Annotated in this window: 53 protein-coding genes, 3 tRNA genes and 1 other RNA gene (1 of these 57 running past the window's edge); 50 read left to right on the plus strand and 7 right to left on the minus strand. The window is 59.2% G+C overall.

The window, feature by feature from the left end:
* Positions 1 to 34 precede the first annotated feature (34 nt).
* The 14 genes from BMZ63_RS06845 to nadA all read left to right on the plus strand — a co-directional run bounded on the left by BMZ63_RS06845 (position 35) and on the right by nadA (position 10,218).
* Entirely contained in the window at positions 35 to 778 is a 744-nt protein-coding gene (locus BMZ63_RS06845) for a YebC/PmpR family DNA-binding transcriptional regulator (protein ID WP_091703482.1), read from the plus strand.
* A gap of 33 nt (positions 779 to 811) precedes the next feature.
* Entirely contained in the window at positions 812 to 1,339 is a 528-nt protein-coding gene (gene ruvC, locus BMZ63_RS06850) for a crossover junction endodeoxyribonuclease RuvC (RefSeq protein ID WP_091703485.1), read from the plus strand.
* 30 nt (positions 1,340 to 1,369) lie between these two features.
* The gene (gene ruvA, locus BMZ63_RS06855; RefSeq protein WP_091703488.1) at positions 1,370 to 1,996 is read left to right on the plus strand and encodes a Holliday junction branch migration protein RuvA; all 627 of its coding nucleotides are present in this window, start codon (positions 1,370 to 1,372) and stop codon (positions 1,994 to 1,996) included.
* 167 nt (positions 1,997 to 2,163) lie between these two features.
* Positions 2,164 to 3,195 (plus strand): Holliday junction branch migration DNA helicase RuvB, encoded by a 1,032-nt coding sequence (gene ruvB, locus BMZ63_RS06860; protein WP_091703491.1) that lies wholly within the window; start codon positions 2,164 to 2,166, stop codon positions 3,193 to 3,195.
* Positions 3,188 to 3,613, plus strand: a complete 426-nt coding sequence (gene ybgC, locus BMZ63_RS06865; protein ID WP_091703493.1) for a tol-pal system-associated acyl-CoA thioesterase — start codon at positions 3,188 to 3,190, stop codon at positions 3,611 to 3,613. Before ruvB ends, ybgC begins: the two co-directional genes overlap by 8 nt.
* Before the next feature lie 38 nt (positions 3,614 to 3,651).
* Positions 3,652 to 4,338 (plus strand): protein TolQ, encoded by a 687-nt coding sequence (tolQ, locus tag BMZ63_RS06870; RefSeq protein WP_091703496.1) that lies wholly within the window; start codon positions 3,652 to 3,654, stop codon positions 4,336 to 4,338.
* Between the two features lie 31 nt (positions 4,339 to 4,369).
* On the plus strand, positions 4,370 to 4,816 hold the full coding sequence (gene tolR / locus BMZ63_RS06875; RefSeq protein WP_091703500.1) for a protein TolR: 447 nt from the start codon (positions 4,370 to 4,372) through the stop codon (positions 4,814 to 4,816).
* 75 nt (positions 4,817 to 4,891) lie between these two features.
* Complete coding sequence (gene tolA / locus BMZ63_RS06880; protein ID WP_091703800.1) at positions 4,892 to 5,863, plus strand: cell envelope integrity protein TolA; 972 nt, start codon at positions 4,892 to 4,894, stop codon at positions 5,861 to 5,863.
* An 83-nt stretch (positions 5,864 to 5,946) separates the two neighbouring features.
* On the plus strand, positions 5,947 to 7,203 hold the full coding sequence (gene tolB, locus BMZ63_RS06885; protein ID WP_244888385.1) for a Tol-Pal system beta propeller repeat protein TolB: 1,257 nt from the start codon (positions 5,947 to 5,949) through the stop codon (positions 7,201 to 7,203).
* Between the two features lie 50 nt (positions 7,204 to 7,253).
* Positions 7,254 to 7,835, plus strand: a complete 582-nt coding sequence (gene pal, locus BMZ63_RS06890; protein ID WP_091703506.1) for a peptidoglycan-associated lipoprotein Pal — start codon at positions 7,254 to 7,256, stop codon at positions 7,833 to 7,835.
* Between the two features lie 23 nt (positions 7,836 to 7,858).
* On the plus strand, positions 7,859 to 8,638 hold the full coding sequence (gene ybgF / locus BMZ63_RS06895) for a tol-pal system protein YbgF (RefSeq protein WP_091703508.1): 780 nt from the start codon (positions 7,859 to 7,861) through the stop codon (positions 8,636 to 8,638).
* A 112-nt stretch (positions 8,639 to 8,750) separates the two neighbouring features.
* Positions 8,751 to 8,826: transfer RNA gene (locus BMZ63_RS06900), tRNA-Lys, on the plus strand.
* A gap of 60 nt (positions 8,827 to 8,886) precedes the next feature.
* Positions 8,887 to 8,962: transfer RNA gene (locus BMZ63_RS06905), tRNA-Lys, on the plus strand.
* 194 nt (positions 8,963 to 9,156) lie between these two features.
* Positions 9,157 to 10,218, plus strand: a complete 1,062-nt coding sequence (nadA, locus tag BMZ63_RS06910; RefSeq protein ID WP_091703511.1) for a quinolinate synthase NadA — start codon at positions 9,157 to 9,159, stop codon at positions 10,216 to 10,218.
* A gap of 20 nt (positions 10,219 to 10,238) precedes the next feature.
* On the opposite strand, the gene BMZ63_RS06915 is transcribed toward nadA, so the two are convergent.
* Entirely contained in the window at positions 10,239 to 11,717 is a 1,479-nt protein-coding gene (locus tag BMZ63_RS06915) for a M48 family metalloprotease (RefSeq protein WP_091703514.1), read from the minus strand.
* Positions 11,718 to 11,865: 148 nt separating this feature from the next.
* On the opposite strand from BMZ63_RS06915, the gene BMZ63_RS06920 reads away from it, so the two are divergent.
* Together BMZ63_RS06920 and BMZ63_RS06925 are read left to right on the plus strand one after the other, a co-directional pair.
* Positions 11,866 to 12,093, plus strand: coding sequence for a sulfurtransferase TusA family protein (locus tag BMZ63_RS06920; RefSeq protein WP_091703515.1), 228 nt, complete (start codon positions 11,866 to 11,868; stop codon positions 12,091 to 12,093).
* A 15-nt stretch (positions 12,094 to 12,108) separates the two neighbouring features.
* Positions 12,109 to 13,188: an AI-2E family transporter gene (locus BMZ63_RS06925; RefSeq protein WP_091703518.1), complete on the plus strand. Its 1,080-nt coding sequence runs from the start codon at positions 12,109 to 12,111 to the stop codon at positions 13,186 to 13,188.
* Between the two features lies 1 nt (position 13,189).
* On the opposite strand, the gene BMZ63_RS06930 is transcribed toward BMZ63_RS06925, so the two are convergent.
* Positions 13,190 to 13,657, minus strand: a complete 468-nt coding sequence (locus tag BMZ63_RS06930; RefSeq protein ID WP_091703520.1) for a peroxiredoxin — start codon at positions 13,655 to 13,657, stop codon at positions 13,190 to 13,192.
* A gap of 74 nt (positions 13,658 to 13,731) precedes the next feature.
* Between BMZ63_RS06930 and dapA the strand changes: the two genes are divergently transcribed.
* The 5 genes from dapA to BMZ63_RS06955 all read left to right on the plus strand — a co-directional run bounded on the left by dapA (position 13,732) and on the right by BMZ63_RS06955 (position 18,272).
* Positions 13,732 to 14,610, plus strand: a complete 879-nt coding sequence (gene dapA / locus BMZ63_RS06935; protein ID WP_091703523.1) for a 4-hydroxy-tetrahydrodipicolinate synthase — start codon at positions 13,732 to 13,734, stop codon at positions 14,608 to 14,610.
* A 103-nt stretch (positions 14,611 to 14,713) separates the two neighbouring features.
* Positions 14,714 to 15,739 (plus strand): outer membrane protein assembly factor BamC, encoded by a 1,026-nt coding sequence (bamC, locus tag BMZ63_RS06940; protein ID WP_227663539.1) that lies wholly within the window; start codon positions 14,714 to 14,716, stop codon positions 15,737 to 15,739.
* A gap of 39 nt (positions 15,740 to 15,778) precedes the next feature.
* Positions 15,779 to 16,492: a phosphoribosylaminoimidazolesuccinocarboxamide synthase gene (purC, locus tag BMZ63_RS06945; RefSeq protein ID WP_091703528.1), complete on the plus strand. Its 714-nt coding sequence runs from the start codon at positions 15,779 to 15,781 to the stop codon at positions 16,490 to 16,492.
* Between the two features lie 40 nt (positions 16,493 to 16,532).
* Positions 16,533 to 17,252 carry a TIGR04219 family outer membrane beta-barrel protein gene (locus tag BMZ63_RS06950; protein ID WP_091703531.1) on the plus strand — a complete coding sequence of 240 codons (720 nt, stop codon included), beginning with the start codon at positions 16,533 to 16,535 and terminating at the stop codon, positions 17,250 to 17,252.
* 12 nt (positions 17,253 to 17,264) lie between these two features.
* The gene (locus BMZ63_RS06955; RefSeq protein ID WP_091703534.1) at positions 17,265 to 18,272 is read left to right on the plus strand and encodes an NAD-dependent epimerase; all 1,008 of its coding nucleotides are present in this window, start codon (positions 17,265 to 17,267) and stop codon (positions 18,270 to 18,272) included.
* A 29-nt stretch (positions 18,273 to 18,301) separates the two neighbouring features.
* Here BMZ63_RS06955 and BMZ63_RS06960 read toward each other — a convergent pair whose 3' ends face one another.
* Complete coding sequence (locus BMZ63_RS06960; protein WP_091703536.1) at positions 18,302 to 19,117, minus strand: RluA family pseudouridine synthase; 816 nt, start codon at positions 19,115 to 19,117, stop codon at positions 18,302 to 18,304.
* An 88-nt stretch (positions 19,118 to 19,205) separates the two neighbouring features.
* Here BMZ63_RS06960 and BMZ63_RS06965 point away from each other — a divergent pair, with 88 nt between their 5' ends.
* Genes BMZ63_RS06965 through BMZ63_RS06980 form a run of 4 tightly spaced genes read left to right on the plus strand, consistent with a single transcriptional unit; the run spans position 19,206 to position 22,436 of the window.
* The gene (locus tag BMZ63_RS06965; RefSeq protein ID WP_091703539.1) at positions 19,206 to 20,150 is read left to right on the plus strand and encodes an ROK family protein; all 945 of its coding nucleotides are present in this window, start codon (positions 19,206 to 19,208) and stop codon (positions 20,148 to 20,150) included.
* A complete protein-coding gene (locus BMZ63_RS06970; RefSeq protein ID WP_091703542.1) occupies positions 20,141 to 20,323 on the plus strand; it encodes a DUF2897 family protein in 183 nt (60 codons plus the stop codon). The genes BMZ63_RS06965 and BMZ63_RS06970 overlap by 10 nt, the downstream gene beginning before the upstream one ends.
* 11 nt (positions 20,324 to 20,334) lie before the next feature.
* Entirely contained in the window at positions 20,335 to 21,096 is a 762-nt protein-coding gene (locus tag BMZ63_RS06975; RefSeq protein WP_091703802.1) for a fructosamine kinase family protein, read from the plus strand.
* 32 nt (positions 21,097 to 21,128) lie between these two features.
* Positions 21,129 to 22,436 carry a DUF2252 domain-containing protein gene (locus tag BMZ63_RS06980; protein WP_091703545.1) on the plus strand — a complete coding sequence of 436 codons (1,308 nt, stop codon included), beginning with the start codon at positions 21,129 to 21,131 and terminating at the stop codon, positions 22,434 to 22,436.
* 71 nt (positions 22,437 to 22,507) lie between these two features.
* Here BMZ63_RS06980 and BMZ63_RS06985 read toward each other — a convergent pair.
* Positions 22,508 to 22,584: transfer RNA gene (locus tag BMZ63_RS06985), tRNA-Val, on the minus strand.
* A 151-nt stretch (positions 22,585 to 22,735) separates the two neighbouring features.
* Here BMZ63_RS06985 and BMZ63_RS06990 point away from each other — a divergent pair.
* On the plus strand, positions 22,736 to 23,152 hold the full coding sequence (locus BMZ63_RS06990; protein ID WP_091703548.1) for a helix-turn-helix domain-containing protein: 417 nt from the start codon (positions 22,736 to 22,738) through the stop codon (positions 23,150 to 23,152).
* Positions 23,153 to 23,163: 11 nt separating this feature from the next.
* On the opposite strand, the gene galU is transcribed toward BMZ63_RS06990, so the two are convergent.
* A complete protein-coding gene (gene galU / locus BMZ63_RS06995; protein WP_091703551.1) occupies positions 23,164 to 24,000 on the minus strand; it encodes a UTP--glucose-1-phosphate uridylyltransferase GalU in 837 nt (278 codons plus the stop codon).
* Between the two features lie 205 nt (positions 24,001 to 24,205).
* Between galU and BMZ63_RS07000 the strand changes: the two genes are divergently transcribed.
* The 6 genes from BMZ63_RS07000 to prpD all read left to right on the plus strand — a co-directional run bounded on the left by BMZ63_RS07000 (position 24,206) and on the right by prpD (position 32,752).
* Positions 24,206 to 24,886, plus strand: coding sequence for a GntR family transcriptional regulator (locus BMZ63_RS07000; protein WP_091703554.1), 681 nt, complete (start codon positions 24,206 to 24,208; stop codon positions 24,884 to 24,886).
* A gap of 30 nt (positions 24,887 to 24,916) precedes the next feature.
* On the plus strand, positions 24,917 to 25,804 hold the full coding sequence (gene prpB / locus BMZ63_RS07005; RefSeq protein ID WP_091703556.1) for a methylisocitrate lyase: 888 nt from the start codon (positions 24,917 to 24,919) through the stop codon (positions 25,802 to 25,804).
* Positions 25,805 to 25,900: 96 nt separating this feature from the next.
* The gene (prpC, locus tag BMZ63_RS07010; protein WP_091703559.1) at positions 25,901 to 27,034 is read left to right on the plus strand and encodes a bifunctional 2-methylcitrate synthase/citrate synthase; all 1,134 of its coding nucleotides are present in this window, start codon (positions 25,901 to 25,903) and stop codon (positions 27,032 to 27,034) included.
* Positions 27,035 to 27,111: 77 nt separating this feature from the next.
* A complete protein-coding gene (gene acnD, locus BMZ63_RS07015; RefSeq protein ID WP_091703562.1) occupies positions 27,112 to 29,736 on the plus strand; it encodes a Fe/S-dependent 2-methylisocitrate dehydratase AcnD in 2,625 nt (874 codons plus the stop codon).
* A gap of 232 nt (positions 29,737 to 29,968) precedes the next feature.
* Positions 29,969 to 31,147, plus strand: a complete 1,179-nt coding sequence (gene prpF / locus BMZ63_RS07020) for a 2-methylaconitate cis-trans isomerase PrpF (protein WP_091703564.1) — start codon at positions 29,969 to 29,971, stop codon at positions 31,145 to 31,147.
* A 120-nt stretch (positions 31,148 to 31,267) separates the two neighbouring features.
* Positions 31,268 to 32,752, plus strand: a complete 1,485-nt coding sequence (gene prpD, locus BMZ63_RS07025; RefSeq protein WP_091703567.1) for a 2-methylcitrate dehydratase — start codon at positions 31,268 to 31,270, stop codon at positions 32,750 to 32,752.
* 15 nt (positions 32,753 to 32,767) lie between these two features.
* On the opposite strand, the gene prsK is transcribed toward prpD, so the two are convergent.
* Positions 32,768 to 34,927, minus strand: coding sequence for an XrtA/PEP-CTERM system histidine kinase PrsK (gene prsK, locus BMZ63_RS07030; RefSeq protein ID WP_091703569.1), 2,160 nt, complete (start codon positions 34,925 to 34,927; stop codon positions 32,768 to 32,770).
* Between the two features lie 101 nt (positions 34,928 to 35,028).
* Between prsK and BMZ63_RS07035 the strand changes: the two genes are divergently transcribed.
* From BMZ63_RS07035 to BMZ63_RS07090, 12 genes are all read left to right on the plus strand, one after another.
* A complete protein-coding gene (locus BMZ63_RS07035; protein WP_227663538.1) occupies positions 35,029 to 35,790 on the plus strand; it encodes a 2OG-Fe(II) oxygenase in 762 nt (253 codons plus the stop codon).
* Between the two features lie 80 nt (positions 35,791 to 35,870).
* Positions 35,871 to 35,967: signal recognition particle sRNA small type (gene ffs / locus BMZ63_RS07040), an RNA gene on the plus strand.
* A 112-nt stretch (positions 35,968 to 36,079) separates the two neighbouring features.
* Positions 36,080 to 37,939: a DNA polymerase III subunit gamma/tau gene (gene dnaX / locus BMZ63_RS07045; protein ID WP_091703572.1), complete on the plus strand. Its 1,860-nt coding sequence runs from the start codon at positions 36,080 to 36,082 to the stop codon at positions 37,937 to 37,939.
* A gap of 4 nt (positions 37,940 to 37,943) precedes the next feature.
* Positions 37,944 to 38,267, plus strand: a complete 324-nt coding sequence (locus BMZ63_RS07050) for a YbaB/EbfC family nucleoid-associated protein (protein ID WP_091703575.1) — start codon at positions 37,944 to 37,946, stop codon at positions 38,265 to 38,267.
* A gap of 32 nt (positions 38,268 to 38,299) precedes the next feature.
* Entirely contained in the window at positions 38,300 to 38,902 is a 603-nt protein-coding gene (gene recR, locus BMZ63_RS07055; RefSeq protein ID WP_091703578.1) for a recombination mediator RecR, read from the plus strand.
* A gap of 17 nt (positions 38,903 to 38,919) precedes the next feature.
* On the plus strand, positions 38,920 to 40,068 hold the full coding sequence (locus BMZ63_RS07060) for a ribonuclease D (RefSeq protein ID WP_091703581.1): 1,149 nt from the start codon (positions 38,920 to 38,922) through the stop codon (positions 40,066 to 40,068).
* Positions 40,065 to 40,358, plus strand: coding sequence for a YcgL domain-containing protein (locus BMZ63_RS07065; protein WP_091703583.1), 294 nt, complete (start codon positions 40,065 to 40,067; stop codon positions 40,356 to 40,358). The genes BMZ63_RS07060 and BMZ63_RS07065 overlap by 4 nt, the downstream gene beginning before the upstream one ends.
* Complete coding sequence (locus tag BMZ63_RS07070; protein ID WP_091703586.1) at positions 40,355 to 40,801, plus strand: YcgN family cysteine cluster protein; 447 nt, start codon at positions 40,355 to 40,357, stop codon at positions 40,799 to 40,801. Before BMZ63_RS07065 ends, BMZ63_RS07070 begins: the two co-directional genes overlap by 4 nt.
* Positions 40,801 to 41,145 carry a hypothetical protein gene (locus BMZ63_RS07075; protein ID WP_091703588.1) on the plus strand — a complete coding sequence of 115 codons (345 nt, stop codon included), beginning with the start codon at positions 40,801 to 40,803 and terminating at the stop codon, positions 41,143 to 41,145. Before BMZ63_RS07070 ends, BMZ63_RS07075 begins: the two co-directional genes overlap by 1 nt.
* Positions 41,146 to 41,188: 43 nt before the next feature.
* Complete coding sequence (locus tag BMZ63_RS07080) at positions 41,189 to 43,429, plus strand: VWA domain-containing protein (RefSeq protein WP_091703591.1); 2,241 nt, start codon at positions 41,189 to 41,191, stop codon at positions 43,427 to 43,429.
* An 18-nt stretch (positions 43,430 to 43,447) separates the two neighbouring features.
* The gene (locus BMZ63_RS07085; protein ID WP_091703593.1) at positions 43,448 to 44,290 is read left to right on the plus strand and encodes an AAA family ATPase; all 843 of its coding nucleotides are present in this window, start codon (positions 43,448 to 43,450) and stop codon (positions 44,288 to 44,290) included.
* A 21-nt stretch (positions 44,291 to 44,311) separates the two neighbouring features.
* Positions 44,312 to 45,490, plus strand: coding sequence for a vWA domain-containing protein (locus tag BMZ63_RS07090; protein ID WP_091703596.1), 1,179 nt, complete (start codon positions 44,312 to 44,314; stop codon positions 45,488 to 45,490).
* A 215-nt stretch (positions 45,491 to 45,705) separates the two neighbouring features.
* Here the strand turns inward: BMZ63_RS07090 and BMZ63_RS07100 are convergent, their stop codons facing one another.
* On the minus strand, positions 45,706 to 46,194 hold the full coding sequence (locus tag BMZ63_RS07100; RefSeq protein ID WP_091703602.1) for a MaoC/PaaZ C-terminal domain-containing protein: 489 nt from the start codon (positions 46,192 to 46,194) through the stop codon (positions 45,706 to 45,708).
* A 221-nt stretch (positions 46,195 to 46,415) separates the two neighbouring features.
* On the opposite strand from BMZ63_RS07100, the gene BMZ63_RS07105 reads away from it, so the two are divergent.
* The 6 genes from BMZ63_RS07105 to BMZ63_RS07130 form a co-directional block, all read left to right on the plus strand.
* On the plus strand, positions 46,416 to 48,101 hold the full coding sequence (locus BMZ63_RS07105; RefSeq protein ID WP_091703605.1) for an AMP-binding protein: 1,686 nt from the start codon (positions 46,416 to 46,418) through the stop codon (positions 48,099 to 48,101).
* Between the two features lie 167 nt (positions 48,102 to 48,268).
* Positions 48,269 to 52,189 carry an ATP-dependent RNA helicase HrpA gene (gene hrpA / locus BMZ63_RS07110; protein ID WP_177187043.1) on the plus strand — a complete coding sequence of 1,307 codons (3,921 nt, stop codon included), beginning with the start codon at positions 48,269 to 48,271 and terminating at the stop codon, positions 52,187 to 52,189.
* Positions 52,190 to 52,257: 68 nt separating this feature from the next.
* Entirely contained in the window at positions 52,258 to 53,379 is a 1,122-nt protein-coding gene (locus tag BMZ63_RS07115; RefSeq protein WP_091703810.1) for a beta-ketoacyl-ACP synthase III, read from the plus strand.
* A gap of 141 nt (positions 53,380 to 53,520) precedes the next feature.
* On the plus strand, positions 53,521 to 54,225 hold the full coding sequence (locus tag BMZ63_RS07120) for an MlaA family lipoprotein (protein WP_244888386.1): 705 nt from the start codon (positions 53,521 to 53,523) through the stop codon (positions 54,223 to 54,225).
* 30 nt (positions 54,226 to 54,255) lie between these two features.
* Positions 54,256 to 55,887 (plus strand): ExeA family protein, encoded by a 1,632-nt coding sequence (locus BMZ63_RS07125; protein WP_091703610.1) that lies wholly within the window; start codon positions 54,256 to 54,258, stop codon positions 55,885 to 55,887.
* Between the two features lie 4 nt (positions 55,888 to 55,891).
* Positions 55,892 to 56,441: the 5' portion of a general secretion pathway protein GspB gene (locus BMZ63_RS07130; protein WP_091703613.1), read on the plus strand. The gene runs 86 nt beyond the window's last position; only the first 550 of its 636 coding nucleotides appear in the window; the start codon lies at positions 55,892 to 55,894; the stop codon falls past the right edge of the window.

Genomic DNA, 56,441 nt, shown 5'->3' on the forward strand with positions numbered 1-56,441 from the left:
TTGCTGCCCCGGTTAACCGAAAGGAGTTTTGATAATGGCTGGACACAGTAAATGGGCCAATATCAAGCACCGCAAAGCGGCCCAGGATGCCAAGCGCGGCAAGATTTTCACCAAGATCATCCGTGAGCTGGTTGTGGCCGCGCGCCTCGGCGGGGGAGACCCGAACGATAACCCCCGGTTGCGGGCGGTGGTCGACAAGGCCCTGACCGCCAACATGAAAAAAGACACCATCGAGCGGGCCATTGAACGGGGCGCCGGCGGTGGTGATGACAACAACTACGAAGAGCTCACCTACGAGGGCTACGGCCCCGGTGGCGTAGCATTCTTCGTGGAAGTCATGACCGACAACAAAAACCGCACCGTGGCCGAGGTTCGCAACGCCTTCAATAAATCCGGCGGCAACCTGGGCACCGACGGCTCGGTGGCCTACCTGTTCACCAAACAGGGCATTATCAGTTACGGCCCGGAAGTGGACGGCGACAAGCTGATGGAGGCGGCGCTGGAAGCTGGCGCCGAGGATCTGCAGGAGCAGGAAGATGGCTCCTATGAGATTGTCACCACGCCCGAAGAATACCTGGATGTGAAAGAATCCCTGGTCAAATCCGGGCTCAAGCCCGATAACTCGGAAGTGACCATGGTGCCAGCCACCCGTGTGGAATTGGACCGGGAAGGCGCCGAGAAGATTCTGAAGTTGATTGATACCCTGGAAGATCTGGACGATGTCCAGAACGTGTACCACAACGCGGAAATTTCCGCTGAGATCATGGAATCCCTCTGAGGTGGTTCCTCCAACCGGGAGCAGGGCAGTCTGATGGCCATTATTCTGGGCGTGGACCCCGGTTCCCGCATCACTGGCTACGGTATTATCCGTGTGGAAGGCCGTACCACCGAGTACATCGACAGCGGCTGCATCCGCGTGGGCGACAAGCCCTGGGCCGAGCGCCTGCAAACCATCTTTCACAGTCTGGCTTTGCTGATTGGCGAGTACCGGCCCGAAGAGTTTGCCATCGAACAGGTGTTCATGGCCCGCAACCCGGATTCCGCGCTCAAACTGGGTCAGGCCCGGGGCGCCGCTATTGTCAGCGCCGCCAACAGCGGCTTGCCCGTCCACGAGTACTCGGCTCGCCAGGTCAAGCAGGCGGTGGTGGGTACTGGTGGCGCCGATAAGGCCCAGGTTCAGCACATGGTGCAAACGCTGCTGAAGTTGTCCCGCAAACCCCAGGCCGATGCCGCCGATGCCCTGGCCATCGCCCTGTGTCACGCCCACATGAACCAGAGTGTACTGCGGCTGGCCAGCTCCGGCGGGAAAGTCAGAAGCGGTCGGGTGCGCCGCCAATAACCGGCTCCCGGGAGCCAAAGGAGACCTTTCTTGATTGGTCGTATTCGAGGATTGCTGATTGAAAAAACGCCGGGCCATGCGCTGGTGGAATGCGCCGGGCTGGGTTATGAAATCGATATTCCCTACACCACCTTCTTTCACTTGCCCGATACCGGCCAGGAAGTGACCCTGCATACCCATTTCGCCGTTCGCGAGGATGCCCAGAGCCTGTTCGGCTTTGCCTCCAGGCTGGACCGGGATCTGTTCCGGCTGCTGATCAAAGTCAACGGGGTTGGCCCCAAGCTGGCCGTGGGCATTCTGTCGGGACTGGATGCCCAGCAGTTCATCCGCTGCGTGGAAACCCGCGATGTCAATGCCCTGGTCAAGCTGCCCGGGGTGGGCAAGAAAACCGCCGAGCGCCTGCTGATCGACATGGCCGACCGAATTGGTCAACTCGAAGGCCAGTTCGTGCCCGGCGAACCGGTGGCCGCAAAGCCTGGAGAACCCGCCCCGGAACCGTCCGCTCCGGACCCCGGCGAAGAGGCGGAAGCAGCGTTGATCGCCCTTGGCTACAAGCCCCAGGAAGCCGCCAAGGCCATCAGCAAGGTGGCCGAGCCGGGCATGAACAGCGAGGCGCTGATACGCCTGGCGCTGAAAAACATGATTCCTACCCGTTAAAGGTGTGCCGGGCGCTGATGTTGGTCCGGTTTGCTGTTAAGGTTTATGACAGCAATCTGTAGAGAGCGTAACGTGACTCACACACTTCCCCTTGTAGAATTGGCGCCAGCAAACGAGCCAGCCCGGACAAACCGGGCATGGTCAGGTGCCAGCAACCGGATGTCGCCATGATCGAATCGGATCGACTGATCACCCCCAATGCGGGGGATTACGAAGAAGTCCAGGATCGCGCCATACGCCCGAGCCTGCTGGCCGACTATGTGGGCCAGCCCACCGTGCGTGAGCAAATGGAGATCTTTATCTCCGCTGCCCGTGGCCGGGAAGAGGCACTGGACCATACGCTGATTTTTGGCCCGCCCGGCCTTGGCAAAACCACCCTGGCCAACATCATCGCCAATGAAATGGGCGTGTCGATCAAGACCACGTCAGGGCCGGTCCTGGAAAAGGCGGGAGATCTGGCCGCGCTGCTGACCAACCTGGAAGAGGGCGATGTTCTCTTCATCGATGAAATTCATCGCCTGAGCGCGGCGGTGGAGGAAGTGCTTTATCCGGCCATGGAAGACTATCAGCTGGATATCATGATCGGCGAGGGGCCGGCCGCCCGCTCCATCAAACTGGATTTGCCTCCATTCACCCTGGTGGGAGCCACCACCCGGGCCGGGCTGCTGACCTCGCCGCTGCGCGACCGTTTCGGCATTGTCCAGCGCCTCGAGTTTTATAACACCTCGGATCTGACGCACATTATTATGCGCTCGGCCCGTTTGTCCTCGGTGGACATCGACGAGCAGGGCGCCTTTGAAATTGCCCGTCGCTCCCGGGGCACGCCCCGGATCGCCAACCGGCTGTTGCGCCGGGTCCGGGATTTTGCCGAAGTACGCAGCAATGGCCATATCAGTTCGGATATTGCCGATCAGGCCCTGAACATGCTGAAGGTGGACAACCAGGGTTTTGATCACATGGACCGCCGGTTACTGTTGGCAATGATTGAAAAGTTCGACGGCGGTCCGGTGGGCGTGGAAAGTCTGGCGGCGGCCATCAGCGAAGAGCGGGGCACCATCGAAGACGTGCTGGAGCCCTTCCTGATCCAGCAAGGGTTCATGATCCGCACGCCCCGGGGCCGGATGGTGACCTCCCACGCCTATCAGCATTTTGGAGTCAGATTGCCGAAATCCGCCCAGGAGGAAGACCTTTTTGACTGAGCAGACGCCGGAAGCCCGTTTTGAGTTGCCCATTCGCGTTTACATTGAAGACACCGATGCCGGCGGCATTGTGTTTCACGCGAAATACCTGCATTACATGGAGCGAGCCCGCACCGAGTGGATTCGCAGCCGGGGCGTGAGCCTGCGGGCGGGGCTGGAGCACAACATCAGTTACGTGGTGCAGCGGATGGATATCAATTACCGTGCCCCGGCCAGGCTGGATGACCAGTTGCTGGCGACGGCCGAGCCAATCGCGTTCTCCAGGGTCTGGATGAACTTCCGGCAACAGGTGCTTCGCGCCTCCGATCGGACCCTGTTGTGTGAAGCCGAGGTGCGTGTGGCCTGCATCTCGCTTGACACTGGCAAGCCGAGGCGCTTGCCGGAAGACATGCAGAATCTTTTGAAGAACGCCATTTAACCTATTAATAACACGATCTATCTTTGCAGGAGTATACAGTGGAAGCGGAACTGTCGGTCTGGCATCTGATTGCGAACGCGGGGATTCTGGTACAGCTGGTAATGTTGTTGCTGGTACTGGCTTCGGTGATCTCCTGGGCGCTTATTTTTCAGCGTATCCAGGTTTTCCGTAAGGCCAGACAGGCGCAGCTGGACTTTGAAAGCCGTTTCTGGTCGGGCATGGATCTGGGGCAGCTTTACAAAGAGGTGAATGACAACCCAACCCCATACTCCGGACTGGAATCGGTCTTCCGGGCCGGCTTCAAGGAATTCTCCCGTCTGCGTCAGCAAAGCCGGGATGCCGACGCGGTCATGGAAGGCAGTCAGCGGGCCATGCGCGTGGCGTTCTCCCGCGAGCAGGAGCGGCTGGAAACCCACTTGCCGTTTCTGGCCACCGTTGGTTCCACCAGCCCCTACGTTGGTCTGTTCGGCACTGTCTGGGGCATCATGAACTCGTTCCGCGGCCTGGCGCAGGTGCAGCAAGCCACCCTGGCGACGGTAGCGCCGGGCATTTCCGAAGCCCTGATTGCCACGGCCATGGGCCTGTTTGCCGCCATTCCGGCGGTGGTGGCCTATAACCGTTTCGCCGCCCGCTCCGAATCGCTGCTGAAAAACTACGAAACCTTTGCCGAAGAGTTTTCCAGTATTCTGCATCGGCGCGTACACAGCAGTGAGCAGGCCTCATGATTGAACGTTTATCCGTTGGGAGAAGCGCACTATGAAAGGCATGGGAATGATGTCGCAGCAGCGGCGCAAGCCAATGGCGGAAATCAACGTGGTGCCCTATATCGACGTGATGCTGGTGTTGCTGGTGATCTTCATGGTGACCGCCCCAATGCTCACTCAGGGGGTGAAAGTCGATTTGCCGGAAACCACCTCCGATCCCATCCAGCAGGATAAGGACGTGGAACCGATTACCGTTTCCGTGGACAGCAACGGTGCCTATTATCTGGAGGTGGGCGATGACCGGGGCAACGCCATTTCCCTGGAACAGGTGCGTGAACAGGTGGCCAAGATCCTGTCCCAGCGTACAAGCGCCGAAGTGCTGGTGCGGGGCGACGAATATGTGGATTACGGGCAGGTGGTCCGGTTGATGGCGGAGCTGAAATCAGCGGGCGCCACCGGTATCGGGCTGATTACCGATGCACCTGACGACAATCGGTAACGCTGCGGTGGAGATGCTGTGACAGGTCACGAACGTGAAAGCATCAGCACCGGAACCGCGCCCTGGCTGTCGGGCGTGGCATTTTCGGTGATTCTGCATGGGCTGATTGCCGTGCTTGCCCTTGTCGGTTGGAGTTGGTCAGGCTCCACGCCGCCGGAGCCGCAGCCCAACGCCATTTCGGCCCGGCTGGTCAGTCCCGAGCCGAAACCCTCGCCAGTGGTCGAGGAGCAGGATCGGGAAGAGCAGAGACAAAAGGAGCGGGAGCGCCAGAAGCGGGAAGAGGAGCGCCAGGAGGCTGAACGCCAACGGCAGCAGGAAGAACAGGCCCGACGGGAAGCCGAACGTCAGGCAGAAGCGCAAAAACAGCGTGAAGCTGAGCGGCAGCGTCAGGAAGCCCAGGCGAAAGAGCGTGCCGAGCAGAAAGCCCGTGAGGAAGAGGCCGCCCGCAAGAAAGCCGAAGCCGAGGCAAAGGAGCGTGAGCGCCGCCGTCAGGAGGAAGAGCGCAAACGCCAGGAAGAGGCCCGCCGCAAGGCCGAAGAGGAAAAACGGCGTCAGGAGGAGCAGCGCAGAAAAGAAGAGGCTGAGCGCAAGCGCCAGGCTGAAGAGGAAGCCGAACGTAAACGCCGGGAGGCCGAGCGCAGGCTCCGGGAGCAGCAGTTGGAAGCCCTGGCGGAGAAGCAGGAACAGGAAGCAAGGGAAGCCGAGCGCCGTCGCCGGGAAGCCGAGGCTGCGCGGGCCCGTGAAGCGCAGATGCTGTCGGAAAGCCAGAAGTACCAGGGGCTGATTCGCGAGCGGTTGAGCCAGGCCTGGTATCCGCCGTCGTCAGCCACGGAGGACATGACAGCCCGCTTGCAGATTACCCTGTTGCCCACCGGTGAACTGGCCAGCGTTAAACTGGTCAACAGCAGTGGCAACACAGCGTTTGATAACTCGGCACTGGGCGCGGTGCGCTCGTTAAGCCGATATCCGGTGCCGGATAACCGTGACACGTTCGAACGGTATTTCCGGCAATTTACCATTGAGTTCAATCCCGAGCGATTGCGATGAAGCGGATAAAATCCATGACAGCAAAGCGAGCTTATCCACGCAGTTATGCCAATCCAGTGCTGACACTGGCTGTTGCATTTTTGATGCTTGCGGCCACCGGCAGTGCCCGCGCGGAGCTGCTTATTCGCATTACCGAAGGGGCGAATGCGGCCATTCCGGTCGCGGTTGTGCCCTTTGCCGAAAGCGGCACCATGCCGGCGGGGGACAAAATCGGCAGCATTGTGCGATCGGATCTGACCATGAGTGGCCAGTTTAATCTGCTGGCGCCCGAAAAAATGCTCAGTTTGCCGTCGCAGCGTTCAGACGTGTATTTCCGGGACTGGCGCATGCTCGGTCAGCGCTATCTGCTGGTAGGACAGGTGTCGCGGGAAGGAGACCAGTTGCGTGCCCGATACGAGTTGTTCGACGTCAATCGTGAACAGCGCATCCTGGGGGAGACAGCGTCGGCCCCGGCCAGCAGAGCCCGCTCACTGGGCCATCACATCAGCGACAAGGTTTATGAAGCCATTACCGGTGAACCGGGTGTGTTCTCAACACGACTGGCTTATGTCACCGTCGCCGGTCAGGGGGAGGATATTCGCTATCGGCTGCAGGTCAGTGACGTGGATGGCAAACGCTCGAAAGTCCGGCTGGAGAGTGGCGAGCCGATACTGTCGCCAGCGTGGTCGCCGGATGGCAAGAAACTGGCTTATGTGTCGTTTGAAACCGGCAAGCCGGTTATCTTTGTTCACGAGCTGGCCACCGGAGAGCGGCGGAAAGTGGCGGACTTCCGTGGTCTGAATTCGGCACCGGCATGGTCACCCGATGGAAAGTCGTTGTTGATGACTCTGTCGCGGGACGGCAACGCCGAAGTCTATAAAATGGAGCTGGCCAGCGGTGATCTGACCCGTCTGACCCATCACTGGGCGATCGATACCGAAGGTAGTTGGGACCATTCGGGAAGGGGGATTTTCTTCACCTCTGACCGGTCCGGTGGGCCGCAGATTTACCATATGGAGCGTCTGGGAGGCGAGGCCCGACGGATCACCTTTGGTGGTCGCTACAACGCCCGGCCCAGACCGGACGCCAACGGGGAGTACGTGTACTACGTGCATCAGCGGGAAGGGGAGTTTGTTATCGCCCGCACCCATCTGGATAACGGGCAGGAAAGTATTGTGACCCGTACCGGCGCGGACGAATCGCCCAGCCTTTCTCCCAACGGCCGGCTTCTGATCTATGCCACCGAGCAGGATGGCGACAGCGTTCTGAGCGTGGTGTCCACCGAGGGCGGCGCCGCCTACAGCCTGCCAGCCGCGGAGGGCGAAGTTCGTGACCCGGCCTGGGGGCCGATCACCCGATAGTGCAAACCGAAAACCATTGTTAACCGGATGTCAAAAGAGGAAACCTGACTATGAAAGCGTCTCTGTCACCAAAAGTAATTGCCCTGCTGATGGCCGCCGGGCTGTTTGCCGGTTGTAGTTCCACCGGCGAGAAAATGGATGAGGAAAGCTACGGCTCCGATGTTGAAGCGATTGACCAGGACGGTGGTGCTACCGTGTATGACGGTACCGATGAAGAAGGCGGTATTTCCTCCTCGGCAATGACCGAAGAAGAGCGCAGGGAGGCCCGCGAACAACAGCAGCAGGCCGAGCAGGAAGCGCTGCGGGATATCACCACCTTCTACTTTGATTTCGATACCTCGGAAATCAAACCCGAAGCCCGCGATGTGCTGGTTGCCCATGCCCGCTATCTGGCCGACAACCCCCGTGTGCAGGTACGCGCTGAAGGCCACGCCGACGAGCGCGGCAGCAAGGAGTACAACCTGGCCCTGGGTGAACGCCGGGCGAAGGCGGTGGAACGTTTCCTGATTGTTAATGGCGCCTCCCGTGGCCAGATCGAGACCATCAGCTATGGTGAGGAAAAGCCGGCGGTGCGCGGCTCCGGCGAGGAAGCCTGGGCACAGAATCGTCGTGTTGAGCTGAAGTTTGACTAACACCTGAATAACCGGATATCACCATGAGAAAGCAACTCATGGCGACCGTGCTGCTCCCGCTGGGCCTGGGCCTGGCGGGGGTTGCCGAAGCACAGTCGTCTGCCCCCGTTTTCCAGAATGCCGAATCCGAGGCCCGGCGCAAGTCCGGTGACAATCAGGCTACGGCCGAGCTGTTCTACATGATCCAGCAACTGCAAAGCACGGTGCGCCGGCTTGAAGGGCAGGTTGAGGAGCAGCAGCACCAGATTGAGCGTTTGCAGTCCCAGGGCCGTGATCGCTATGTGGATCTGGACCAGCGCCTTCTGGATTTGTCCGGGAAAGTGGAGGAGAGCGTCCAGCGCTCATCGACCGGTGACTCCGCGACGCAGCAGGAAAATGACGAGGGCGAGCTTCAGCCGGCCCGTGTGTACCGTGCTCCTGGCGAGGCAGAGAAAGAAACCTACAACGAAATTATCCGCCTGATCCGTGAGGACAAGGATTTTGATACGGCGATTGGTCGCCTGTACGAGTTTATTGATGAGTATCCGGAGGGGGATTTGACAGTTAACGCCTACTACTGGCTGGGCGAAGTGTACCTGGCAGTGCCGCAGCTTGAGCAGGCGAAGCAGGCGTTTACGATTGTCGCTACCCGTTATGCGGACCACCGGAAAGCGCCGGATGCCATTTACAAGCTGGGTGTCACACTGGATCGTATGGGCGAGACAGAGGAAGCCCGGCGGCGTATGCAGGTTGTGGTGGACGATTACCCCGAATCGGATCCGGCTGACATGGCGCGGAAATACCTTGAGGACAATAAAAGCTGATCACCGGCCAGACAAATCGCCTAATCACTGATCAGTCAGAAAAAAACTGTCTTGAAAGTGAAAAAAAGGGGTTGAACCGGGAAAAAATATCAGTACTATATGCGCCTCGTTTGGGTCGTTAGCTCAGTTGGTAGAGCAGTTGGCTTTTAACCAATTGGTCGAAGGTTCGAATCCTTCACGACCCACCAAATTCAGAACGGCAGCCCCAGGCTGTTGTTCGCCGGATGAAAAGCCGGCACACAAGTTACGGGTCGTTAGCTCAGTTGGTAGAGCAGTTGGCTTTTAACCAATTGGTCGAAGGTTCGAATCCTTCACGACCCACCAATAAGTAGAAGCCGCAAGCAGCGGTTTTTGCAGAAAAAAAGAGCCTAAGGGCTCTTTTTTTTTGGCCGAAAGAACCCATATAGTCAGGCATCAGCGTAAATAGCTTCACCCGTTACCGGAGTTTGCTGCAACCCACTGAAGTTACATGGGGAAATGGTATACTCCGCCGGTAAATGCACTTCAGAGATCCCGTGATGACACGATCGCAAGACCGTATCCTTGTTCAGGAACACCTGGCCCATCAGGCGGAGCCTCAGCCTTTGAGTGCCGAGGAGAAAGCCGAACTCGAAAGCCGTATCAAGGATGTCTTGAAACGAGAAGACGCTGTGTTGGTGGCCCATTACTACACAGATCCCGATATTCAGCGTCTGGCGGAAGAAACCGGGGGCTGCGTGGCAGACTCGCTGGAAATGGCTCGCTTTGGCAACCAGCATCCGGCTTCCACGGTGGTGGTGGCCGGTGTGCGTTTCATGGGCGAAACGGCGAAGATTCTCAACCCGGAAAAGCGGGTGTTGATGCCCACGCTGGAGGCAACCTGCTCTCTGGACGTCGGTTGTCCGGCGGATGAGTTCTCCGAATTCTGCGATCAGCATCCGGACCGCACGGTAGTGGTCTATGCCAATACCTCCGCCGCAGTGAAGGCTCGTGCGGACTGGGTGGTGACCTCCAGTTGCGCCCAGGCCATCGTCGAGCACCTGGACAGCAAGGGTGAAAAGCTGATCTGGGCACCAGACAAGCACCTGGGCAGTTACGTGCAGAAGAAAACCGGCGCCGACATGTTGCTGTGGGACGGTTCCTGCATTGTGCACGAAGAGTTCAAGTTCCGGGGCCTGGAGGATCTCCAGGCGCTTTATCCGGAGGCAGCAGTGCTGGTGCACCCGGAATCACCGGACGCCGTTGTTGAGCGCGCGGATGTGGTGGGTTCCACCTCGCAGTTGATTCACGCGGTACAGACCTTGCCCAATCAGGAATTTATTGTTGCCACCGACAATGGCATTTTTTACAAGATGCAGCAGCTGGCGCCCAACAAGACCTTGATCGAGGCACCGACAGCCGGCAATGGTGCCACCTGTCGCAGTTGCGCCCATTGCCCCTGGATGGCCATGAACGGCCTGCAAAACCTGCTGCAGGTGCTTGAACGTGGTGATCAGGAGGTTCAGGTGGATGCCGGCCAGAGAGAGGCCGCACTGCGCCCGCTTCGCCGGATGCTGGATTTCACCGCCCACATGAACCTGCAGGCCGCCGGCAACGCCTGAACGGGGCCGCTTCAATTGGGCTAACGCTGCTGCTGTTGCTGCTGGCGTAAACGGGTGATGTCATCCAGTCGTTCATTGACGACCTGTCGTTCTGCGGAGCCGGCCGGCAGGATTTGCTGGGCCTGGCGTAGTTGCCGCTGGGCCGATTCCAGATCCCCCATCAACTCATAATATTCCGCTCTTGCCCGGTGTACGCCGACAATATTGCGTGCAATTCCCTGGGCTTCGGCCAGCCGAAGCCAGAGTTGTTCCTGGTTCGGGTGCCTGCGGGTGAGGTCGCGCCAGAGGTCGGCGGCTTTGGCTCCATTCCCGTCCCGGGTTTCGAGCAGCGCCAGGGCATAGGTGAGCGGGTAATTGCCGGGATTGCGGTCCAGTGCCTGTGACAGTATTTCCCGCGCCGCGCCATATTGTTGTTCGTCCATGAGGATGTCGGCCAGGGTGGCCTGGAAGGTGATGCGTCCAGGGTTGTCAGCCAGCAGTTGCTCGAGTATTTCCCGTGCCTGATCGTATTGCCGGTTTTCCTGATAAGCCACCGCCAGGCCGTAACGGATGGCCTCACTGTGGACCGCGTCGTCCTGTTCGAGATACGACTCGAACGTTTCCACCGCCAGTTCCGGTGAACGGGCGTAATGCACCTGCAAGCGGCTGCGTACCAGGTGATATTCCTGGCCGTCACGGACACGCTCATCCGGGTACTGCTCTGCCCGGGCGCGGGTGTCTGCCACGCGGCTGCGGGTCAGCGGGTGAGTGGACAGGTATTCCGGTAGCCGGTTTCCCTGCAGGCGGTTCTCGCGCATCATAATCTCGAACATTTCCGGCATGCCCCTGGGGTCCATGCCCGAATTGGCCAGTATTTCCATGCCGATGCTGTCGGCTTCCTGCTCATGGGCGCGGCTGTAGGCCAGCATGTTCTGGATCGACAGTGCCTGAGTGCCGGCAATGGCGGCAATGCCCACATCCGATTGAGTGACGGCGCTGAGGATAATGCCGGCAATCATGCCGGCTACGGTCAGTGGTGTGCTGGCCTCCTGCTGTTGCATGCGCCGGGCAAAATGGCGCTGGCTGAGATGAGCCAGTTCGTGCGCCAGCACCGAGGCAAACTGCTGTTCCGTGGCGGCGTCGAGGAACAGCCCGCCATTGACGCCAACGATGCCCCCGGGCACGGCGAAGGCGTTGAGCGCCGGGCTGTCGATAATCACCATCTGCAAGTCCCGGTTGTCCAGGGGAGCCGAGGGCACCAGGCGATAGATAATGTTGCTCAGGTAATCGTAAACCAGTGGATCCTGGATACGCGGAGCGGACCGGCGTAAGGATGTCATGACCTGCCGGCCAATATCCGCTTCCTGCTGGCCGGCGATCAGTCCACCACCCACGCCGCCAATGGTCGGCAGGGAGGATTCCTGTGCATGGCCTGGTTTCGGGCTGCAAAGGGCCAGGAGCAGCAACGCCAGGGTAACGGCCCGTGGTGAAGCGGTGAAAAGCTTGAATCTTTGCGTCATGGAATCCGATAATGCCCTGATTGTCGGGATGTCTTTACGACTAACGTTAACAGGTTTTGTGGTGCATTAGAGTAACACCCTCGGCATAATGCCTGCCTGAATACTGTCTGAATCTTAATGGTTATTCCCTCTGAGGCTGAACGAAGGTATGGCTGATCGAACACTGGACGCCAGCGGTTTGCGCTGCCCCATGCCGTTGCTGAAAACCAAGCTGGCTTTGAATGATATGGCCGCCGGCGAGGTTCTGGCGGTCACCGCGACCGATCCGGGTTCGGCAAAAGACATCCCGGCGTGGCTGGGTATGACCAGTCACATTCTGGTCAGCCAGACTGAAACCCAGGAAGCCTGGTATTTCGAGATCAAGTGCGGCGGCTAACGCCCGGAGTTGTTGATGGTCAGAATTCTGCAGGGCCTCGCCCATAAATATTTCTCCGACGAGGAAGCGATTATCCTGCTTCTGCTGTTGGTGGTCGGTACCGGATTTATCATCTTTTTCGGGGCCATGCTGGCGCCTGCCATTGCCTCTGTCATTATCGCCTTCATCCTGCAGGGTCTGGTTGCCAAACTGAGAAGCCTTGGCGTGCCCGAGATTGTTGCGATTCTTGGTGTGTTCCTGGTGTTTATGGGGATTCTGGTCGGGTTTATTTTTGGCCTGTTGCCGTTGATCTGGACTCAGGTCAGTGCGCTGGCCAGCGAGGCACCGCGGATTATCCGTGAGCTGCAAAGCTACCTTGAACTGTTGCCAGACCAGTACCCACACCTGGTATCAGCCGAGGCGGTTAACACGGTGTATCAGCAAGTATCGGCGGAAGTGGGGCAGATCACCCAGTGGCTGGTGTCTTTCTCGCTGTCGAGTATTCCGGACCTGGTGGCATTGCTGATCTATGTGGTACTGGTGCCCATTCTGGTGTTTTTCTTCCTCAAGGACCGGCGCGTGCTCATTTCATCCATTGGCCGGCTGCTGCCTCCCCAGCGGCCGATGATGGCGCGCATCTGGCACGAAGTGAACCTGCAGTGTGCCAATTACGTGCGGGGCAAGGCCGTTGAAATCCTGATCGTTGGCAGCGTCACCTACGTGGCTTTCAAGCTGTTGGGCATGCCTTACGCGGCGTTGCTGGCGATGCTGGTGGGGCTCAGTGTGGTGATTCCGTACATCGGTGCGGCGGTAGTGACTATCCCGGTGGCCGTGATCGGCCTGTTTGCCTTCGGTTGGGGCACCCATTTTATCTGGGTCATGGTGGCGTACGGCATCATCCAGGCGCTGGATGGTAATGTGCTGGTGCCAATCCTGTTTTCCGAGGTGAATAACCTGCACCCGGTGGCCATTATTGTCGCTGTTCTGTTCTTTGGCGGAATCTGGGGGATGTGGGGGGTGTTTTTTGCCATCCCGCTGGCAACCATGCTCAAGGCGGTGTTTGCCGCGTGGCCGGTGAAAACCCTGGAAAGATCACCGGCCAGCGAAGAGGAATAGCCTAAAGGGCTTTGGTGGCTTCCAGCACCTCATCAACATGGCCCGGCACTTTCACGCCGCGCCACTCCTGACGCAGCACACCGTCCTTGTCGATCAGGAACGTGCTGCGTTCAATGCCCATGTGTTCCTTGCCGTAGAGCTTTTTCAGCTTGATGACGTCGAACAGGTTGCACAGCTGCTCGCTCTTGTCGGAAATGAGGTGAAAGGGAAACTCGTGCTTGGCACGGAAGTTTTCATGGGCGCGCAGGCCATCGCGAGAGACGCCAAAAATTACCGTATCCTGCGCTTCAAAATCGGCCATCCGGTCACGGAAGTCCTGGCCTTCGGTGGTGCAGCCGGGCGTGTTGTCTTTCGGGTAGAAATAAATCACCACGTTTTTGCCGCGCAAATCGGACGGGCGAACGGTCTGCTCACCGGTCGCCTCGGCCTCGAATTCGGGAATCGGCTGGTTTAACTCAACAGAAGGCATGACATCTCCTTTAATTCTCTTGTGTCAGTTGAAACCCAACATTACCATATCGGTTTTATTCGGACGGAGCTTTTATGATTACGGGTAGCCTTGTCGCACTGGTCACGCCCATGCACCCCAATGGTGACATCCACTGGGAGCATCTGGACCGGCTGGTGGAATTTCATATTGAAAACGGCACCAATGGTATTGTCGCTGTTGGCACCACTGGTGAATCCGCAACCCTGGACCCGGATGAGCACATCCGTACCATCGGGCACATCATGAAACGCGTGAACGGCCGCATTCCGGTCATTGCCGGCACCGGTGGCAACAGTACCCGCGAAGCCATCGAGCTGACCAGCGAAGCCGAAAAGCTGGGGGCGGATGCCTGCCTGCTGGTGGTGCCTTATTACAACAAGCCCACCCAGGAAGGTCTGTACCAGCACTTCAAGGCCATCGCCGAAGCGGTGCCGGGCATGAACCAGATGCTGTACAACGTGCCCGGCCGCACCGCCTGTGACATGCTGAACGAAACCGTCCTGCGCCTGGCTGACATTCCCAACATTGTAGCCATCAAGGACGCCACCGGTAACATACCCCGCGGTGCCGAGCTGATCGAAGCCCTGGATGGCCGGCTGGCGGTGTACTCCGGTGATGACGCCACTGCGGCGGGTCTGATGCTGGCCGGCGGCAAAGGCAATGTGTCCGTGACCGCCAATGTGGCGCCCAAGGCCATGGCCGAGTTGTGTGCCGCCGCCATTGCCGGTGACGAAGCCGAAACCGAACGCCTGAATGAGTTGCTGATGCCCCTGAACCGCAAGTTGTTCCTGGAGGCTAACCCGATTCCGGTGAAATGGGCACTGCAGCGCATGGGCATGATTGGCGAAGGCATTCGGCTGCCCCTGACCCCGCTCAGTGAAAAATTCCACAGCGAAGTGGAAGAAGCCCTCAAGGCCTCAGGTGTACTCTGAGCCCCCGCAATCACCCGTAAACGGGAGTAACCCGATGCCGGTTCTTGCAAGAGCCCGAATTCAAGTCCTGAAAGCATCCCGGCCTCTGGCCGGGATATTGTTTGTGACCACCCTGGCCGGCTGCAGCCTGGTGGAAGACCGTTCAGAGCGCTATGTGAACGCCCCGGAAGGCAAACCGATCCAGTTACCGGAAGGTGCAGACAGTGACCGCCTGGCCGAAGCCATGCCGATTCGCAGTATAAACACCGACGATAGCCGCCGGCTGTATCCCTCATCGGTACCCAGGCCACCGGACATGACCTCCGATATTCTTGACGAGAACTACGTCATTGAAGAGCTGGATGGCCGGGTATGGTTGCTGGTCAACGAAGTGCCCGGTCGCCTTTGGCCGGCGGTCCAGGGCTGGATGAACGAATCCGGTTTGGGCGTGGCCCATGACAGCCCGCAACTGGGCCTTCAGCAAAGTGAGCTGGCCAACTTCAGCAAACGCAGCCGGCAATTGGTTGGGTTGTCTGACGATGCGACGGCAGACGAGCCCAGAATCATCGTGCAAACCCGTCTGGCCCCGGGCATTCGCCGCAAGACCACGGAAATCCGGGTTCGCCAGCTCGAGCTTGAGCAATCTCCGGATGGCCTGATGTCCTGGCAGGACCAGCAGGCCAGTGCCGAGGCCCGTAAACAGCAAAAAGCATTGCTGGCGGATCTGGGGGCTTACCTGCAAGGCCGCGAGGAGACCCAGTCTGTTTCCCGGGCGGCGTCTGGGATGGTGGCTGAGCCTCTTGTGCGTCTGCTATCAAACGACAATGACGTGGCCCAGGCCATCACCATTGAGCTGGATTACGGCCGCAGCTGGGCGGAAGTGAATCGCTCACTGGAGGAAATTGGTGCCAGCGTGCAGGACCTGAACCGCAGCGAAGGCTGGTTGGAGGTGGACTTCCGCAACCAGGATGAACGGACCCCGGGCTGGTTTGCCTGGTTCAGCAACAAAGCCGAGCCCATGCACACCCACACGGTTCGTATCGAGCAGGGCGATGATGTCCAGCGGGTGACTGTCGAACAGGTCGAAAACTACGAGGGTGAAATGACCCCTTCGGATCTGTTGACGCAATTATTCGATCATTTGTATTAAGTCGGCGCGGCGCGAGCCGTTTCCGGTCAGGAGAATTTCATGGAAAAGCGCGAAGAGCTTTATGCCGGCAAGGCCAAGTCGGTCTATTACACCGATGATCCCGAACGCTTTGTTCTGGTCTTCCGGGACGACACCTCGGCCTTTGATGGCGAGAAAAAAGAGCAGCTGAACCGTAAAGGCATGGTGAACAACAAGTTCAATGCGTTCATCATGGAAAAGCTGGAGCAGGCCGGTGTTCCCACCCATTTTGACAAACTGCTGTCTGACACCGAATCACTGGTGAAAAAGCTGGATATGATTCCGGTGGAGTGCGTGGTGCGCAACGTATCGGCCGGCAGTCTGTGCCGCCGGATCGGGGTTGAGGAAGGCCAGGACCTGAATCCGCCTACGTTTGAATTGTTCCTCAAGAACGACGAGCTGCACGATCCGATGATCAACGAATCCCTGGCGGTGACCTTCGGCTGGGCGAAGCAAGAAGAACTGGCGCGCATGAAAGAGTTGACCTACAAGGTCAATGAAGTGCTGCGCAAGCTGTTTGCCGATGCCGGCATGCTGCTGGTGGATTACAAGCTGGAATTCGGTCGTTGTGGCGGCGAGATTGTTCTGGGCGACGAGTTCAGCCCGGACGGCTGCCGTATCTGGGACAAGGAGACCCGCAAGAAAATGGACAAGGACCGCTTCCGCCAGGGCCTGGGCGATGTGATCGAGACCTACGAAGAAGTGGGTCGCCGCCTGGGTATCAAGTTTGACTGAAACCGGATGTAGGGAAGGGTATTGGTATGCGTAAACTGATATGGTTGCCGTAGCCGGTTCGCTGGCTCTGGCCGCACCTTTGGCCAACGCGGATGTCGTTGGTCTGGGTGCCAGTGTGAATTACTGGGATTCGGAATTGTCCGGCGATGCAGGCACCAATGGTGACGTTGTCGATCTGGAAAACACCCTGAACCTGGACAGTGATACCAACGCCAATGCCTCGGTTTATTTCGAGCATCCGGTGCCGGTGCTGCCGAACGTCAAGCTGAACTACACGTTGATTGAGCAGAGCGGGCGTGGAGAGTTGGGCCTTAGCGATTTCGATAATGTGCCGGCCGGTGTTCCCGTACAGTCTGAGCTGGATTTGGAGCAACTGGACCTCACGCTTTACTACGAGATTCTGGATAACTGGGTGAACCTTGGCCTGACCGCAAGGGATGTCGATGGTGAGCTGATTGTTCGTGAAAGTGCCGCGAACGGTGCGGTTTCACAAACCGACATTGATGGTGTCATCCCCATGGGCTATCTGGCCGCCCGCTTTGACCTGCCGTTCAGTGGCGTTTCAGTCGGTGGTGAAGGCAACTTCGTCAGCTACGACGGGGACTCCATCAACGACTACAGCCTCTACGGCCAGTACGAATTCGCCATGCTGCAGGTACGCGCCGGCTATCGCCAGCTGGCGATTGATTACGAAGACGACGATGATCGTCTGGATGTGGACATCGACGACCCCTTCATCAGTGCCGGCGTGGCTTTCTAAGGAGTTGGAATCTTGAAAATCCTGGTGACCGGAACCGCCGGTTTTATCGGCTCGCATCTGGCCCATCGTCTGCTGGACCGTGGCGACGACGTCATCGGCGTGGACAATGTTAACGACTACTACGACGTTAACCTCAAGGAGGCGCGCCTTGCCCGGTTGCTGGACAAGCCGGGCTTCACCGAAGTGCGCCAGGACGTGGCCGACCGTGAAGCCATGGCCGAACTGTTCCGCGAGCACCAGCCCGAGCGGGTAGTGCACCTGGCCGCCCAGGCCGGCGTTCGCTATTCCATCCAGAACCCCAACGCCTACGTGGATGCCAACCTGGTTGGCTTCATGAACATTCTGGAAGGCTGCCGCCACAACAACGTGAAGCACCTGGTGTACGCTTCCAGCAGCTCGGTGTATGGCGCCAACGAAACCATGCCGTTCTCCGTGCATGACAACGTGGACCATCCGCTGAGCCTGTACGCAGCGTCCAAGAAAGCCAACGAGCTGATGGCGCATACCTACAGCCATCTGTACAACCTGCCCACCACCGGCCTTCGGTTCTTCACCGTGTACGGTCCCTGGGGGCGCCCGGACATGGCGCTGTTTATCTTCACCAAAAAGATTCTGGCCGGCGAGCCCATTGATGTGTTCAACCACGGCCATCACAAGCGCGACTTTACCTACATCGATGACATTGTCGAAGGCGTGGTGCGCACTCTGGACAACGTCGCTGAGCCGAATCCGGACTGGAGTGGTGAAAACCCGGACCCTGGCACCGGCAAAGGGCCCTACCGGATTTACAACATCGGCAGCAACAATCCGGTGGAGTTGTCCCGCTTTATTGAAATCATCGAAGAGCGGACCGGTAAAAAGGCCCGAAAGAACCTCCTGCCCATGCAGCCGGGCGATGTACCGGCCACCTACGCCAACGTGGATGACCTGATCAACGACGTGGGCTACAAGCCGTCCACCGGTGTGGAAGAAGGTATCGCCAACTTTGTGGACTGGTACCGGGACTTCTACAACGTCTGAATGGGGTCGGGTACAGTACCCGACCCCGTTCATGCGGTGGGCTGTGTGCCAAAGGCCTGTGGCGCCCTTGTCAGCGGGCAGTGGAAGGCGAGGTACATCGCTTCAAGCTGTAACCCCGTCTTGTCTACCTTTCCATAAAGCCTGTCACCGATAATCGGATGACCAATACCTGCCAGGTGGCGCCGGATCTGGTGCTTACGGCCGGTTTCTATGCGGACCGACACGGTCGTGGTGTTGGTTTCGCTGTCCGTGGCCAGTGTCGTTACCCGGCTGATCGACGGCTTGCCGTCCAGTTCCGCATCCACTGTCTGATTGTTGGCGTTCAGTATTCCCGTCACCCTGGCGCGGTAAACCTTGGTTACCTCGCGCCCCGAGAACAGCGCCGACAATGCACCGGCGGCTTTGCTGTCGTGTGCCACCAGCATCAGCCCGGCGGCATCACCATCCAGGCGGTGCACCAGATAACAGGGCCGGTTGAGCTCTGTTTCCGCCAGTCGTAGCAGGCTGCAATGATCTCCCCACTGGGAGCCCTGTGACAGTAAACCGTGGGGCTTGTGCCACACGCTGTACCGTCCTTTATCTTCCACCAACTCCGGTGCTTGCGGTTTGCGGGCAAGTACATGATCATCGTAGAAAAGCTGGATGCGGGTCCCGGGTTTCAGCAGCCGCTTGGCTTTGCGCAGGCGAACCTGTTTGCCTTTCTGGCTCCACCAGCAGGCGCCCCTGGCCATGGCATCCTTGATCCGCTGTTTTGACAGGCCGGAGGCTTCAGCCAGCAGATCAACCGCCGGTTGTTCCGTTTGGGCAGTCAGATCCAGCGTTTTCTTTACGGGAACGGTTTCCATGGGGCAGGGCTCGTCGGGTTACTGGTGAAAGCGGTGATTATACCGGAAGCAGGCCCCCTCCCCAGCATTTCGAAAAGGTAGGAAAACCATGCACTCACCCTGGCTGATCGGCATTGATCTGGGCGGGACCAAAATCGAAGTCATCCTGCTGGACCAGGGCCGCCGGGAACATTTCCGGCATCGCGTGCCGACCCCGCAAGGCGATTATCCGGCGATCCTGGCAACGATTCAGCAATTGGTTCGGAGCGCTGAGCAACTGGCCGGTTATCCGGGTGTTCCCGTGGGGGTGGGCATACCCGGCAGCGTGTCCGGTGTGACAGGAAAGGTGAAGAACTCCAATTCCTTGTGCCTGAATGGCCAGAACCTGCCGGCGGATTTGTCATCGTCCCTGGGACGGAAGGTCACGGTCACCAATGACGCCGACTGCCTGGCGCTGTCGGAAGCCATGGATGGTGCCGGGCGGGGCGAGGGAGTGGTGTTCGCCGCCATTCTGGGTACCGGCTGTGGCTCTGGCATCAGTGTGGACGGTCGCCTCCTGAGCGGGCCCAATGGCGTGGCCGGTGAGTGGGGGCACAACCCATTACCCTGGACGCCCCAGCATGAACTGGATCAGAGGCCCTGTTTTTGTGGCCAGACGGGGTGCAACGAAACCTTCCTGTCCGGTACCGGTCTGGCACGGACTCATCAGCTATTATGGAATCAGGTGTTAACCGCACCGGAGATTGCCCGGGCAGCCCGAGCCGGTGACCGGCAGGCGGGAGATACCATGGAAACGTACCTGGAGCATCTGGCCCGGGGGCTGGCAGGCGTGATCAATTTGCTGGACCCGGATGTCATTGTGCTGGGCGGAGGGGTGAGCAACCTGCCGGAGCTCTACCATCGGTTACCGGAACGGCTGCCCTGCTATGTGTTTGGCGGCGAATGCAGCACCCCCATTCGTCAGGCCGTGCACGGTGATTCCAGCGGCGTACGCGGGGCTGCCTGGCTGGCAGCCGGTTCTGAAACTGGTAACGGAGGTTCTTCATGCCCCTGATTGGTTGGCTGTTTATTATTGGCGCCCTGGCAATGATTATCGGTAGCCTGTTGCTGTTGCGCGACAACGCCAACAGCAAAATTCCCCCGGATAAGCTTGAGAAAATCCGGGAGCGCAAGGCTGAGGCCGAGCAGGAGGATGAACGGGAAAAACGCGAACAAGACGACTGGTGAAAGGTTTTCCCATGTTTTGCAAAGCCAACACCTCGCCATTTCCGGACGCGCTGGAGCGAGAGGCGGAAGGGCTCCGGCTGTTACGTTCAGCACTGACAAAAATCGACTGTCCGCGCGTCGGTGTGCCGGAGGTGGTCTCCGTGAATCGCCAGGAACTGGTTCTACCGGAAATTGACGCGCGCGCGGCGACGCCTTCGCTGATGGCGGCCCTGGGGGAGGGGCTGGCGTATCTGCATCGGTTACCCGGGCAGCAATACGGTTTCGGGCGTGATAACTATATTGGCCTGTCGCCCCAGAAAAACCGCTGGAGTGACAACTGGGGTGAATTTTTCCGGCATGATCGCCTTGAGTACCAGATAAGCCGCATACAGAACGATCCGGTACGAAAGGAGTTCGAACAGGTACTGGCCCGCAGTGGTGACAGGTTGGAAGCGTTTCTGAACCAGGAATGTGATCGGCCCAGCCTGTTGCATGGCGACTTATGGGCGGGCAATGCGTTGTTCGATGATCAGAAAGCCTGGCTGATTGATCCTGCGGTGTATTATGGAGACCGGGAAGCGGACCTGGCGATGACCGAATTCTTCGGCGGCTTCAGTCCGTCGTTCTACCAGGCTTACGACAACATCTGGCCACGAACCCCTTTCTATCCCCGGAAGCGGGATATCTACAACCTGTACCACGCCCTGAACCATTACAACCTGTTTGGTGGTGGCTATCTTGGCCAATGCCGACAACTGCTGCTAAATTTGGAAGCCACGCTCACTTCGACGTAATCTCATACCTACCCAGGCAATCAGGAGCCGCCATGATCAAGGATCTGACCCTTCATAATCGCCGGCACCAGATCATTCGCGCGATCGAACACAACGACCGTGATCTGAGCACTGCCGACCGGCAACAGAAATACGACATCATGGCCGAGTCTCCCTATGACTTTTTCCGTGGGACGAGCCACCTGTTCTGGCGGGACATGTTCCATGACTGGCGTTTTTCGCTGTTTGGCGGCGTGCCGGGCAGCCAGACCTGGATACAGGGCGATGCGCACCTTTACAACTTCGGTGCCTTTGCCAATCGTGACGGAGACGTGATCTACGGGCTGGATGATTTTGACGATGCCGTGGTCAGCGACTACCAGTATGACCTTTGGCGGCTGGCTGTCAGCCTTGTACTGGACACCCGGGCCAACGGTCACTTTGAGGATTCTGACTGCCTGGATGCGCTGGAGGTCATGGCGGAAGCCTATTTGTCCGCCGCCACCAGCTATCAGGAAAACGACCTGGACAAGGAGGTGCATTTCACCCGGAAAACCGCTGAAAAGCCGCTTAAAAAATTCCTGAAAAAAGTGGATAAAAAGAAAGGCCGGGACCAAATGCTGGGCAAGTGGACCCGTGTCCAGAAAAACGGTAAGCGGGTCTTTGAGACAAGCCTGTCTGAATTACGTCGTCTGTCACCACAGGGACGCAAACGTTTTATCGAGGCTTTCGACACCTATCGTGCCGCCAGGGAGGAAGCGGGCAACGGGGTTTTCCAGCTCAAGGATGTGGCTCGCCGGTTAGGCGCCGGCACCGGTTCGTTTGGCACCTTACGCTATTACGCTTTGATCGAAGACGGGGAGAATAACGCGGAGGACGATATCATTCTGGACATCAAGGAGCAGGGCGGCCCGGCCCTGTTGCTGGCCATGTCGGAAGAAGAGCGGGAAGCCTACCGCAACGCCTACCCGAACGAGGGTGAGCGGCATGCCCAGGCGTTCCGAGCCCTGGCCGAACATCCGGACCAGTACCTCGGCTGGCTGGAGCTGGATGGCAAGGTATTTTCCGTGCGTGAACGTTCTCCGTTCAAGGACGACTTCGACACCACCCGGCTCACCAAGAAAGGTCATCTGAAGAAAATGGCCACAACCTGGGGGGAAGTGCTGGCTACCGAACACAAGCGCGCCAGCCGCTGCCTGAATCCTGAAAATGCCTTCCTGTTCGAGGAAACCCTCGCCCGTCTGACTTTCAAGCGTGAAGGTGAGTTTGCCCGCCTCATTCAGGCCATCGCCATACACTACAGTGAGTGTGTGGAGCGGGATTATCAGTGCTTTGTCGAGGCGTTCATGAACCCGGTTTGACGGTCGTTGCCAAACGAAAAAAGCCAGCTCTTTGCGGTTTCCCGTAAGTGGCTGGCTTCTCTCACAAATTCTGGTAGGACCAGGCAGATTCGAACTGCCGACCTCTGCCATGTCAAGGCAGCGCTCTAACCAACTGAGCTATGGTCCTGTGTTTCAACGGGGTGGAAATATACGGATTTCGGCTGGGGTGGTCAACTGTTGGCGTGGAAATTTTTACAGGCGGCTGATCAAGTGGCGCGCAGGGTGTAGGATAGCCTCATTCACTTTCCGTCGAGCGACTTCAACAGGGACTTTGCAGCATGCGCTATCTGCAGTTTTTCAATCGCCGTTTGCGCCGGGTTCGGGAAATCTCCCGCTTATCGGTAGCGGATGTGGCCGAGATGTGCGCAGTGGATGAAGCGCAGGTGCGTAGCTGGGAGGCGCTGGACGCCCGCCAGCGAACTTATCCCGGTGTGGGTGAGTTGCTGGACCTGTGCCTGAAGACGGATACACCCCTTGAATACCTGCTCGACGTGGATGCCGATGTGGAAACCGGGCAGCTGGAATTGCCCGGGCTGGCATTCAGTCGCAGTGATGATCTGTCGGTGGCGCTCAGCGAGCTGGAGCAGGAAATTGATCGGGTCAGGCTGACCGAGGAGGAAACGGAACTGTTACGCCGGTTCCGCCGCAGTGACAGCGATAACCGGCGCATGGTGTTGCAGTTGCTCAGGCGCTGAAAAGGCCTCTCTTATTTGCCTTTCTTGTAAACATTCTCATAGACGTAATTGGTGGCTTCCACAAAGCCGTCAATGCTACCGCAGTCAAACCGCTGTCCCTTGAACTGGTAAGCGAGCACGCAGCCGTTTTTCGCCTGTTCAAGCAGGGCGTCGGTGATCTGAACCTCACCATTTTTGCCCGGCGGCGTGTTTTCGATGATGTCGAAAATATCCGGTGTCAGGATGTAGCGGCCAATGATCGCCAGGTTGCTGGGCGCGTCTTCCGGGGCCGGTTTCTCCACCATGTCGGTGATCCGGTACAGGCCGTCTTTCATGGACTCGCCGGCAATCACGCCGTATTTGTGGGTTTCATTTTCAGGTACTTCTTCAATCGCGACAATGGAGCAGCGGAACTGGTTATACAGTTTCACCATTTGTGTCAGAACACCGTCTTCCCCCTCCGGCGCCACGCAGAAGTCGTCTGCCAGCACGACCGCGAACGGGCTGTCGCCCATCAGGTTACGGCCGGTGAGGATGGCATGGCCCAGGCCTTTCATTTCGTTCTGACGAGTGAAGGCGAAGGTGTTGTTGTCGATCAGTTCGCGGATGGAGGTCAGAAGGCCTTCCTTGCCGGTGCCATCAATCTGGTGCTCAAGCTCATAACTGATGTCAAAGTGATCTTCGATCGCACGCTTGCCCCGGCCGGTCACAAAACCGAATTCGTGAATGCCGGCTTCCGCCGCTTCCTCAACGCCGTATTGCACCAGGGGCTTGTTAACAATAGGCAGGATTTCCTTGGGCATGGCCTTGGTAGCGGGCAGAAAACGGGTGCCGTAGCCGGCAACAGGGAACAGACACTTCCTGATCATGTAAGAGTCCTTGGTTTTTGATTCGTCGTTACTGAATTTACGCAGTTTACCGGAGATGCCTGTCCAGTGGGAGGGGCAGGGGCTTTTGTTGGTTATCGCACCTCTATTGTTAGCAAATGGTCCAATCGGGATTTGCATATTGTTGACAATCGGATGATGGGCGAGTAATTTTCGATCTATTACAGGACGAATTGTTGACAACTTTATGAACCAACCCTTCACTCCATCTTCCACCCGCGCAGACGAAGCCTTTGATTGTCTGCAAACGGCGATTGTCACCGGCGAGCTGGCTCCCGGCGAGAAAATCGGCGAACTGGAGCTGTGCACCCGCTTTAACCTGACCCGTGGCCCGCTGCGCGAGGCACTGGGGCGTCTGGAGTCCCGTGGGCTTCTGGTGCGCCGGCCCCATGCCGGTGTGAAAGTGGTGTCGGTCAGCGCCGAGGAGCTGATGGAGCTGTACCGTATTCGCGAAGTGATGGAGGGGCTGGCTGCCCGCCAGGCCGCCGAGCGGATGACCGATCAGGAAATCCGGGATCTTCAGATTACCCTCGATAGCCACGAGAAAATGATTGAAGAGGTAAAAGGCCAGGCCTATTACCAGGCCGAGGGTGACTACGACTTTCATCACCGCATTGCCACCGGCAGCCGCAACACCAAACTGGCCCAGATGCTGTTGGGCGATCTGTATTACATGGTGCGCATGTACCGCTACCGCCTGAGCACCTCGGCGGGCCGGCCACACATGGCACTGGGCGAACACCGTCATATTGTCGAGGCCCTGGCCCGGCGCGACGGTGAACTCGCGGAATTTCTGATGAAGCGGCACATCAACGCCGCCCGCCAGAACATCGAGAAAAAATTCAAAGAAGGCGTTTTAACCATTTAGGTTAACCATTTACTTGGGAGGTAATAAACCATGGCGAACAAACTGTCTCCGGGCGCGCGTTTCCGCAAAGCCCTGCAGGAAAACCAGCCGCTGCAGATTGTCGGCACCATTAATGCCTACTCTGCCATGATGGCCGAGCGTGTCGGGCACCAGGCCATTTACCTGTCCGGTGGTGGTGTGGCTAACGCCTCCTACGGCCTGCCGGACCTGGGCATGACCACCATGAACGACGTGGTCGAAGACGTGCGTCGTATCTGCGCGGCGACCGATCTGCCGCTGCTGGTGGATATCGATACCGGCTGGGGCGGCGCCTTCAACATCGCCCGCACCATCCGTGAAATGGAGCGTGCCGGTGCCGCTGCCGTTCATATTGAAGACCAGGTTGCCCAGAAGCGCTGTGGTCACCGCCCGAACAAGGAAATCGTTTCCAAGGAAGAAATGGTTGATCGCGTGAAGGCGGCCGCCGACGCCCGTGAAGACAAAGACTTCTTCATCATGGCCCGCACCGATGCGTTCCAGAAAGAAGGCCTGGAAGCCGCCATTGATCGCGCCAAGGCCTGTATCGAAGCCGGTGCCGACGGCATCTTTGCCGAAGCCGTGCACGAACTGTCTGACTACAAGGCGTTCGCCGAAGCCATCGATGCCCCCCTGCTGGCCAACATCACCGAATTCGGTGCCACTCCGCTGTACAACAAGAAGGAACTGGCCGAAGCCGGTGCCTCCATGGTTCTGTACCCGCTGAGCGCGTTCCGCGCCATGAACAAGGCGGCTTTGACCGTGTACCAGAGCATTCTGGACAAGGGTGACCAGAAAGACGTGGTTGACATGATGCAGACCCGTGCAGAATTGTACGATTTCCTGAATTACCACGATTTCGAGCAGAAACTGGACGAACTGTTCGCCCAGAAAAAAGACTGAACCGATGAAAGGGGGAGGCTCCGCAGAGGGCACCCCTGGTAACCAAACCCAAGCCAACTTTAACAACACCAAAAACTGCATTAATGGGAGATGATCATGGCTGAAGCAAAAAAACTCGGTGGTGCTGGTCTGCGTGGCCAGGTAGCTGGTGAAACGGCCCTGTGTACCGTGGGTAAAACCGGTGCCGGCCTGACCTACCGTGGATATGACATCAACGTACTGGCTGACAATGCCCAGTTCGAAGAAGTGGCTTACCTGCTGCTGCGCGGCAAACTGCCGAACCGTCAGGAACTGGACGAGTACAAGGCAAAGCTGAAGGCGAACCGCGAGCTGCCGGAAGCCCTGCGTACCGTTCTGGAGCAGATTCCCAAAAACGCCCATCCGATGGACGTGATGCGTACCGGTTGCTCCATGCTGGGTAACCTGGAAACCGAGGAAGATTTCAGCCAGCAGGACGACAAGATCGACCGTATGCTGGCGGTATTCCCGGCCATCATTACCTACTGGTACCGCTTCGCCAACGAAGGCGTGCGTATCGATACCGCCAACACTGAGTGTGATTCCATCGGCGGCGTGTTCCTCGAGCTGCTGCACGGCAAGAAGCCGAACGAGCTGCACGAGCAGGTGATGAACGTATCCCTGATCCTGTACGCGGAGCACGAGTTCAACGCCTCTACCTTCACCGCTCGCGTGTGTGCTTCCACCCTGTCTGACATCCACAGCTGCGTGACCGGCGCCATTGGCTCCCTGCGTGGCCCGCTGCACGGCGGCGCCAACGAAATGGCCATGGAGCTGATCCAGAAGTTCAACAGCCCGGAAGAGGCCGAAGAAGGCCTGATGGGCATGCTGGAGCGCAAGGAAAAGATCATGGGCTTCGGCCACGCGATCTACAGCGAATCCGATCCGCGCAACGCCATCATCAAGAAGTGGGCCGAGAAGCTGTCCCAGGAAGTGGGCGACACCGTGCTGTACCCGGTTTCCGTTCGCTGCGAGGAAGTCATGTGGCGCGAGAAGAAGCTGTTCTGTAACGCCGACTTCTTCCACGCTTCTGCCTATCACTTCATGGGCATCCCGACCCAGCTGTTTACACCCATCTTCGTGATGTCCCGTGTATCCGGCTGGACTGCCCACGTGAAAGAGCAGCGCGCCAACAACCGCATCATCCGCCCGAGCGCCGACTACACCGGCCCGGACCACGCGGAATGGCAGCCGATTGACGAGCGTTCTTAAGACGTTCTTTTAGCCACGGAATCCGCATCCCCTGTGGATTCCGTGGCAAATTAAGCCTTCCAAGAGATTTCTAAACCATGAATACTCAGTACAGAAAATCCCTCCCGGGCACCAGCCTGGAATACTACGATACCCGCCAGGCGGTGGAAGAAATCCAGCCGGGTTCTTACGACAAACTGCCATACACCTCCAAAATCCTGGCGGAACAGCTGGTTCGCCGTTGCGATGCGGAGTCTCTGACTGATTCACTCAAGCAGCTTATTGAGCGCAAGCGCGAGAAGGATTTCCCCTGGTATCCCGCGCGCGTTGTGTGTCACGACATCCTGGGCCAGACCGCACTGGTTGACCTGGCCGGCCTGCGTGACGCCATTGCCGAAAAAGGCGGCGATCCCGCCAAGGTAAACCCCGTTGTTCCCACCCAGCTGATCGTGGACCACTCCCTGGCCGTGGAACACGCCGGTTTTGAAGAAGACGCGTTTGACCAGAACCGCGCCATTGAAGACCGCCGTAACGAAGACCGTTTTCACTTTATCGACTGGACCCGCACCGCGTTCAAGAACGTGGACGTGATTCCGGCCGGTAACGGCATCATGCACCAGATCAACCTGGAAAAGATGTCTCCCGTTATCCAGCACCGTCCGGACGAAGATGGCCATCAGATTGCCTTCCCGGACACCTGTGTGGGCACCGACAGCCACACCCCGCACATTGATGCCCTGGGCGTTATCGCCGTGGGTGTGGGCGGCCTGGAAGCCGAAACCGTTATGCTCGGCCAGCCCTCCATGATGCGCCTGCCGGACATCGTGGGTGTGAAACTGACCGGCGAACGCCAGCCGGGCATCACCGCCACCGACATCGTCCTGGCCATTACCGAATTCCTGCGCAAAGAGCGCGTGGTTGGCGCCTACCTCGAATTCTTCGGTGAAGGTGCTTCCAGCCTGACCATCGGCGACCGTGCCACCATCTCCAACATGACACCGGAGTACGGTGCCACCGCCGCGATGTTCTACATCGACGAGCAGACCACCGACTACCTGAAGCTGACCGGTCGTGAGCCGGAGCAGGTGGACCTGGTCGAGAAGTACGCCAAGGAAACCGGCCTGTGGGCCGACCAGATGACCGGCGCCGAGTACGAGCGCGTGCTGGAATTTGATCTCTCCACCGTGGTGCGCAACGTGGCTGGTCCGTCCAACCCGCACCGCCGTGTGGCCACCTCTGATCTGCACGACCAGGGCATTGCCGTGAATCTGGACAAGGCGCTGGAAGAAGAGAAGAAGGGTCTGATGCCGGACGGCGCGGTGATCATCGCCGCCATCACTTCCTGCACCAACACCTCCAACCCGCGTAACGTGGTGGCCGCCGGCCTGCTGGCCAAGAAAGCCAACGAGCTGGGCCTGATCCGCAAGCCCTGGGTGAAATCCTCTTTCGCGCCGGGTTCCAAGGTGGCGCGCCTATACCTGGAAGAAGCCGGCCTGCTGCCGGAGCTGGAAAAGCTCGGCTTTGGCATCGTGGCTTATGCCTGCACCACCTGTAACGGTATGTCCGGCGCGCTGGACCCGAAAATCCAGCAGGAAATCATCGACCGCGACCTGTACTCCACAGCCGTGCTTTCCGGTAACCGTAACTTCGACGGCCGGATTCACCCCTACGCCAAGCAGGCGTTCCTGGCCTCGCCGCCGCTGGTCGTGGCCTACGCCATTGCCGGCACCATCCGCTTCGATATCGAGCAGGATGCCCTGGCGTATGACAAGGATGGCAATCCGGTGACCCTCAAGGACATCTGGCCGTCCGACGAGGAAATCGACCGCATCGTGGGTGAGTTCGTGAAGCCGGAGCAGTTCAAGTCCGTCTACATCCCGATGTTCAACCTGGACGAAGCTGAGCAGGCCGAAAGCCCGCTGTACGACTGGCGCCCGATGTCCACCTACATCCGTCGCCCGCCGTACTGGGAAGGTGCACTGGCGGCCGAGCGCACCATGACCGGCATGCGTCCGCTGGCGGTGCTGGGTGACAACATCACCACCGACCACCTGTCGCCGTCCAACGCCATCATGATGGACTCGGCAGCCGGTGAGTACCTGCACAAGATGGGCCTGCCGGAGGAGGACTTTAACTCCTACGCAACCCACCGGGGCGATCACCTGACTGCCCAGCGCGCGACTCTGGCCAACCCGAAACTGCTGAACGAAATGGTTCGGGACGAAAACGGCGAGATCATCCAGGGCTCCCTGGCGCGCCTGGAGCCGGAAGGCGACGTGAAGCGCATGTGGGACGTGATCGAAACCTACATGGACCGCAAACAGCCGCTGATCATCGTTGCCGGTGCCGACTACGGCCAGGGCTCATCCCGTGACTGGGCCGCCAAGGGCGTTCGCCTGGCGGGTGTGGAAGTGATCGTGGCCGAAGGCTTCGAGCGTATCCACCGCACCAACCTGGTGGGCATGGGCGTACTGCCGCTGCAGTTCAGGGAAGGCGAAACCCGCCACACCTACAACATCGACGGCACCGAGACTTTCGATGTGAAGGGTGAGATCGCGCCGGGCGCCGAACTGACCCTGGTGATTCATCGCAAGAACGGCGAGAGCGTGGAAGTACCGGTGATTTGTCGCCTGGACACCGAAGCGGAGCTGAATATCTACTCCGCCGGTGGTGTACTGCAGCGCTTCGCCCAGGACTTCCTGGAAGCCGAAGGCGCGGCTTAAGGGCTTAATTGGCCACGGAATCCACGGAAGAATACGGAAAAAAGAAAAGACAAAAAGATTGAGGATTGGCCACGAAACCCACTAAATCCACGAAAAAAAGCATTAAAGCTGTTTTTCATTTCGTGTTCTTTCGTGGGTTTCGTGGCTAAAAATGTCTTTGTTTTTGTCTTTTCCTTCCGTGGTTTCCGTGGATTCCGTGGCAAAAAAAATGCTTTAAAACAGAGGCATTCCCATGAGTTTCCCGAAGCAAATCAAAGTACCCGCCACCTACATGCGTGGCGGTACCAGTAAGGGCGTGTTTTTCCGCCTGCAGGATCTCCCGGAGCCGTGCCAGGTGCCGGGCGAGGCCCGCGACAAGCTGCTGCTGCGGGTGATCGGCAGCCCCGATCCCTACCAGAAGCAGATCGACGGCCTGGGTAACGCCACCTCCAGCACCAGTAAATCGGTGATCCTGGCCGAGCCAACCCAGCCGGATCACGACGTGGATTACCTGTTCGGCCAGGTGTCCATCGATAAGCCGTTTGTGGACTGGAGCGGTAACTGTGGCAACCTGACTGCCGCCGTTGGCGCCTTTGCCATTCATGGCGGCTTTGTGCCGAAAGAGCGGATTCCGGAAAACGGCGTCTGCACCGTGCGCATCTGGCAGGCCAACATCAAGAAAACCATCGTGGCACACGTGCCCATTACCGATGGTGAAGTCCAGGAAACCGGCGATTTCGAGCTGGACGGGGTGACCTTCCCGGCGGCCGAGATCGAAGTGGAATTCATGGACCCGGCCGATGGCGACGGCGCCATGTTCCCCACCGGCAACGTGGTGGACGACCTGGAAGTCCCGGGCGTTGGCACCCTGAAAGCTTCCATAATCAATGCCGGCATTCCCACCATCTTCCTTAACGCCGAGGACATTGGCTACAAGGGCACCGAATTGCAGGAAGACATCAACAGCGATCCGAAAGCGCTGGAAATGTTCGAAACCATCCGTGCCCACGGTGCCGTGAAAATGGGCCTGATCAAGGACATCAGTGAGGCCGCCAATCGCCAGCACACCCCGAAAGTGGCGTTTGTCGCCAAGCCGGTGGAGTATGTGGCGTCCAGCGGTAAAACCATTACGCCGGACGACGTGGACGTACTGGTGCGGGCGCTGTCCATGGGCAAACTGCACCATGCCATGATGGGCACCGCCGCAGTGGCCATTGCCACTGCCTCTGCGGTACCCGGAACGCTGGTGAACCTGGCCGCCGGTGGTGGCGAGCGCAAGCATGTGACCTTTGGCCACCCCTCCGGCACACTGCGTGTGGGTGCCGAAGCCTCGCAGGTGAACGGCGAATGGACGGCCACCAAGGCGATCATGAGCCGCAGTGCACGGATCATTATGGAAGGTAACGTTCGGGTGCCCGGCGATACCTTCTGAGTAATTGAATCGGTTGGCTGTGACCGATTGTGCCCCTGAGCCACAAACCGACTATCTTTTGATAGAAGGGGAGTCGCCAGGGGCTTTTTTGTTTCCAATGCGTCCGAAAGGAGGCCAGCTATGTCAGCAACCTTTGATGTCAACGAACGCCCGGATTACGACGACGTACTGCAGCAGATTGCAGACTACGTGCTGAATTACCGGATCGACAGCGATGAGGCCTGGAACACTGCCCGCAACTGCCTGATCGACACCCTGGGCTGCGGCCTGCTGGCGTTGCGTTTTCCCGAATGTACCAAGCATCTGGGGCCACTGGTGGAAGGCACCACGGTGCCCAATGGTGCGCGCGTGCCGGGTACGCCCTTCCGGCTGGATCCGGTGAAAGCCGCCTGGGACATTGGCTGTATCGTGCGCTGGCTGGACTACAACGACACCTGGCTGGCGGCCGAGTGGGGCCACCCTTCCGACAACCTGGGCGCGATCCTGGCGGTGGCCGACCACCTGTCCCAGAAGCGCATCGCCGAGGGCAAATCGCCGCTGGTGATGAAAGACGTGCTGGAAGCCATGATCATGGCCCACGAAATTCAGGGCGTGCTGGCGCTGGAGAACTCCTTCAACCGGGTGGGTCTGGACCACGTGGTGCTGGTGAAAGTCGCCTCCACCGCCGTGGCCGCCAAGCTGATGGGCGCCAACCGGGAGCAGATGCTGTCGGCGCTCTCCCATGCCTGGGTGGATGGCCAGGCCCTGCGTACCTATCGCCATGCCCCCAACGCCGGTTCCCGGAAATCCTGGGCTGCCGGTGATGCCAGCAGCCGGGGGGTAAGACTGGCGGATATGGCCATGCGCGGGGAAATGGGCATTCCCGGCGTGTTGACCGCGCCCCAGTGGGGCTTCTATGACGTGCTGTTCAGCAAGACCAACAAGGACCAGAAACTCAAGCCGGAAGACCAGCGTCGGTTCTCGCTGCCGCAGCCGTTTGGCAGCTACGTGATGGAAAACGTGCTGTTCAAGATTTCCTTCCCGGCCGAGTTCCACGCCCAGACTGCCGCCGAGGCTGCGGTAACGTTGCACCCGGAGGTGAAGGACCGGTTGGCGGATATCGACAAAATCGTGATCACCACCCACGAATCCGCCATTCGTATCATCTCCAAGGTGGGCAAACTGGCCAACCCGGCGGACCGGGACCACTGCCTGCAATACATGACTGCCGTACCGCTGATCTTCGGTAGCCTGACCGCCGAGCATTACGAAGACGGCTTTCACAACGCCCATCCGGAAATCGACGAGCTGCGCGACAAGATGGAAGTGGTGGAAGACGAGCGTTACACCCGGGAATATCTGGAAGAAGACAAGCGCTCGATCGCCAACGCCATTCAGGTGTTTTTCAAGGACGGTTCCAGTACCGACAAGGTGGCCGTGGAATACCCGATTGGCCACCGGCGCCGTCGGGAAGAGGGGATTCCGCTGCTGGAAGACAAGTTCCGGGCCAATCTGGCAACCCGGTTCCCGGCGCATCGCTGTGACACCATTTTCGAGTTGTGTCGTGACCAGAAGGCCCTGGAAGACACTCCGGTCTCCGAGTTTTCAGCGCTGTTCGTGATCTGACCGGTCGCGATTGGATCACAAAGTCTCCGAATCCCGTACCGACAGGCGGGATTCGATTCGTTCCAGCGCACTGGCAATACGCTCCAGGCTGCCGGCTACCGAGCGCCATTGCCGCTCGGAAACCGTCGTGGCCTGTTCCGGTTCCAGTGTTGGAATCCTGTCCTGCGGTGTCGCACGGCTACCGGGGGCGGGCCGTTTCTTCCGATCCAGTTCCGGCTCTTCTCCGAGCAGCTCCATGCGGATCGACTCAAGATCGTAGGGATCGATAAACGGCCGGTCACGGATGAAGTCGTCGCTCATGCCGCACCCGCTGTCCTGGATAAACAGCACCGCCTGTTCCGGGGATACTTTCAGGCTCAGGGTAACCTCGCCATCGGCCGGGGTTGCATCCTGGGCGTTCCGGATCAGGTGCTCCAGGGCGGCTCGCAGCTTTTCCGCGTTGGCGCACAGCAGCAGGCGTTCGGGGTATTCCACCAGTCGGGGCGCCGGTTGGTGTTTGCCGGACCGTTCCAGCAGCTCATGCAACACGGTTACCAGATCGGTCTGCGTGCGTGGTGCCGGTTCTTTTCCATTCGGGTTTTGCAGGTGTTCCAGCAGGTTGGACATCTTGCGCACCGCGTGATCGGTGGTGGTGATCATGTCATTGATGAACTCCGGGTTGTCCCGGTGCCGGGGCGCGTTCTTTACCAGCAACGACAGCTGGGCGATCAGTGTTTTCAAATCGTGGACCATGAACGCCGACACCTTGTTGACCGCCTCGAACTGTCTTGCCTGCAACAAACGGTTCTGCGCATCCTCCTGGGCCAGGAGGTTGCATGCCTGGCGGGCCACTACCTTGATCAGGTCAAAATTCTCCCAGTTGAGATCAACCCGGGTATCCGGGGCGCTGATCAGTGCAATCCCGTAAAGGTCATTACCCAGGTAAAGGGGAATCAACAGCCATGGGCGCTCGAATGCTTCAATGGTTTCGGGCAGCTCCAGAAAATCGTACCGGGCGGGGTCTGCCCGGTATTCCCCCAGGTCGATAATCCATTCATGTTGCTGGAAATAGGTGGCCAGGGGACCGTGGGCGTCGAGGTTGCCATACTTTCGGGCTTCCAGGTTCAGGGTCGCTTTCAGCGCATAATGGTTTGTGTCATCTTTCAGCCAGAGCGCGCCCCGGCTGCTTTCCACCAGCCCGGCCAGGATGCTGATCGCCCGCTCAGCCAGGGGCGGGCCCTGTTCCAGGTTGGCCAACTCCCGGGTCATCTTCAGCCACTCTTCCCGGTAGTCGTATTTGTAATCAAAAAAGTTCTGGCCGATGAACACCATCATGCGGGCCCGTACCCGGCGCGAGACCAGAACCGTGATCAGGAACACCAGGGCAATGCTGATGAAGACCACCTGCAGTGCCTCGCCCCAGTCACCGCCCAGAACCCGCACGTAGTAGCCGCCGATGGCCAGAAACAACAGATAACCGCCACCGAGAACCAGCGTGCCCGCGTGGAACGCCGCTGTGCGGGATAGCCGGAAATCCACCGGCTGGCGACGGGTATTGATGATGTTCACGGCAAACAGGGGGACCAGTGCGGCATTCACCAGACCCCTGGCCTGCCAGAAAGGGTCGGCAATGCGCCCGAATAACAGCGCATCGGCATACATCAGAAAATCGTAGGCAAAGATAGACGCCACGCCGATGCACAGGTATTTCAGCGCGGAGCGGCCAAAACTTGGGGAATTGCGCCAGATCTGTTCCACCAGGGACAGGGCCAGCAGGGAGAGGGCAATCTGGCCGATCAAACGTCCTTTACCATTCACCAGGCCGTGGGTGATCAGCCACTCGAGAACCGCCAGTATGGCCAGGGCTGAAGCCAGTGTGACCAGCCCAATAAGGGCGATGCGACGGACACGGTTGCCGGTTGGCATCTGGTTGGCGGCCGTGCGAAGTATGGCCACCAGCAGCAGAATCCAGGCGCCATCGCGCAGTACTTCCAGCAGATAGCGAAGCGTGAAGTTTGCCTGGCCGGTCAGCGGCTGCAGGGCCAGCACCAGAGCCCAAAGGCAACTGATCACGGCTGCGATCAGTAATACACGGTCAATATTCCGCCGTAGATAGCGGGCCGCCACCATGGCCGAAAGCATGGCGTAAAGAGCGGCGGCCAGACCGTAACTGATGATGCCTGGGTCCTTGAGCATCGGGCTGTCCTTACGTGTATTTGCTTAGCGGCAGTGTGAAGAAAAACCGCCGGACGGGCGCATTTGAATTTACAATAGCCCAAAATTCCGGAGACCCGCCAATGCAATCCAACAATGCCAAAGCCGTTATCGTTCCCCTGCCTGATCCCCTGCTGGCATCGGCCAGCGAGCAACTGGACAGGGCCGCTGGTACCGGGGCGGGCGTTTCCGGGCCTTCGGGTGCCGCAACCATGCCCCTGGCCGAAGAATGGCTCGATTCCCTGGCCGAAGGTCTTGGCGAGAAAGGCTGGCTGGAGTTGGATCTGAACGACTACCTGCCCGCCGGACTGCTGCCGGCACTGGCGAACGAAGTGGCGATCCTGCACCAGACCGAGGCCATGGCCCGTGCCGGTATCGGGCGTGGGACTGATCTGGTGAAAGACCGCAGCGTGCGCCGCGACAGGATTGCCTGGCTGGAAGGTTTCACCGAGGCCCAGGCCATGCTGTTCACCTTTCTGGATGCGCTGCGTGACGGGTTGAATCGCCGCCTGTTCCTGAACCTCAAAAGGTTCGAAGCGCATTACGCCACCTATCAGCCTGGTGATTTCTACAAAAGGCATCTGGACAGTTTCCGGGGCAGGGCGTCGCGGGTGGTCAGCCTGGTGTTGTACCTGAACGAGAACTGGGGGCTGGAAGATGGCGGTGAGCTCCGGGTTTTCGACAGCCAGGATCACCAGCAGGCCGTGGGAATGGTGCGACCAACCGCTGGCCGCGCCGTGCTGTTTCTCAGTGAGGAAGTACCGCACGAGGTGCTGCCGGCCAACCGGACCCGCTTCAGCATTGCCTGCTGGTTCCGGCAGGACGAAGTGCCACTGCCACTGTAAAGCGTTGTAGAGTCTGAAACCTTCTGTTACTATGCGCGCCGCTTTCAGGGAAAAATCCTGAAACGCCGTTATGGTGGCCCCATTGGTGCCTCCGCAACATGAAACCGTGAACCCGGTCAGGCCCGGAAGGGAGCAGCCGCAGCGGTGGATTTGTGTGCCGGAGGATTGCTGGTGGGGTCACCCCCAGACTTCCCCCTTCCGATCCCTTGTCTTCATTCGTCTTACTAACTTCTGTCTGTGTCCGGTCCGTGCTAAAGTTGGGCCCATTTTTCACGGCAGTTGACGGACTATGAGCTATCAGGTTTTAGCCAGAAAATGGCGCCCCCGTACTTTCGAAGACATGGTTGGTCAGGAGCATGTGCTCCAGGCGCTGGTTCATGCTCTCGAACATGAACGGTTGCACCATGCGTACCTGTTTACCGGTACCCGGGGTGTGGGTAAAACCACCATCGGCCGACTGCTGGCACGTTGCCTGAACTGTGAAACCGGCATCACACCCAATCCCTGCGGTGAGTGCGACAGCTGCCGGGAGATTCTGGAAGGACGGTTCGTTGACCTGATCGAGATCGACGCTGCTTCGCGCACCGGTGTGGACGACATGCGTGAACTCACCGACAACGTTCAGTATTCACCGACCCGTGGCCGCTACAAGGTGTACCTGATCGACGAGGTGCACATGCTCACCAACCAGTCGTTCAACGCCTTTCTGAAAACGCTGGAAGAGCCACCGGAGCACGTCAAATTCCTGCTGGCCACCACGGACCCGCAAAAACTGCCGGTTACGGTGTTGTCCCGCTGCCTGCAGTTCAATCTCAAGCGCATGACGCCCGAGCACATCGTCAGCCATTTGCGCCATGTACTGACAGAAGAACAGGTCCCGTTTGAAGACCCCGCATTGTGGCTGTTGGCCCGGGCCGCCGACGGCAGTATGCGCGATGCCCTGAGTTTGACCGACCAGGCGATTGCCTTCGGCAACCAGAACCTGGCAGCCAGTGATGTCAGCAACATGCTGGGTACCATTGACCAGCGCGATATCGAGCGCATTGTAAATGCCCTGGTAGAGCGTGACGGCCCCGGCCTGCTTTCAGAAATTCAGCGTATTTCCGAATTCGCGCCGGATTACAGCGTGATCCTGTCGGACATGTTGTCTCTGTTCCATCGGGTCACCATGGAACAAGTGGTCCCCGGCAGCGCCGATAACGCCATGGGTGACGCGGCGCAGGTTCAGACCCTGGCCCGTCAGCTCAGCGCCGAAGATGCCCAGCTGTTCTACCAGACCGCGCTGATCGGCCGTAAAGACCTGGCGGTCACGCCGGATGCCCGCATGGGGTTTGAAATGACTCTGTTGCGGATGCTGGCATTCCGGCCCGGCACAGACAGGCGTGAGCCACCGGCAGTGTCTTCCGTCAACCACGGCCGGGAAAGTGGCACCGATGCCGAATCCGACCCCGCACCAGCCCAGGCTCCGGATCCAGCGCCGCAAGCGTCGCCTGAACCGCCGGCAAATACAGAGCCGGAAGCGGTAGTGCCCGGGCCGGAACCGACGCCTGAAATGGACCCTCCACCGTGGGATACCGGGCCGGACGCCGCGCCCCAGGCACCTGAGCAGGGGGTAGCGGTGGAGCCAGAGCCCGCACCAGAACCTGAGCCGGTTCCCGAACCGGAAGTCCGGCCGGAACCGGCGCCCCGATCGGACCCAGAGCGGAAGCCGGAGCCGCAAGTTCCGGAGGCTGAAGTTCCGGCTCAGGAACAGGCCGGGGGAGAGTTTGTCTGGGAACGGGATTTTCGCCAGCTTGGTATCAAGGGCATGCCCGGTAACCTGGCCGGGCATTCGTCCATGCGGCGGGATGGCGACAGCATCCATCTGACCATGGACGAGGGCCACGCGCGGCTGCTGAACGCCCGGCACGAAGAGAAAATCCTGGCCGCCTTGAGATCGTACTTTGGCGACTCCATTAAACTGAAGATAGAGCAGGGCGAAGCCGGGCCGAATACCCCCGCCGCCTATGAAGAGCGCCAGCGCCAGGCCAGGCAACAGGCTGCGGAAGAAGCCATTCGCCAGGACCCGTTGGTGCAGCGCATTGTTGAACAATTTGAAGGGCGGGTCATCGAAGACAGTATCCGCCCGGCAGATTCAGGCAGGAGATAGAGCCATGATGAACAATATGGGCGATCTGATGAAAAAGGCCCAGCAGATGCAGGAAGACATGCAAAAGGCCCAGGAAGAAATCGCCAAGGCCGAAGTGACCGGCGAAGCAGGCGCGGGGCTGGTGAAAGTCACCATGAATGGTCGGCACGACGTGCGCAAGGTGGACATAGACCCGTCCCTGCTGTCTGAAGAGAAAGAAATTCTCGAAGACCTGCTGGCGGCTGCGGTGAATGATGCCGTGCGCCGGGTGGAAGCCAATCAGAAAGAAAAAATGTCAGGCATGATGTCTGGCATGGGCATGCCTCCGGGCTTCAAGATGCCGTTTTAACACCGTTTTTTGCTGTCTTTCGAGGAGTCTGCATGGCGTTCAGCCCGCTGGTTGATGAGTTGGTGGAATCACTGCGTTGCCTGCCCGGTGTTGGTCAGAAAACCGCCCAGCGCATGGCTTTTCATCTGCTGGAGCGGGGGCGTTCCGGCGGTGTTCGCCTGGCCGGTTCACTGAATCGCGCCATGGAAGGTGTCCGACGCTGCGACAGCTGCCAGAACTTCGCCGACACCGAGTTGTGCCCGATCTGTGAAAAACCCGAACGCCGCAACGGTACCCTGTGTGTGGTGGAAAGCCCGTCTGACCTGCTGGCCATCGAACAGGCCGGTGACTACAAGGGCAGTTACTTCGTGCTCATGGGCCATCTGTCACCGATAGACGGTGTGGGCCCCGAAGAGATCGGCATTGAACGGCTACTCCGGCGAGTGGAAGAGGAAGGTGTCACGGAAATGATCCTGGCCACCAACCCCACCGTGGAAGGCGAAGCCACGGCCCATTACATTGCCGACCGCCTGGATGGCAAAAACGTACTCATCACCCGCCTGGCCCACGGCATACCGGTCGGTGGCGAACTGGGGTACGTTGACGGCTTCACCCTGACCCACGCATTCCGCGGCCGCAAACCCCTGGCCGATTAGACAACTGGCTTTTTATGATGGATACCAATACGGCCGTGACCGTGCCACCGTCGCCTGAAACGGTACGTTGGCTGGAAAACACCGAGGCGCTGGACACCTGGTTGACTGGCCTGGCGCCGGAGCTGCCGCTGGCCCTGGATACCGAGTTTGAACGGGTCTCCACCTTCTATCCCATTCCGGGCCTGGTGCAATTGGGCGCCGGCGAAGAATTGTGGCTGGTGGAGCCGGATGTGGTGGCGGCATCGGAGCCCTTTCGCCAGCTTCTTGCCGATCCCCGGCGCCCGAAACTGCTGTACGCCATGAGTGAAGACCTGGAATTGTTCCGCCACTGGCTGAATGTGGCACCGGCCGGTGTACTGGACCTGCAACTGGGCGCGGCCCTGGCCGGCGCGGGATTCTCGGTTGGTTATGCGCGTCTGGTGGAATCCCTGTTTGGCGAAACCCTCGACAAGTCCGCCACCCGCTCGGACTGGCTGGCCCGTCCGCTGACCCCCGAACAGCAACGCTACGCCCTGGAGGACATCCGCTTTCTTGCGCCCTTGTATCAATGGGTAAAAGAGCGATTACAGGCCCGTGGTCTGGAGCAGGCGCTGGAGGAAGAGTCCGCACGCTTCGCCGGAGACGGCGCCGATACCGAAGACTTTGACCAGTATTACCTGAAACTGCGCGGTGGCTGGACTCTGAGCCCCGAACAGCAAAGCGTGCTACAGGCCCTGGTGGCCTGGCGCGAAGGCGAATGCCGCCGGCTCGACCGGCCCCGTAACCGGGTGCTTAACGATGGTCTGTTGATTGCCGTGGCGGAGCGCCAGCCCGGATCCCTGGCGGAATTGAAGGATGTCCAGGGCGTGCCTGGTGGCTTTGTGCGCCGTTATGGTGAGCAGGTGCTGGCGCTGATTCGTGACGCCCGGAAAGCCGACTTTTCCCGCCTCGAGCCTATCCCCGGGCCATTGACCCGGGAGCAGCAGGGCATTTACCGATCGGCAAAAAAGTACATTAAGAAAGTGGCGGAAGATAATGATATTCCGATAGAAATTCTTGCGCCTAGAAAGCGGCTGGAAAAAGCCGTCAAACAGAAAAGCCTGGCAAATGACCCATTTTTTGAAGGCTGGCGCCTGGCCCTGTTGGAGCCGGTGCGCGCCGATATTGAGGAAACCCTGAAACAATGAAAGATCGTCAATTCGTTTCGGTCTTCCGAAGCAGCAAGAAAGCCGACACCTACATCTACGTGCGCCGTGGCCAGAAATGGGACGACCTGCCCGAAGGCCTGCGCAGCATTTTCGGCCAGCCGGCCCACGCCATGGACCTGCTGCTCGAGCCAGAGAAAAAACTGGCGCGCACCACCGGCAAGGAAGTGCTCGAGGCACTGGCGGAAAAGGATTTTTACCTGCAAATGCCCGAAGAGCAGGAAACCTATATCGTTGATTTCAAGCGCAAGATCGAGAAGCAGCGCCAATGATTGCCGAGATTCCCTTCTGGCAGCGGAAAAAGCTGAATGAAATGTCGCAGGCGGAATGGGAATCCCTGTGTGACGGTTGCGGGCAGTGCTGTCTGCACAAGCTGGAAGACGAGGACACCGGCGAGGTTTTCAACACGGAACTGACGTGCCGCTTCATGAATACCGATAGCTGCCGATGTACGGTATATCCGCAGAGATTGCAGAAGGTGCCCGGCTGTACTGTCCTCACACCGGAGACCGTGGCTGATTATCCCTGGCTGCCGGCTACCTGCGCCTACCGGACACTGGCTGAAGGACGGCCCTTGCCGGACTGGCATCCGTTGCGCAGCGGGGACCCGGATTCCGTGCACCGGGCGGGTGTATCGGTGCGGGGCAAGGTGATCAGCGAAGATCAGGTGCCGGAAGAAGACTGGCAGGAACACATCATTCACTGGGTTTTGTAATGTTTGATACCGAAACAACCTTGGCCTATGGCATTTTCTGGATAGCCTACTGTGTGGGCTTTGTCCTGTTTTTCTACATGATGAAGGCACTATTCCGGTTTTTGCCGTTCTACGGGCTCCGCACCCTGTTGCTTTCGGTGCTGGTGGTATTGCTACTGACACCGGTGGAGTCACCGGAAGTGGCGGGCTGGTGGATCCCGGCCTGGCTCTTCAGCGGGTATGAACTGGTGCTGGGTGACACCCGTGCCGCCGCCGACGGTCTGTTCAACTTTGCCGTGGCCTCGGTGGTCATGCTGCTGGTCTGGCTGCTGGATCTGGTGCGGTATCGTCTGACCCGGAAATAGCCCGACATCCCCAAATCAATAACAACGGATAAGGTGGGTAGCAATGAAGAAACAGCTTGAGTGTATCGGCCTGGTGGTGTGCTTGCTGGCTGCCTCGCTGCCGGTGGCCGTCAGCGCCCAGACCACGCCACCTCTGACTCTGCCGCAGGAAGCGGATGTGCGTGTGGTGGTTGACATATCCGGCTCCATGAAAGAGACGGATCCCGATAACCTTCGCCGCCCGGCGGTTCGCCTGCTCGCCAGGATGCTTCCGGAACAGGCGACCTCGGGGCTGTGGACCTTTGGTCAGTACGTCAACATGCTTGTCCCCCATGGCCGGGTGGATGACGCCTGGCGCGAGCGTATGATTGAGGGGTCGGAGCAGATCAACTCCGTGGCACTGCACACCAACCTGGGGCTGGCTATTGAAAAAGCCTCCGACGACTGGTTATCCGGCGGCACTCTCGAGAACACCCATCTGATCGTACTGAGTGATGGCAAGGTAGACCTCCCCGGTGATGACGAAGCCGACCTCGCTGAAGAAAACCGCATACTTGACGAGGTCATTCCCAGGCTGGAACAGCAGGGTGCCACGGTGCACACCGTTGGCTTGTCCGAACTGGCCGATATTGAATTTCTGCGCAAGCTGGCGAGCGAGACCGACGGCAGTTTTCGGCTGGCACAATCCGCCGAGGCGCTTAACCTTGCCTTTGCCAATGCCCTGAACGCCGCCGTGCCCCAGGAGCAACTGCCCCTTGAAGGGCAGAGCTTCACCGTGGATGAAGGCGTTGAGGAATTTACTGCGTTGATTTTCTCCGCCGGGGATTCCAGTGACGCCACACGGCTTGCGCTTTCCGCGCCCGGCTCGGATCCTTTTACCAACGAAAACCTGCCCGAAAATGCCCGCTGGGCGGTTGAACCTGGCTACAACCTGATCACTGTCAGCGATCCCGAACCCGGCGAATGGACATTTGATGGTGACCTGGGCCAGGGCAGCCGCGTGACCGTTGTCAGCGACATGCGCATGGCGGTGGCCGACATTCCCCCTGAATTCTCCGAAGAAGAGCCATTCCAGGTGGAAGTGGCTTTCTATGAAGACTCCGAGAAACTGCAGGATCCGGACTTCCTTGGCGTCATGGAGGTTGTCCTGGCCATCACCGCCAGTGATGGCCGACAGGGTCGTAAACAACTGGAGCCAGACGGGCCGCCGGAAGATGGTGTCTACCGTGACGAGGTCGGCCAGTTGCCGGAGCCGGGTGAGTACACGGTGGAAGTGATCGCCAAAGCCGAAACATTTTCGCGCAAGTTCAGTGCCACCACGAGTTTTCAGGTGCCTGGTGAAGATACCCCGGTACCGGTGGTTTCCGAACCCATGGTGCCGGACCTGAGTCAGCAGGTGGAATCGCCTGAACTGGTTGGTGAGCCTGAGACAACGCAGGAACCCGAGCCTGTCGCTGAACCCGAGCCGGAGCCAGAACCAGAACCAGAACCAGAACCAGAACCAGAACCAGAACCGGCTCCGAAGCCAGAGACGGAACCCGCTTCCGAACCTGAACCCCCGGTTCAGGAGTCGGAGCCAGAGCAGGGCGTGTTTGACCTGCCGGTCTGGATGGTGGCCGCGGGCGGGGCGGTGATAGCTGGCGCACTGGGTTTTGGTGTGTTCGCCGCCTATCGCAAGAAAAAAGCCCAGGCGGAAGCGGAAAAAGCCGCCGCCGCTGAAAGGGAAACCGTGGAAGACCTGCCACCCGAGGAGCTGGAAGAACAGACCCCACCGGTTGTTGAACCGGAGCCCGAACCGGAAAACGAGGCAGACCCTGAGCTCGAACCCGAGCCCGAACCCGAGCCTGAGCCTGAACCTGAACCGGAGCCAGAACCGGAACCGGAACCCGAGCCCGAGCCAGAGGCGGAACCGGACAAGGAACCGGAAGCGCCCGAGGAGCCGGACACCCCGGAAGAGGAAATACCGGAGCTGACGCCGGAACCGGAAGCCGAGCCGGAATCAGAACCGGAGCCGAAACCGGAAGAAGAACCGGAAGAAGAACCGGAAGAAGAAAAGGCCTTTGACGATTCGCTCACCGAAGAGGACATTCCGGAGGAGGACGAGTTCGGCCTGGAAGATTTCGACCTGTCGGAGTTTGATGACCTGCCGGATTACGAGAGCGAATTCGAGAAGCTCGATGAACAGGCCGCCGGCGAGGCTGACGAGAACAGGTCCGCGGAACAAGGCCAGGAAGAGTCTGCCCGGCCCGAAAGGGACGAAAGCGAAGACGAGGACCCCGACAACAAGGACGATGGCAAACAGTAACCGACAGGATACGAACCGATGAAATTTACCGGTACCGACAACTACGTCGCCACCGACGATCTGCAAATGGCCGTGAACGCGGCCATTTCCCTGCAGCGGCCGTTGCTGATCAAGGGTGAACCTGGCACCGGCAAAACCCTGTTGGCCGAAGAAATGGCGCAGGCCCTGGGCATGCGCCTGATTCCCTGGCACATCAAGTCCACCACCAAGGCCCAGCAGGGACTGTATGAGTACGATGCGGTTTCCCGTCTGCGTGATTCCCAGCTCGGTGACGAGCGAGTGCACGATATCAGCAACTACATCGTTAAAGGTAAGCTCTGGGAAGCCTTTGAAGCCGACGAGCCGGTAGTATTGCTGATCGATGAAATCGACAAGGCGGATATCGAATTCCCCAATGATTTGCTGTTGGAACTCGACCGCATGGAGTTCTTTGTCTACGAGACCCAGCAGACAGTCAGGGCCAAACACCGCCCGGTGGTGGTGATTACCAGCAATAACGAAAAAGAACTGCCGGATGCCTTCCTGCGCCGGTGTTTCTTCCACTACATTCGCTTCCCGGACCACGACACCATGCAACACATCGTGGATGTCCATTTTCCGGGTATCCAACAGCAGCTGGTGCGGGATTCACTGGAGGTCTTTTTCGATGTGCGCAAGGTGCCGGGCCTGAAGAAAAAGCCCTCCACCTCGGAGCTGATTGACTGGCTCAAACTGCTGATGGCAGACGAACTGTCCGCCCAATCCCTGCAGGACAAAGACCAGAGCTCGGCCTTGCCGCCATTGTACGGGGCCCTGGTGAAAAATGAGCAGGATGTGCACCTGCTGCAGAAACTGGCGTTCATGGTCCGTCGCCGAAACTGATTCCGGGCACAGGCTGGCTTTATGCTGATCGACTTTTTTCTGGAGGTTCGCCGTGTGGGCGTGCCGGCGAGTCTGCGGGAGTTTCTGGATTTGCTGGAGGCCCTGCAAAAACGTCTGGCATTTGCCGATGTCCAGGAATTTTACTACCTGGCCCGGCTGTGTCTGGTCAAGGATGAACGCCACTTCGACAAGTTCGACCGTGCCTTTCAGGTGTATTTCCAGGGTATCGAGGATCTGGATGAACTGCTGGAAACGCTCATCCCGGATGAGTGGCTTCGCAAAGAGTTCGAAAAGCATCTGAGCGCCGATGAAAAAGCGAAGATCGACTCCCTCGGCGGCCTGGAAGAGTTGATCAAAACCTTCCAGGAGCGGCTGAAAGAGCAGAAAGAGCGGCATGCCGGCGGCAACAAGTGGATCGGCACTGGCGGTACCTCGCCTTTCGGTGCTTATGGTTATAACCCCGAGGGCTACCGGATTGGCCAGGATGGCGGTCGCCAGGGTCGGGCGGTGAAAGTGTGGGAGAAGCGTGAGTTTCGGGATCTGGACGACAGCGTGACGCTGGGGGTTCGCAACATCAAGCTGGCATTACGCCGTTTGCGCCAGTTTGCCCGCGAGGGCGCAGCTGACCAGCTGGACCTGGAAGACACCATCCGCTCCACAGCCAGAAACGCCGGCTACCTTGACCTGAAAATGGTGCCTGAGCGCCATAACGCCGCCAAAGTGCTGATCTTTTTCGATGTGGGCGGGTCCATGGACCCGCACGTTCAGGTGTGTGAAGAGCTGTTCTCCGCCGCACGGCTGGAGTTCAAGCACATGGAGTACTTCTACTTCCACAATTTCATCTATGAAAGCGTGTGGCAGCACAATCTGCGGCGAATGAATGAAACCGTGGATACCCGGGATATCCTTCATACCTACGGCCCGGACTACAAGGTGATTTTCGTGGGCGATGCCACCATGGCGCCCTATGAAATCACCCACCCCGGTGGCTCCATCGAACACTGGAACGAGGAAGCCGGTGCCACCTGGTTCCAGCGCATTACCGATCATTTTGACAAGGTGGTCTGGCTCAACCCCTTGCCGGAGGCCTTCTGGAACCCGGGTGGTTCATTGGCGATCACGCGTCAGCTGGTCAACGACCAGATGTACCCGTTGACCAACGAAGGCCTGGAATCGGCCATGCATGAGCTCAGCAAATAACCGTGCCCATAAAAAAAGCCGATGCGGGTGAGGGCATCGGCAAGGCTCGGCGTGTCCGGCGGGGGCCGGAAGCTCCCCGCCAACCATTTCTACGCAAACCCGGGGCCAGCCCCTCAATTTCCCAGTGAAAACAAGGCGTCGCAGATCATTAGCACGACCGTCCCGAGGTTCCGCAAGCGGGCTGGGAGGATAAGTGTCAAGCAGGCTGACACCCGTTAACGGTTTTCGATCGTGATCTTCGGCAGCCTGGGTTTGCGCAGGGAAATTTTTTCGGTGGGGGCGACCACTTTTGCCTCACCGGTAACCACTTTGTCACCGGCCTGGTTGCTCACCTCGCACTGGAATACCACCCGGTTACGGCGCTCCTTGCGGGCGACGGTAAGAGTGACGGTCAGCGTGTCATCCAACCTGACAGGGCGCTTGAAGGCCAGGCTCTGCTCCAGATAAATGGTGCCGGGCCCGGGCATGACCGTCGCCAGCGCGGCGGAAATCAGCGAACCACTCCACATGCCATGGGCGATACGCTCCTTGAACATGGATTCAGCGGCAAACTCGGAGTCCAGGTGCACCGGGTTCACATCACCCGACACAGCGGCAAACAACACCAGCTCGTCTTCGGTGAGCGTGCGGGTAAAGGTGGCGGAATCGCCTTCGTTCAGTTCCTGGTAGGTGATGTTTTCCAGGATATCCAGAGTATCGCTCATCAACCGCTCCGAATTGGCTGTGTTTCATGTAAGTTACAGAAGGTTGGGCAGAAAACTACCTCATCAGGAATAAAACTGCTATTCTCAGATCGTCTTCAAAGGTTGATACCTTTGTAGGGTTGATTTTTTAACCAATTAGACCTTCGAACAATATAATAATCAGGGAGTCACCGCGCCCGTCCGGTCCACTCCCAAAAGCGTTAACCAGACAGGAGAGCATGATGGATCTCAAGCAGTTCTATCAAGATAAATACCCCGCCGGCGTACCTCTCGAGGTCGACCTCAAACAATACAAAAACATGGTGGATGTTCTTGAGCAGGCCGTCAAAAAGTATGCAGACAAGCCTGCATTCTCCGCGGTTGGCGCAACCCTGACCTATCGGGACCTGGACATTCAGAGCCGTAATTTTGCCGCCTGGCTGCAGAACCACACCGATCTGGAACCCGGCGACCGTATTGCCGTGCAAATGCCCAACGTCAGCCAGTACCCGGTGGTGGTTTACGGTGCCATGCGGGCCGGCCTGATTGTGGTTAACACCAACCCGCTTTACACCAAGCGGGAAATGGAGCATCAGTTCAATGACTCCGGTGCGCGGGCCCTGGTGGTGCTGGCCAACATGGCGGAAAACGCTGAAAAGGTGGTGCCCAACACCAGCATAGAGCATGTCATTGTCACCGAAGTGGCCGACATGCACTCGCCGTTCAAGCGCACACTGATGAACGCAGCGATCAAGTACCTGAAAAAGATGGTGCCACCGTTCAATATTCCGGGAGCCTACAAGCTGCCGGCGGTTCTGGCCGCCGGGGAAAAGGAAAAATTCACGCCGGTTGAAATCAAGGCGGATGACCTGGCGGTGCTCCAGTACACTGGCGGCACCACCGGTGTGGCCAAGGGTGCCATGCTGACCCACGCCAACCTGATGGCCAACCTCATCCAGGTGCGCCCGATGCTTGAGGGCCTCATTGTCGACGGCGAAGAAACCATCATCGCCCCCCTGCCGCTGTACCATATTTATTCGTTTACCCTGAACTGCGGCATCATGCTGGAAGCCGGCGCCCATAACGTGTTGATCCCCAACCCGCGCGACATTCCGGGCTTCGCCAAGGAACTGAAGAATCACAAGTTCTCGGCATTCATGGGCCTCAATACCCTGTTTGTGGCACTGTGCAACAACGAGGATTTCCAGGATCTGGATTTCTCCGGTCTCAAGCTGACCGCGTCCGGTGGCATGGCGCTGACCAGCGACACCGCAAAAACCTGGAAGCGCGTGACGGGCACGGAAATTTGTGAGGGCTACGGCCTGACCGAAACCTCACCGGTGGTGACCTTCAACCCGCCCAGCGCCATCCAGATCGGTACCATCGGCTTGCCGGTGCCCAATACACTGGTAAAAACCCTGGACGACGAGGGCAACGAAACCTCCATCGGTGAGCCTGGCGAGCTGTGCGTGAAAGGCCCACAGGTCATGCGTGGTTACTGGCAGCGGCCGGAAGATACCCGCAAGTCCTTCACCGACGATGGTTATTTCAAGACCGGTGACATTGCCCTGATCCAGGAAGACGGTTACCTGCGCATTGTTGACCGCAAGAAGGACATGATCATTGTCTCCGGCTTCAACGTGTACCCGAACGAAGTGGAAGACGTGGTGATCAGCCACCCCAATGTCGTGGAGTGTGCGGCCGTGGGCATTGCCGATCCCAAGAGTGGCGAAGCGGTGAAGGTCTACGTGGTTGCCAACAAGGAAGGCGTGAGTGCCAACGAGCTTAAAGAGTATTGCCGCGAGCGGCTGACCGCCTACAAGGTGCCCAAGCATTTTGAATTCCGCGATGAGCTGCCGAAAACCAACGTCGGCAAAATCCTGCGCCGGGAGCTGCGGGATGAGGCCAATAAGGAAAGCAAAGGCTGACCCCGGACAGTCTTCGCCTGTTCAATACCCTCGTGAGACCCCGCTTCGGCGGGGTTTCGTGTTTCTAAGGTTCGGTTTTCCCGCTAGACTGTGGCGCGCCTTGCCACGGAAAGCCTGGGCAAAGCCCAATCGTTGACATCATTGAGCCAGGAGCCCCTGCATCATTAATGACTGACACTGCCCCGACAAAACGCACCGACGCCCCCAAGGCCACCGTTGCCGAAATAATGAACCAGCTGGATGCCTGCAACCAGCAGGAAGCCGCGCGGATCATTCGCACGGCCAGCCGTCATAAAGGCAAACCAGGCCAGAGAGACCTGGTTAAAATGGCTGACTGGCTGGAGCGGGGTAAAGAGAAGGTCCGGTTGCGCCAGGCCCGGCACAAGCCCGCCCGTTTTCCCGAAGGCCTGCCGGTCAGTGACCGGGTGGACGACATCAGCGAGGCCATTGAAAAGCACCAGGTGGTGATCATTGCCGGCGAGACCGGCTCGGGCAAGACCACCCAGATTCCGAAAATCTGCCTGAATCTGGGCCGGGGCATTCGTGGCCTGATTGGGCATACCCAGCCCCGCCGTATTGCCGCCCGCAGTGTCTCCAGCCGCATTGCCGAGGAGCTGGGTGAGCAGGTTGGCCAGCAGATTGGCTATCAGGTGCGTTTTACCGACAACACCTCGGAAAGCTCCCGGGTGAAGGTGATGACCGACGGCATCCTGCTGGCCGAGATCCAGCACGACCGCTTCCTGGACCGCTACGACACACTGATTATCGATGAGGCCCACGAGCGCAGCCTGAACATCGACTTCCTGCTCGGTTACCTGAAGCAGCTGCTGCCCAAGCGCCCGGACCTGAAAGTGATCATCACCTCCGCCACCATCGAGGTGGATCGTTTCAGCGAATTCTTTGGCGAGGCGCCCGTCATTGAGGTGAGTGGGCGCACCTACCCGGTGGACGTTCGCTATCGCCCACTGGCCGGCGACGAGGACGACCGGGACCAGAGCTGGACCGACGGCGTACTGTCGGCCATGGAGGAAATCGAGCAGCACGAGCGCCAGGAGAAAAAGCCGCCGGGTGATGTGCTGGTGTTTCTGCCCGGTGAGCGGGAAATTCGCGCCCTGAGCAAGGTTCTGCGCCACGCCGACCTACGCCACACCGAAGTGCTGCCGCTGTACTCGCGGTTAAGCAACCAGGAGCAGAACCGGGTATTCCAGGCCCACAAGGGCCGGCGCATTGTGCTCTCCACCAACGTGGCAGAAACCTCGTTGACGGTGCCGGGCATCCGCTACGTGATCGACACCGGCGTGGCGCGCATCAGCCGCTACAGTGTGCGCTCGAAAATCCAGCGCCTGCCCATCGAGCCCATTTCCCAGGCCAGCGCCAACCAGCGGGCAGGGCGCTGCGGCCGGGTGGCTCCGGGTATCTGTTTCCGCCTGTACGACGAAACCGACTTCATCAATCGCCCGGAATACACCGACCCGGAAATTCTGAGAACCAACCTGGCCTCGGTCATCCTGCAAATGGCCACCTCCGGGTTGGGGGAGATCCGCCACTTCCCCTTCCTTGAGGCGCCGGAGCGCAAGCAGATCAACGACGGCTATAAACTGCTGGAAGAATTGAGCGCCGTTGATAGCAAGCGCCGGGTGACCAAACTCGGCCGCACCATGGCCCGCCTGCCGCTGGACCCGAGGCTGGCCCGTATGCTGGTGACCTCCGCCGACCAGGGCAGTCTCGCTGAAGTGCTGATCGTCATCGCCGGGCTCAGCATCCAGGACCCCCGGGAGCGGCCCCAGGAAAAACAGCAGGCCGCCGACCAGGCCCATGCGCCGTTCAACGACAAGGAATCGGACTTCGCCACGCTCCTCAATATCTGGAACTGGTTCGAGGAGCAGCGCCAGGAGATGTCCCAGAACCAGCTGAAAAAACTGTGCCAGAAAACCTTCCTGAGCTGGATGCGCATGCGCGAGTGGCGGGATATCCATCGCCAGTTGACCCTGATCTGTCGCGAACAGAAACTGGCACTGAACAAGGAACCGGCCGGCTACGATGCCATCCACAAGGCTATCCTGGCCGGTTTGCTGGGCCAGGTGGCGGTGAAAGTGGAAAAACGCGAATACCTGGCCACCCGGAACCGCAAGGTGATGATCTTTCCCGGCTCCAAAGTGGCGAAAAGTGGCCCCAAGTGGATTGTCGCGGCGGAAATCGTGGAAACCAGCAAGGTCTTTGCCCGCATGGTAGCCGGTATCCAGCCGGAATGGATCGAACCCCTGGCGGGGCACGTGGTGAAGCACCATTACTTCGAGCCGCACTGGGAGCAGAAGCGCGCCCAGGTGATGGGCTACGAGAAGGTAACCCTGTACGGTCTGGACGTGGTGCCCAAACGCCGGATTCCCTACGCCAAGGTGGACCCGAAGGAGTGCCGTGACCTGTTCATCCGCCGGGCCCTGGTGGAAGGCGACTACCGCTCAAAGGCACCCTTCATTGCCCGCAACCGGGAGATGCTCGACACCGTTGAAAACCTGGAGAAGAAAACCCGGCGCCGGGACCTGCTGGTGGACGACGAAGTGCTGGTGGCCTTCTACGACGAGCGCCTGCCCGACGACATCGTCAGCGGGCGGCATTTTGAAAGCTGGTGGAAAGGGCTGTCGGCCGGGGAACTGAAGAAACTCGAGCTGACCGAAGCGGATGTACTGCAGCGCCCGGTGGACCAGTCCGCCGCCGAACTGTACCCGGACTACCTGGAATGGCAGGGCGTGAAATACCCGCTCAGTTATGAATTCGAGCCCACCAGCGAGCGTGATGGTGTCACACTGAAAGTACCGCTGATGGCCCTGAAGCAGATTCCCGAGCGCCGGCTGGAATGGCTGGTGCCCGGCCTGCTGCGGGAGAAGTGCATTGCCCTGGTCAAGGGCCTGCCCAAATCCCTGCGCCGTAACTTTGTGCCGGTGCCGGATTTCGTCGACGCCGCCCTGGAAAACATGCAGCCGGACAATGAACCCCTGGCCCTGAAGCTGGGCGAACAGCTGCGCCGCATGACCGGCGTGCAGATTGACCCGGACGCCTGGCCCCAGGACGAGTTGCCCCGGCACCTGCGCATGAACCTGCGAGTGACCGGCGACAAGGGCAAGACCATCGCCGAGAGCCGCGATGCCGGTGAACTTCAGGATAAGCTGGAGGGCAGGGCGGAACAGGCCCTGGCCTCGGCCACCGATCAGGAGACCGACGATAGCGAACCGGCGGAATACACCGACTGGCAGTTCGGCAAGCTGCCCGAACAGGTGCAGACCGAGAAAGGCGGCATGCAGGTCACCGTTTACCCCGCGCTGGAAGATCAGGGCCAAACCGTGCGCACCACCCGCTGTTTGGACCGTCTGACGGCTGAAGACACCACTCGAAGGGGCATCGCCCGCCTGATCATCCATCGATTCGGCAACACCCTCAGCGATCTTGAGCGCAAGCTGCCGAAATTCCGCCAGTCAGCGCTGATGTTTGCGCCTGTCGGCAAAGCAAAGGTGCTTCTGGACGACCTGCTGCTGTCCACGGTGATGCAGCATTTCCTGGCGGAAGAGCTGCCACGGAACCGCGACAGCTTCTTGCAATGCTTTGATCAGCATCGAGGGGATTTCATCCCGGCCCTGGAGGAAGCTGACGAACGCTTGTACCAGGCCATGACCGGCTACCAGAAAATAGCCAAACAGCTAAAGGGCAAAATCAGCCTGGCCCAGGCCAACAGCATGGCGGACCTGAAATTCCAGATGCAGAATCTGGTGTACCCGGGCTTCCTGGTGGACACGCCCGCACAATGGCTCGCCCGTTTCGGTGTCTACTTCGAGGCAGCGGATATCCGGCTGGAGAAGATGCCCCGGGAAATGGGCCGCGAGCGGGAATTCCTGCACACCATCGAGCCGTTGTGGGCCCGCTACGCCTCCAAGCGAGACCAGCACAAACGCCAGGGTGTGAAAGACCCGGAGCTGGAGTTGTACCGCTGGATGCTGGAGGAATTCCGCGTCTCGTTCTTTGCCCAACAGTTGGGCACGGCAATGACCGTTTCGGTTAAACGCCTGGATAAGCAGTGGCAGAAAACCCGGGTTTAATGATTGTGTTAGTATTTGCGACATAAGGGTGCGGGCGCACCACTCAATAACCATAGCGTGGGGTGATTGTGATGAAAGCCGTCATCAGTGGAACCGGTCTGTATACACCGCCGGCCACCATAACCAACGACGAACTGGTCGAAGCCTTCAACCAGTTCGTAGAGCTGTTCAACGAAGAACACGCAGAGGCCATTGCCCGCGGCGAAGTCACCGCCCTGCAGCCTTCGTCCACGGAATTTATTGAAAAGGCTTCCGGCATCAAATGCCGACACGTGGTGGACAGGGAGGGCATTCTCGATCCACGGCGGATGAAGCCCTACATCCCCGAGCGCAGCAACGACGAGCCCTCTGTGCAGTGCGAAATGGCCGTCTCAGCCGCGAAACAGGCGCTGGAACAGGCCGGCAAAACCGCCGCCGATGTGGACGCCGTGATTGTTGCCTGTTCGAACCTGCAGCGTGCCTATCCCGCCGTGGCCATTGAAGTGCAGAGTGCCCTGGGTATTGACGGCTTTGCCTACGACATGAACGTGGCCTGCAGCTCTGCCACCTTTGGCTTGCAGGCGGCGGTGAACTCGGTTGAGAATGGTGCAGCCCGCGCCGTACTGGTGATCAGCCCGGAGATCTGTTCCGCGCACCTGAATTTCCGGGACCGCGACAGCCACTTCATCTTTGGTGACGCCTGCACCGCCATACTGGTTGAAAGGGAAGAGCAGACCCGCCCGGGACAGGGCTTCGAGATTCTGGGCACCCGCCTGAAAACCGAGTTTTCCAACAACATCCGCAACAACTTCGGCTTTTTGAACCGTACTGACGAATCCGGCGTAGGTAAGCCTGACAAACTGTTCATCCAGCAGGGGCGCAAGGTGTTCAAGGAAGTGTCACCGCTGGTGGCTCAGACCATCCAGGCGCATCTTGAGTCTTTGTCTCTGTCGCCCAACGACCTGTCCCGCCTGTGGCTGCACCAGGCCAACCTGAACATGAATCAGTTGATCGCCAAAAAGGTCCTGGGCCGCGAAGCCAGCCTGCAGGAAGCGCCGGTCATTCTGGATGAATACGCCAACACCAGCTCCGCCGGTTCCGTGATCGCTTTCCACAAGCATCAGGATGATTTGCAAACCGGTGATCTGGGTGTGATCTGCTCCTTCGGGGCCGGATATTCCATTGGCAGCGTGGTCGTAAGACACCGCTGACCCTGTACCGATTCACAGCGTTACCGCTTTAACAGACCGAGATTGAACATGGAAAAGACGTACTTCTCGTGCCGGGCGGGGCTGGCTGCGGCTGGCCTCGCCTTAACTCTTGCGTACCACCCCGCCGTATTTGCCCAGAACATGCAGGAACCGGTGCCCGAAGGCTCGCCGGAAATCTCTTCCACGAGTGCCTACGATGATCCGCTGGAAGGTTGGAACCGCAAGGTATTCGCCTTTAACGATGGCATAGACCGATGGGTGCTGCGCCCGACCGCCAAGGCCTATCGAACCGTTACCCCGGATGTGGTGGACACCGGGGTAACCAATTTCTTCAGCAACATTGGCGAGATCGGCAACTTTGCCAACAGCGTGCTGCAGGGCAAGGGCGAATCGGCGGTGGTGGCGTTTGGCCGGTTCACCTTCAATACCGTGTTTGGTCTGGGTGGCCTGTTTGACGTGGCCACCAGCTTTGATTTGCCGGAACGCCAGGAAGATTTCGGCCAGACCCTGGCCACCTGGGGTGTCGGTTCAGGGCCCTATCTGGTCATGCCGCTTCTTGGCCCGTCAACTCCCCGTCACACCACCGGTTTTCTGACCGATGGCTTCGTGCTGCCGTCGCCCTGGGACGCCGTGGACGAGCCGGACTGGTATTACCTGCGTGCGCTGCAGGTGGTGGATAAGCGGGCGGACCTGATTCCGGCCGAGCGCTTTATTTCAGGGGACCGCTATACTTTCATGCGTAATGCGTTTCTTCAGCGCCGTGAATTCCTGATCAATGATGGTAAAATTACCAATGACCCGTTCGCCGCTGATAACGACGAAGACCTGATGCTCGAGGATTTCTGAGCAACCACCCGGGCGGGGCCCTGAGCGCACATGTACTACGATTTTTTCGGCTTTCGGGAAGCGCCTTTCTCGATCGCCCCAGACCCCCGCTATCTGTACCTGAGCGGGCGCCACAAGGAGGCGCTCGCCCATCTGATGTATGGCGTGCAGGGGCAGGGTGGTTTTATCGTGATCACCGGCGAGGTGGGCACGGGTAAGACCACGGTATGCCGCTGTTTTATCGAGAATGCACCAGAGCACGTCGACATCGCTCTTGTGCTCAACCCCCGCCTGTCCGCCCGCGAGTTGTTGTCCTCCATCTGTGATGAGCTGGGCATTGATCACTCCCCGGACGCCAGCATCAAGTTGCTGGTGGACGCTATCAATCAGGACCTTCTGAAAGCTCACGCCGAGGGCCGGCACAAAGTGCTGGTGATTGATGAGGCGCAGAACCTGTCCGCCGACGTGCTCGAACAGCTGCGCCTGCTGACCAATCTGGAAACCGCCGAGAAAAAGCTCCTGCAGATTGTCCTGCTTGGGCAGCCGGAACTACAGCGGCTGCTGGCCTTGCCGGAACTGCGCCAGCTTAATCAGCGGGTGACCGCCCGCTACCATCTGGATGCGCTGGAGCGCGCCGAGCTGCCCGAATACCTGCATTACCGCCTGTCGGTGGCTGGCCTGCGCGGGGAAGTGTTCACGCGCGGGGGTATTCGCCAGTTGTATCGTGCCAGTGGCGGTATTCCACGGCTCATTAACCTGATTGCCGACCGGGCCTTGCTTGGCGCCTACGCCGAGGGCGAGCGTCGGGTGGGCAAAGCCCAGATACGTCAGGCGGCCAGGGAAGTGCTGGGAGGAGCCGGCCCCGGCCGGATTGGTGGCCATGGGCTGCTTGTGGCTGCCTCGGTGGTGCTGGCTGTGCTTGCCACCGGCTGGCTGGCCATGGAGCAAAGCCCCGGCTTGCCCGGGGTTGCCTCACTGGTGCCCCCGGCCCTGTCACCCGCCGGGGAGGCTACCGTCGAGCCAACCGGGGAGTCGACGCCGGAACCGCCGGCACCGCAGGCCCTGCCGGACCTGGAATTGGCCCGGCACACGCTGGATCGCGCCGCTGCCTTCCAGCAACTCTTTCAGGTCTGGGGGCGGGAGTTTGATGCCGCCGCCGGCGGGCTTGCCTGCGACCACGCCCGGGAGGTTGGCCTGTCCTGCCTTGAACAGCGTGGCAGTCGCCGTAGCCTCGAGTTTCTGGACCGGCCGGTCATACTGACTCTTGAAATGCCCCGGGGCGAGCCACGCTATGCCGTGTTGCGCTCACTCAAGGGTGAGCGGGCGGTGCTGGCAACCCAGTCCGGCCCGCGCGAGGTGTCGTTTGAACAACTGGAGCGGCACTGGTTTGGAAATTTCCTGTTGCTGTGGCGGCCACCGGAGTATGTGGATTCGGACAATCTGTATACCGATTCCACGGAACAGGAATTGTGGCTGGGCGCGCGCATGATGCAACTGGCAGAGAAACTGGCAGGCACCGATACGGAAATCGCCCGGATCAAGGCGTTGCCCGTGGATCAGCAGGTGCAGTGGTATCAGCAACAAAGTGGCCTGACGGTTGACGGCATTCCCGGAGCCCGCACCCTGATCCGGATCAACAATGATCTGGCCGCGGATGTCCCGACCCTGCAGGGGGAGGGTTAAGCCCATGTCCTACATTCTCGAAGCACTGAGAAAGTCTGAAGCGGAACGCCGTCAGGGCAAGGCGCCGGATCTCGGTCAGCCTGTGCAGATGATTTACCGGCCCCGTAAAAAGCCGGTGGCCGCCATGGTTTGGGTCGGGCTGGCGCTGCTGTTGAATGCAGTGGTGTTGGGCACGGTTTTCTGGCCAGAGCTTCGGTCCGTGTTGGCAGGCGTCGCGCCCGCCGGTGAACCGGTTTCCCCGACGGTGCCGGTTATTGCGGAGCCAGCCGTGCAACCGGAAGAAGCTCCGGTGGTGCTGTCGCCAGACACGCCGGATTATGGCGAGCCCACCATCATTGTTCCGAGAACCGGCGGTCAAAACGCCGCATTGACAGACACTTCACCTCCGGGCAGGGTGCCGCATCTGGTAGAATTGCCACTTTCCTTTCAGAAGAGTGTCCCGGATTTGACCTTCAACAGCCATATTGTCTCTTCCAATCCCTCCGCCAGCAGCGTCATGGTGAACAACCAGTACCTGCGTGCCGGTGACCGCCTTGGCGCGTTGCTGTTGGAGA

This window comes from Marinobacter persicus (assembly GCF_900114155.1).
In the GTDB taxonomy this organism is placed as follows: Bacteria; Pseudomonadota; Gammaproteobacteria; order Pseudomonadales; family Oleiphilaceae; genus Marinobacter; species Marinobacter persicus.

What these genes read in the sequence shown, in the direction of transcription:
- BMZ63_RS06845 (WP_091703482.1), top strand. Translation starts at nt 35, where the DNA reads ATGGCTGGACACAGTAAATGGGCCAATATCAAGCACCGCAAAGCGGCC.
- ruvC (WP_091703485.1), top strand. Translation starts at nt 812, where the DNA reads ATGGCCATTATTCTGGGCGTGGACCCCGGTTCCCGCATCACTGGCTAC.
- ruvB (WP_091703491.1), top strand. Translation starts at nt 2,164, where the DNA reads ATGATCGAATCGGATCGACTGATCACCCCCAATGCGGGGGATTACGAA.
- tolR (WP_091703500.1), top strand. Translation starts at nt 4,370, where the DNA reads ATGAAAGGCATGGGAATGATGTCGCAGCAGCGGCGCAAGCCAATGGCG.
- tolB (WP_244888385.1), top strand. Translation starts at nt 5,947, where the DNA reads ATGCTTGCGGCCACCGGCAGTGCCCGCGCGGAGCTGCTTATTCGCATT.
- pal (WP_091703506.1), top strand. Translation starts at nt 7,254, where the DNA reads ATGAAAGCGTCTCTGTCACCAAAAGTAATTGCCCTGCTGATGGCCGCC.
- ybgF (WP_091703508.1), top strand. Translation starts at nt 7,859, where the DNA reads ATGAGAAAGCAACTCATGGCGACCGTGCTGCTCCCGCTGGGCCTGGGC.
- nadA (WP_091703511.1), top strand. Translation starts at nt 9,157, where the DNA reads ATGACACGATCGCAAGACCGTATCCTTGTTCAGGAACACCTGGCCCAT.
- BMZ63_RS06915 (WP_091703514.1), bottom strand. Translation starts at nt 11,717, where the DNA reads ATGACGCAAAGATTCAAGCTTTTCACCGCTTCACCACGGGCCGTTACC.
- BMZ63_RS06920 (WP_091703515.1), top strand. Translation starts at nt 11,866, where the DNA reads ATGGCTGATCGAACACTGGACGCCAGCGGTTTGCGCTGCCCCATGCCG.
- BMZ63_RS06925 (WP_091703518.1), top strand. Translation starts at nt 12,109, where the DNA reads ATGGTCAGAATTCTGCAGGGCCTCGCCCATAAATATTTCTCCGACGAG.
- BMZ63_RS06930 (WP_091703520.1), bottom strand. Translation starts at nt 13,657, where the DNA reads ATGCCTTCTGTTGAGTTAAACCAGCCGATTCCCGAATTCGAGGCCGAG.
- dapA (WP_091703523.1), top strand. Translation starts at nt 13,732, where the DNA reads ATGATTACGGGTAGCCTTGTCGCACTGGTCACGCCCATGCACCCCAAT.
- purC (WP_091703528.1), top strand. Translation starts at nt 15,779, where the DNA reads ATGGAAAAGCGCGAAGAGCTTTATGCCGGCAAGGCCAAGTCGGTCTAT.
- BMZ63_RS06950 (WP_091703531.1), top strand. Translation starts at nt 16,533, where the DNA reads ATGGTTGCCGTAGCCGGTTCGCTGGCTCTGGCCGCACCTTTGGCCAAC.
- BMZ63_RS06960 (WP_091703536.1), bottom strand. Translation starts at nt 19,117, where the DNA reads ATGGAAACCGTTCCCGTAAAGAAAACGCTGGATCTGACTGCCCAAACG.
- BMZ63_RS06965 (WP_091703539.1), top strand. Translation starts at nt 19,206, where the DNA reads ATGCACTCACCCTGGCTGATCGGCATTGATCTGGGCGGGACCAAAATC.
- BMZ63_RS06970 (WP_091703542.1), top strand. Translation starts at nt 20,141, where the DNA reads ATGCCCCTGATTGGTTGGCTGTTTATTATTGGCGCCCTGGCAATGATT.
- BMZ63_RS06975 (WP_091703802.1), top strand. Translation starts at nt 20,335, where the DNA reads ATGTTTTGCAAAGCCAACACCTCGCCATTTCCGGACGCGCTGGAGCGA.
- BMZ63_RS06980 (WP_091703545.1), top strand. Translation starts at nt 21,129, where the DNA reads ATGATCAAGGATCTGACCCTTCATAATCGCCGGCACCAGATCATTCGC.
- BMZ63_RS06990 (WP_091703548.1), top strand. Translation starts at nt 22,736, where the DNA reads ATGCGCTATCTGCAGTTTTTCAATCGCCGTTTGCGCCGGGTTCGGGAA.
- galU (WP_091703551.1), bottom strand. Translation starts at nt 24,000, where the DNA reads ATGATCAGGAAGTGTCTGTTCCCTGTTGCCGGCTACGGCACCCGTTTT.
- BMZ63_RS07000 (WP_091703554.1), top strand. Translation starts at nt 24,206, where the DNA reads ATGAACCAACCCTTCACTCCATCTTCCACCCGCGCAGACGAAGCCTTT.
- prpB (WP_091703556.1), top strand. Translation starts at nt 24,917, where the DNA reads ATGGCGAACAAACTGTCTCCGGGCGCGCGTTTCCGCAAAGCCCTGCAG.
- prpC (WP_091703559.1), top strand. Translation starts at nt 25,901, where the DNA reads ATGGCTGAAGCAAAAAAACTCGGTGGTGCTGGTCTGCGTGGCCAGGTA.
- acnD (WP_091703562.1), top strand. Translation starts at nt 27,112, where the DNA reads ATGAATACTCAGTACAGAAAATCCCTCCCGGGCACCAGCCTGGAATAC.
- prpF (WP_091703564.1), top strand. Translation starts at nt 29,969, where the DNA reads ATGAGTTTCCCGAAGCAAATCAAAGTACCCGCCACCTACATGCGTGGC.
- prpD (WP_091703567.1), top strand. Translation starts at nt 31,268, where the DNA reads ATGTCAGCAACCTTTGATGTCAACGAACGCCCGGATTACGACGACGTA.
- prsK (WP_091703569.1), bottom strand. Translation starts at nt 34,927, where the DNA reads ATGCTCAAGGACCCAGGCATCATCAGTTACGGTCTGGCCGCCGCTCTT.
- BMZ63_RS07035 (WP_227663538.1), top strand. Translation starts at nt 35,029, where the DNA reads ATGCAATCCAACAATGCCAAAGCCGTTATCGTTCCCCTGCCTGATCCC.
- dnaX (WP_091703572.1), top strand. Translation starts at nt 36,080, where the DNA reads ATGAGCTATCAGGTTTTAGCCAGAAAATGGCGCCCCCGTACTTTCGAA.
- BMZ63_RS07050 (WP_091703575.1), top strand. Translation starts at nt 37,944, where the DNA reads ATGATGAACAATATGGGCGATCTGATGAAAAAGGCCCAGCAGATGCAG.
- recR (WP_091703578.1), top strand. Translation starts at nt 38,300, where the DNA reads ATGGCGTTCAGCCCGCTGGTTGATGAGTTGGTGGAATCACTGCGTTGC.
- BMZ63_RS07060 (WP_091703581.1), top strand. Translation starts at nt 38,920, where the DNA reads ATGGATACCAATACGGCCGTGACCGTGCCACCGTCGCCTGAAACGGTA.
- BMZ63_RS07065 (WP_091703583.1), top strand. Translation starts at nt 40,065, where the DNA reads ATGAAAGATCGTCAATTCGTTTCGGTCTTCCGAAGCAGCAAGAAAGCC.
- BMZ63_RS07070 (WP_091703586.1), top strand. Translation starts at nt 40,355, where the DNA reads ATGATTGCCGAGATTCCCTTCTGGCAGCGGAAAAAGCTGAATGAAATG.
- BMZ63_RS07075 (WP_091703588.1), top strand. Translation starts at nt 40,801, where the DNA reads ATGTTTGATACCGAAACAACCTTGGCCTATGGCATTTTCTGGATAGCC.
- BMZ63_RS07080 (WP_091703591.1), top strand. Translation starts at nt 41,189, where the DNA reads ATGAAGAAACAGCTTGAGTGTATCGGCCTGGTGGTGTGCTTGCTGGCT.
- BMZ63_RS07085 (WP_091703593.1), top strand. Translation starts at nt 43,448, where the DNA reads ATGAAATTTACCGGTACCGACAACTACGTCGCCACCGACGATCTGCAA.
- BMZ63_RS07090 (WP_091703596.1), top strand. Translation starts at nt 44,312, where the DNA reads ATGCTGATCGACTTTTTTCTGGAGGTTCGCCGTGTGGGCGTGCCGGCG.
- BMZ63_RS07100 (WP_091703602.1), bottom strand. Translation starts at nt 46,194, where the DNA reads ATGAGCGATACTCTGGATATCCTGGAAAACATCACCTACCAGGAACTG.
- BMZ63_RS07105 (WP_091703605.1), top strand. Translation starts at nt 46,416, where the DNA reads ATGGATCTCAAGCAGTTCTATCAAGATAAATACCCCGCCGGCGTACCT.
- hrpA (WP_177187043.1), top strand. Translation starts at nt 48,269, where the DNA reads ATGACTGACACTGCCCCGACAAAACGCACCGACGCCCCCAAGGCCACC.
- BMZ63_RS07120 (WP_244888386.1), top strand. Translation starts at nt 53,521, where the DNA reads ATGCAGGAACCGGTGCCCGAAGGCTCGCCGGAAATCTCTTCCACGAGT.
- BMZ63_RS07125 (WP_091703610.1), top strand. Translation starts at nt 54,256, where the DNA reads ATGTACTACGATTTTTTCGGCTTTCGGGAAGCGCCTTTCTCGATCGCC.